Below are 57,671 nucleotides of genomic sequence, written 5' to 3'. Positions count from 1 at the left end.
TGCCAATGATAACCCGATTGAGAAGGTTGAAATAACTGACAAAAAGAAAAAATAGACATTCAATTAGCTAAATTATATTTTATCAAATGAACCCAAATGTTTTTACAGCATTTGGGTTTATTTTTTTTAAGACTAAGGTTATTTAGATTAAATTTAAATAGCGTACATTTGCATGTACAAAAAGCAGGCTTTGAAAGAGAAGGATTTACATAAATTAAGCGGATTCCCTAAGAACAAAATGGGGAAGATATTGGGTTATGATAATGATCATCTAAAGATGCCAAACAAAATTATAGAAATGGGTCTTTTACCGGAAACCGTTTTCAGGATTTTGTATCAGGCTCCATTTAGTGGTCCCATGTATGTGGAATTTGGAGATGAAAAAAGCCGTATAGCTCTCAGAGAAGAAGAAGGGGATTATATAATTGTACAAGAATGGGATTAATGCAGGAAAATAAGAAAAAAAAGGTACTTTTAGTTGGAAATCCGAATGTAGGAAAATCCACAGTTTTCAATACACTTTGTAATAAAAAACAGAAGACCGGGAATTATGCCGGTGTTACCGTAGCAAGCTATTCCGGACATTACAGCTACAAGGATGAGGAAGTGGAAGTGGTGGATTTACCTGGTTCTTACAGTATATATCCGAGCTCTGAAGATGAAGCTATTTTTTCAAAATTTCTGATCGATGAGCAGCAAAACTATGCCGGAGTTGTTTATATCCTTGAGGCCTTAAGTTTAAAAAGGGGGCTTCTTTTGTTTCAACAGATCCAGGATCTGGGTATTCCTCTTATTTTGGTAGTTAACCAGATCGACCAGGCTCAAAGACGCGGGATTGATATCGATATCCAGCAGTTCTCAAATGCTTTAAATATTAAAATTATCCAAACCAATGCTAAAGAGCAAATTGGAATAGATCAGATAAGGGAAGCTGTTTTTAATAATGATTTTAAAAAAACGGAAAAAACTTCTTTTGAAATTCCGAATGAACATAAAGATTTTATAGCAAAAATTGTGGCTCATAAGGGCTTGGATAGTGATTATGAAGCCTGGATGAGTATATCATCGGGAGTAGAACTCAGCAAAATAGAATCTGTTCATGATATTCTCAATAGTCCGGATGCGAAAAGTCTGGTTCCGAAGAGACTACAGGTTCAGGAGACAGTAAGAAGATACCAGAATGTTGATAAGATATTAGCGAATGTAATCACTAAAAAGCCACAGTTCAAAGAACTGCTTACCGAAAAGCTGGATAAAGTTTTGGTGCATAAGTTCTGGGGATATGTGATTTTCATGCTGATCTTACTTATTATATTCCAAAGCGTGTTCTTCCTTGCGGAGTATCCGATGAACTGGATCGAAAGTTTCTTCTCATGGCTGTCCGCATTCACTGGCGAGCATCTTCCTGAAGGACCGGTAAATTCACTTGTTTCTAATGGAATTATCCCGGGATTAGGAGGGATTATGGTATTTGCTCCTCAAATCGGAATTTTGTTATACTTCTTATATCTGTTAGAAGATTCAGGATATATGGCAAGGGTAATCTTCCTGATGGATAGGTTTTTAAGGCCATTTGGACTCAACGGGAAAAGTATTGTCCCATTGGTTTCCGGAACAGCTTGTGCGATCCCTGCAGTGATTTCCACACGTAATATCGAAAACGTTAAGGAAAGACTACTGACCATTTTAGTAACTCCTTTTATGACCTGTTCTGCAAGGCTTCCTGTATACAGCATCATTATCGGCTTGGTTATTTCAGACAAAAGCTTTTTAGGAATAAAGTATAAAGCTCTGGTATTAATGGGGATGTATCTGTTAGGATTTCTTGTCGCTTTATTTTCAGCAGCCATCTTAAAAAGGTTTATTAAAGATAAAGGTAAAACATACCTTGTAATGGATTTGCCTACTTATAAAAAACCATTGTTCGGATATGATTTCAAAATGGTTTTAGGAAAGGTTTGGGACTTTATAACGGGAGCAGGAAAGATAATCTTTATTGTAAGTATTATTATCTGGTTCTTAAGTTATTTCGGACCGGCACAGAAGACCAATCAAATGGTTGCGACAGATGTTAAGCTGGATCACTCCTACCTTGCAAAAATGGGTAAGGCTATAGAGCCGGCCATTGCTCCTTTGGGTTATGATTGGAAAATGGGAGTAGGAATCATTACCAGTTTTGTAGCTAGAGAAGTTTTTGTAGGTACAATGTCTACCTTATACAGCCTGAGTGATGATGCTCCTGAAGTAAAAGTAATTGACAAAATGAGACACGATGTGAAACCAAACGGTGAAAAAGTGTTTAATTTTGCAACAGGAATATCTATCCTTTTATTTTATGCATTTGCAATGCAGTGTGTTTCCACACTTGCAGTAGTCTACAGAGAAACGAAAAGCCTTAAATGGACAGGCTTTCAGGTTGTTATGATGACTGGTTTGGCATATTTTGTGTCTATGTTTATTTATCAAATTCTAAAATAATGAACTCTTCATTAATTTTTCAATACATTATCGTACTACTCATTGTAGGATTCGCCTGTTACTCTCTTTTAAGAGTGATCAGAAAGAATTTTGCACCTAAAAAATTCAGCTCTAAAGGAGGAGGTTGTGATAAAGATTGCGGTTGTTCATAAATTTGTCACACAAATAATGTAAATAATTTCTAATTTTGCTCAGCCTTACGCAGAATATAAATAGAATTTAAACTTACAAAAGACCTACAATGTCATTAATTAAAAGTATTTCAGGAATCCGGGGAACGATCGGAGGAAAAGTAAATGATAACTTAACACCACTTGATGTGGTAAAGTTTGCTTCCGCTTTCGGAACCTGGCTTCAGAACAATAAAAACAAAAAAAACTTAACGCTTGTTATAGGAAGGGATGCAAGGATTTCCGGTGGAATGGTTTCCTCTCTGGTAACAGCTACATTACAGGGACTGGGGATCAATGTTATTGATCTCGGACTTTCCACAACACCTACCGTGGAAATTATGGTTCCGGAACTGAAAGCGGACGGAGGAATTATCCTTACCGCTTCCCATAATCCAAAACAATGGAACGCCCTTAAATTGTTGAATGAAAAAGGAGAATTCATCAGTGGTGAGAACGGAGCAGAGATGCTGGCAATCGCTGAAAGTGAAGATTTCAACTTTGCGGAAGTAGACGATTTAGGGAAATATGAAACAAGGGACGATGCCTTTGATATTCATATCCAGCAGATCCTTGATCTTCCCATGGTAGATGTTGAAGCCATTAAAGCCAAAAAATTCAAAGTTGTTTTAGACGCTGTGAATTCTACAGGTGGAATAGCGATTCCGATGTTGCTGGATAAACTTGGATGTGAAACCATAAAACTGTATTGTGAGCCTAACGGACATTTTCCGCACAACCCGGAGCCTCTGAAAGAACATTTGGGAGACATCTGCGAACTGGTAAAAAAAGAAAAAGCAGATTTCGGAGTGGTAGTGGATCCTGATGTTGACAGGCTGGCTCTGATCGATGAAAAGGGAGAGATGTTTGGAGAAGAGTATACATTGGTTGCAGTGGCGGATTATTTATTAAAACATAAAAACGGAGTTGCCATATCCAATCTTTCTTCGAGCCGTGCATTGAGGGATATCGCCCGGAATCATAATTCTGAATATTTCGCAAGTGCGGTAGGAGAGGTAAATGTTGTTACCCTGATGAAAGAGAAAAATGCGGTTATCGGAGGAGAAGGAAACGGAGGAATTATTTATCCTGATCTTCACTACGGAAGAGACTCTTTGGTAGGCGTTGCCCTTTTCCTTACTTATCTGGCAAAAGAAAACAAAACCGTTTCAGAGCTGAGAGCAGGATATCCAAGCTATTTTATGGGGAAAAAGAAAATTGAACTTACCCCTGAAATCAACGTAGATGATATTTTAGCCAAAATGGAAAAAGAATATCAGAACGAAGAAGTTTCTACCATAGATGGAGTGAAAATAGATTTTGAAAACAACTGGGTTCACCTTCGTAAATCGAATACGGAACCTATTATCAGAGTCTATACTGAGGCCAAATCCCAGGAAGAGGCAGATCAGCTGGCAGACCAGATTATAGCGAAAATAAATAGCCTGATTTAAAAAGATGAAAGAACGGAACATAAAGTTCCGTTCTTTTTTTATATTTAAATATGTTTGAGCATCTAAAAGCAAAGTTTCCGTTTCCGAAAACAAAATGTGTCCGATTTATCAGGGAATTCAAACGCATTGAAGTACCGGCAAAGACCATTCTTTTAAAAGAGAATGAGGTGTCCTTGCATGCCTATTATATTGAAAAGGGATTGGCAAGAGCCTGGTATAACAATGACGGAAAGGATGTTACTTTTCAGTTTTTTACGGAGAATACCATGTTTTCTTCTTTGGAAAGCTTCAGAAAAGGTGTGCCGAGCATGGTTTCCTTTGAGACCATAGAACCTTGCATTTTATGGAAAATTGATAAGCCGACCGTTGACCGGATTTTAGCAGAAATATATAATGATCCTGAGCTGAGGGATCGCTTTATGGATTCAGTCTTTGAGAGAACATTTGATTATATGAAGCATTTCTTTTCATTTATAAAAGACAGTCCTCAGCAACGTTACCTTGATCTTGCAAAGGAGAAACCTGAAATCATTAAAAGAGTTCCCCAGCATTATATCGCTTCTTACCTCGGAATTACGACCGTCCACCTGAGCAGAATAAAGGCCAAAATCCTCAAAGGAGGCTAGCGAAGTAAACTGATAACAAATGTTATTGCAGCAGGGGTTTCCTTCATCATAATTTTGTATAAAAATTAAAAAGAATGAAAGCAGCAGTAGTATTTGAAAAAGGAGCAACTCCTCAATATGCAGATTTTCAGGATCCTCAAGTTACGAAGGACAATGAGCAACTCGTCTATGTAAAAGCAGCATCCATCAAACATTTGGATAGGGCCAGAGCAAGCGGAAAACACTATTCTACGGAAAATGAGGAACATCATCCTAAAATTATAGGAAGTGACGGAGCCGGAATATTGGAAAACGGAGAAAGAGTATATTTTTTCAGTAAAAGAGGAACGGTTGCAGAAAAAGCAATAGCTGATAAACATATGACTGTTCCCATTCCTGATGGATTGGATTTCGCTACAGCATCAGCATTACCTAATGCGATTATGGGCTCAGCAATGGGATTAAGGTTTAAAACACAATTAAAAACAGGAGAAACGGTCCTGATCAATGGAGCAACAGGGGTAACCGGAATGATTGCTGTACAGATCGCAAAATTATACGGAGCTAAAAAAGTAATTGCCACGGGTAGAAATGAAGAAGCATTGCAGGCGCTTCGGGAGTTGGGTGCCGATGAGGTTATTTCCTTGAAAATGAATGATGGGGAGCTTACGCAGAAAATAAAGGAAATTCATAGCCAGACTCCTATTGATGTAGTACTGGATTACATCTGGGGTCATTCTATTGAGCTTCTTCTGTCCTCCATAAAAGGAGATGGAAATTTTTCCCACAAAACAAGATTGGTGTCCGTTGGAGGAATGAGCGGAGACACTATTCAGCTGTCGTCACAGATACTCAGAGGAACTGATCTTCAGATTTCCGGTTCCGGATTGGGAAGTTGGACTCCTGAAGAGTTTAAGTTGTTGCTTACGGAAATTATCCCTCAAATGTTCCAGGCTGCAGCAGAAGGAAAAATAAAAATGGAAACTGAAGTTATTGATTTAGAAGATATTGAATCGGTATGGCAAAATGAAATTCCTAACAGAAAAAGGTTAGTCGTGTTAATTTAATGTGAATCCCTCTTTTTATCCACATTTCTTTCATTATATTCTTCTTTTTACTATCTTTAGGATAGAAAATTACGAAAACATAATTCAAAAAAAAGTCGCAAATTTGCAGTAATTTTGAATTAACAATCTCAGAAGTAGTATATTAATTAAATAAGTTTGCCGAGGTTCGCAAGTAAATTCGGGCGTTGGCTGACGGAGGAAACAGTATATTGGAAGAATATTTTGGAAATGAACTGGTAAAAAAGTTCGAAGAAATGATTGAAAATAATGATGAATTCTACTTCGATACAGAAGAACTGGAAGACATTATTGTTTATTATCTGGAGCTGGGCGATTTTAACTATGCGGATAATGCTGTTAACTATGGCCTAAAGCTTCATCCTAATTCATTGGACATCAAGATCAAAAAGCTTGAAGTTCTTTTGGAGTGGGAAGATTATAATACGGCAAAAGAGCTAATAGACGAGTTAAAGGCTTCATCTATGGAGCACACGGACTTTTTAGTTTGCTACGCCAAGTATTATTCGAATTTGGGAAATCCTAGAAAATCCATTGAAATTTGTAAAAAAGCATTAGAACTGAAGGAAGAAGAAAACTTTCTTCACAACTTTATTGCGGATGAATATGTGAACTTAGGAGATCCTTTCAACGCTCTTAAACATTACAGAAAAGCATTGAAAGAAGACCCAACGGATGAATATGCGTTGGAAAACTGTATGATCTGCTTTAATGATTTAAAAAAGAGCGAGGAGGCTATTGCCTTTTTGAATGAATATTTAGATGAATTTTCTTATTCTGAAACCGCATGGTATGAATACGGACAGTTCTATTTCAACAGAAAGAATTATGAAGAAGCGATTAAAGGGTTTGATTATCTTTTAGCGATCAATTCATCTTCTGTAGGAGTATATGCGAATAAAGCAGCTTGTTACGAAGCATTAGGGCAATATAAAAAAGCCATTGAAGTATATGAGGAAATGCTGGAGTTGGAATATACCAAAGCGTTTACTTACTATAAAATCGGATTATGCTATAAAGCAATGAAGCAGCCGATCATCGCATTGAACTCTTTTCAGAAATCATTGAGGGAAGATCCTCAGTTCTATCTGTCTATGATGGAGCAGTCTTATTTGTATGAGGAAATGGGGGGAATGGCTGAAGCGCTTCATTTTGCAAAAGAGGCAACTCATCTGAATGACAGCAACCTTGATTATCAAAAAAGGCTTGCATTTTTATTTATTGATGCTGGAAAATTTGAAGAAAGCCTTTCCTGTTTGAAAAAGCTTGTAGCTTCAGAACCGTCAAGGTTTTACAACTGGTATGCCTACTCAGAAGTATTAATGCTTTTGGGTGAATACGAAGAAGCCGTTACGATTTTATACAAAGCTATAGAAAATCATAACAGGGCAGAATTGTATTATCAGCTAAGCAACTGCTATTTCAACCTTAGAGATCAGGAAAAAGGAATTGAAACCCTTCAGAAGGCATTAGATCTGGACCCGACTCTTGTTCAGGATATGCAGAAGAAATATCCTTTCATTAAAGATGGGGTAAAAAAGGCTAAAGCCAAAGTGAAGAAAAAGAATTAACGAATCAATAATGGTTCTTAAATAAAAAATCCTGCAGTAATGCAGGATTTATTTTTTTACGGCAGGTTTTGTCCTTAAAAAGATCAAACCTCCTATAATGATCGCTGCGCCTACAAACTGGAGGAAAGTTAATTTTTCGCCATCCAGAATGCCCCAGATAATGGCAACAATAGGCATCAGTAAAGTAACGGTTGATGCAAAGAGCGGAGACGATACTTTCAGGAGCCTGTAATTCATGGTCATGGCCAGTCCTGTTCCAAAAATCGACAATAAGCTTACAAAAAGCAATCCCGTCATATTGTCTTTTGAAAAACTAAACTCCGAGAAAAATCCTGTTAATGCTAAAGCAATGATCGAAGGAAAAAAGAGTATAAAAGAGAATATAAATGAGGATAAAATAACAGAAGACAATTCCATAAGCTTCGATTTTACAGTGGTCGTACTTATCGCATAGCATAATGTAGCCAGCAATAACAAAGCAATCGGAATCATTTTAAATTTCGCTCCGTCTCCTCCTCCGAAAGCGAGGATGCATACTCCCGCAAAACTAATACAAACTCCTATAATCTGATGTTTTGTGGTTTCAAATTTCCATACCAGTGCGCCTACGATAATCACGCAAATGGGCATCATAGAATTGATAATCCCTGCAATACTGCTGCTTACTTCTGTTTCTGCAATAGGAAAGAGGAACATCGGGATAAAATTCCCCGTGATCGCTGCCAAAATAAGCCACTTGATGTGTTTTTTAGGAAATAGTTTATACTTCGAAATTGCGATAGGTAATAATATGATCCCTGCTATAAGGACCCTTAATGCACCTACCTGAAAAGGATTAAAATGTTCTAAAGATTTTTTAATTAAGATAAAAGAAGATCCCCAAATGAGACTGAGCAGCAGTAAGAGAATCCATTTTTCATTGTGTGCTTTCATTATTTTTGTGTAAGTAGTGTAAGAATTGTTTTTTGGGGATCATCCTTGCGCCGAGGCTTTCCAGATGTTCTGTATAGGACTGACAGTCAATAAGATCAAGCTGGTCTTTATAAGTTTCCACAAAATGGATAAAACCTGCTTTGGAAGCATTGCTTACTTTGGCAAACATACTTTCACCACAAAAGACGTTACCGATCTGGAGGCCGTAAAAGCCACCTACCAGTTCACCCTCTTTCCAAACTTCTATGCTTCTTGCCAACCCATAGTCATGAAGTGTGATAAATGATTCCATAAGTTCATCGGAAAGCCAGGTTCCGGCCTGGTCGACTCGGTTTATCTGCTGGCAGTTTCTGATGACTCCCCGGAAGTCTTTATTCTCAGTAAAGGTGAAAACTTCGCGATTGAGTATCTTACGCATCGATTTCGAAACCTTTAGTTCATCAGGGAACAAAACAAAACGGGGATCAGGACTCCACCAAAGAATTTCCTCCCCCGGATTGAACCAGGGAAAAATGCCCAGCTGATAGGCAAACCAAATTCTTTCTACCGATAAATCCCCTCCGAAAGCTATAACCCCTTCGTGCCCGTCATAAAGTTCCGGATCAGGAAATGAAATCTCGTTTTCGTCTAATCGAACCATGTTGAGGAAAAAAAATCCCACTTAAAAAGCAGGATCTATATTTTTAATCGTTGTATCTAATTAAAAAGGTAAATCATCATCTTCGTCTCCCGCAAATGGATTTTCATTTGAAACCGGAGATCCGGATTGTGAAGGAGCTGCCTGAGTAGGTTCTGATCCGTTATCAAAAACTTTTTCTACTCTCCATCCTGTGATAGAGTTGAAGTATTTGGTTTCACCCTGAGGAGATGTCCATTCTCTTCCTCTGATGTTGATTCCTACCTTTACATTTTCTCCTTCTTTAAGGTTGTCTAATAAACTGATCTTGTCAGACAAAAATTCTATGTTTATCGGCTGTGGATACTGCTCCTGAGTTAAAATAACCATTTCTCTCTTTTGAAATCCGCTTGCAAATGTCTGAGCATCAAAAAGTTTCTTTACCGTTCCTTGTAATTCCATATCGTATATATTAACGATGTAAAAGTAAGAAAATGAAATGTAATAAAAGGGGTCAGGAAAAAAAAATGCAGAAATTTTAATTTTTTTTGAAAAAAGCCTTGTGATTGTAGAAAATTGCCCTATATTTGCACTCACAAAAACGAAAGAAGTTCTTTTAAAATACAACTTAACCAAACAATGCGGATGTGGTGTAATTGGTAGCCACGCCAGACTTAGGATCTGGTGCCGTGAGGCGTGGGGGTTCGAGTCCCTTCATCCGCACAACGTTTGCGAAAATAGCTCAGCTGGTAGAGCACAACCTTGCCAAGGTTGGGGTCGCGGGTTCGAATCCCGTTTTTCGCTCCACTCCATGCCCTGGTGGTGGAACTGGTAGACACGCAGGACTTAAAATCCTGTGCCTCTTTTGGCGTGCGGGTTCAAGTCCCGCCTGGGGTACTAATCCTCTGTAACTTTGTTGCGGAGGATTTTTTTTGTTTTTTTTAAGTTGTATTTATTATATTTGTAAGAATAATGCTGAGGATATCTGTAGTTACAGATCAGCAGAACCAGCGGATGTGGTGTAATTGGTAGCCACGCCAGACTTAGGATCTGGTGCCGTGAGGCGTGGGGGTTCGAGTCCCTTCATCCGCACAACGTTTGCGAAAATAGCTCAGCTGGTAGAGCACAACCTTGCCAAGGTTGGGGTCGCGGGTTCGAATCCCGTTTTTCGCTCCATTCCACGCCCTGGTGGTGGAACTGGTAGACACGCAGGACTTAAAATCCTGTGTCCGCAAGGACGTACGGGTTCAAGTCCCGTCTGGGGTACAACCCTCCGTAACTTTGTTGCGGAGGGGTTTTTATTTTTAGAACATACCTCATTGCTACTTCTTATTTATTATACCTGAGGTTATACATATTTTATAATTAAAATTTAGAAAGAGAAAAGAAATAAGTAATTTCATATCTCAGTGTGAAGCTTAAATTGGATCACTCCAAACAAGAGTGAATCTATTATGGGAGTATAGTTTTTTTGATAGACAAATACATAAAAAATTGTGGGGAAAGACAATAATCTGAAAGAAGTTGCCGGTGTTTTCCTGAAACTGGGAGTTACAGCATTTGGAGGTCCTGCCGCTCATATTGCCATGATGCAGCAGGAAGTAGTAACAAAACGGAAATGGATGTCTGAGGAGCATTTTCTTGATCTGATCGGAGCAACTAACCTTATCCCAGGTCCCAATAGTACAGAAATGGCAATTCATATCGGGCAGGAAAGGGCCGGTTGGAAAGGACTGATTGTAGCTGGATTATGTTTTATATGTCCTGCTGTTATCATTACTTTATGTTTTGCATGGTTATATAAAGAATATGGGCAGCTTCCACAAGTTCAGCCCTTTATATATGGAATAAAACCTGCTATCATATCTGTAATATTATCGGCTGTTTTTCCCCTCGCAAAAAAATCTTTAAAAACCATCCCACTATGGATTATTGGTATTAGCGTGCTGATGCTTTCTTTCTTAGGAATCAATGAACTCTTTCTATTATTCGGAGCAGGTATAATCGCAATGCTATTTGCAATCATAAGACAGAAAAATACGGCCAACTCACTTATTCCAATAACTTTACTGCAGATTCCAGATTTTAGCTCTCTGTCACAAAGTAATATTAAATTATTTCTAATTTTCCTTAAAGTAGGAGCTATTCTTTACGGAAGCGGATATGTCCTGTTTGCTTTTCTTGATACAGAATTGGTGGGAAGAGGTTTATTAACAAGACAAGAACTATTAGATGCTATAGCTGTTGGACAATTTACACCAGGACCCGTCTTTTCATCGGTTACTTTTATTGGTTATCAAATAAATAACTGGTCAGGAGCTTTGGTTGCTACGTTGGGTATCTTTTTTCCTTCATTTATTTTTGTAGCATTACTTAATCCAATCGTAAGGATGATGAGGGGATCAAAAATATTCTCATCTTTCTTAGATGCAGTCAATATTGCGTCAATAGCTATTATTATAAATATATGTTATGAAATGGCAAAAGATAGTATTGCAGATTGGAAAACAATAATTATTGCTGTATTATGCATTATTTTGATGTTTACTTTCAAAAAAATAAACAGTGCATGGATTGTTATGCTGGGAGCTTTTTTAGGATATATTTTACAAAAGATGTAAGATATTCCCCAATTTTAGTAAAAATAATTTAGTAAATATAAGGCTGAAAATTACGAGCAAAACTGCATACACATTATAACTCAACTACGAACGAAAAACTAATGACAGAGAAATTTCCTACCATAAATAGCACGCTTTCACCAAATGAACTTGGTAAGTTTATTCAAAGAAATTATAAATTAACCGATAAAACTGAATGCAAAGTATTTCGGCTTGCCATGAATCATTTATACATTGTTCATGATGACGAAAATAAATATGTTTTTAGAGTTTATACACATAACTGGCGATCTCAATTAGAAATTGAAGAAGAGCTAAAACTTTTAATTCATCTAAAAGAAGCAGGCCGACAAGTTGCTTTTCCCATAGCTGATCAATCGAACAATTTCATTCAGGAAATTGAAGCATCAGAAGGAACACGATTTGGTGTTTTATTTTCATATGCTAAAGGCATAAAAACAGCAAAATTCTCCCACCAAACAAGTTTTCTGATTGGACAGGCATTAGCAAAAGTTCACCAATCCACAGAAAATATTGAACTGAAGCGAATAACCTACAATGCTCAAAATTTGCTTAAGAATCCTATTATAAGAACTAAAGAATTTTATAGTAAAAATGTTAACGAAAATGAATTTTTAGAAACACTTTCTGCTTTTTTAACGCAAAAAATGAATAGTACGGACAAACGTAAAATGAGATATGGAGCTGTTCATCTCGACGTTTGGTTTGATAATTTACATATTGATAATGAAAAAGAAATAACATTTTTTGACTTTGATTTTTGTGGCAACGGTTATTTATGCTTTGATATTTCCTATTTTCTATTTCAGTTATTTACAACTCATTTGAACGAAGAAGAATATCAGGTAAAAGCCGATAGTTTCATTAAAGGGTATGAAACTGTAACTAAAATTAGTAACGAAGAAAAAAAGTTTTTGCCCTACGCATGTTTAGCAATTATGACCTACTACATAAGTGTTCAGTGCGATAGATTTGAATATTGGACAAATATTTTCTTGAATGAAGATCATTTAAAAAGGATGGTTGGGAATTTAAAACGATGGATCGCTTATCAAAAAATTGATATTAATAATTAAAAAAGGATCAATAATAACAGAGCTCAAAGATTAAAACCAGTATTAATGCATGTGCCCACAAAAAATCCCACTTAAAGAAGCAGGACTTTATATTTCAATTATTCTTAGATAATTACTCGGGGGCTGATAATTTCTTCCGACTATAAATCAACACCTTCCTTCTACTGTAATTTTTGACCTTCAGGCAAAAACAAGAAAAGGTAAATCAGATTCTAAAAAACTGATTAATGAGATAAGAATTAAGTTTTTAGGAACGGGAAGTACTTTAAGGAAATATTTATAAAACTTCAGAACCTTTTTTATTCTTCGCTTGGTTTGTAAAGTATTGGCGGCTTTAACAATCTGTGTAAGGAAGTATTCCGAAGAAATTCCTGCCAGCCTAGAATATTCTGAACTGATCAGTTTAAGAATCTTCGGATCATTGGTTATCCGTGAGAAGTTTTTGATCCTTTTGGGCATTTCAAATTCAGTGTGGAAATTCATTCTGTTAAGGTCCACCATAAAAAAACGATAAGCGCCGTTGATTTTTTTTATAAGAAAATTCCCCGGAGAATTATCGATAAACTCAATTCCCTGTTCGTGTAAATAATAGATGAGCTGAGTGTACTCTTTAATGACTTCTTTCAGGTTTTCAAAGGGGCTTCGTGCGTACATCACATCTTCCAGAGTATATATGTTTTCCAGTTGTTCACTGATATAATAACTGTTGGTAAGACCCAGCCAGTCGTGAAACTCTACATAAGCAATCGGCTGTGGGGTGTGAAGGTTTTTATCGATCAGCATATGGGCATATTCGAAAGACCGCCGTGCCTTGGATTTCCGGTAGTATTTGTAGACATGCCGGTTGATAAAATTATGCTGCTTAAATGATTTAAAATTGAATTTTTTTCCATTGATGGAAAATGACTTTACAATATTTCTGCTTCCGGGACCGATTAAAGTCCCCTCACTATGGAAATTTTTGATAATACGGATTATTTCATCTTGGTAATGAGCATAATCTGGTGCAAGAACAAGATTCATATGAGTGGTATAATTGTGGTGTGTGTTTGTGTGTTTTCAATATTAGTCAACGGTTATTGAAGGACCGTTTTTATTAAATCCGGTATTTCGGATTCCTTAACATTATTTGTATTAATGGAGAAGCTCTTATCGTTATAGGGTTTATATGCATTTTCATCCGTTACCATAAACAATCCTATTGTGGGTGTTCCTACGGCACTGGCTAAGTGCATTACACCGTTATCTGCGGCAATAAAAACACTGGTATTGGCTATAAAGGCACCCATTTCCCGGATGTCGGTACTGTAAAAACTGGGAATTTTGAAATCTAATCTGGAAATATTTTCTACCGGTAGAAGTTCAACAATATTATAATCTGGAAATGTCATTTTCAGGCTTTCATAGAATGATGCCCACCAGGTATTGGAATAGCATTTATCGCCTGTGGCATTGGTAAAGAGACAAATGGTTTTTTTATCGTTTTTAGTAATTCCTTCTAATTTCCTTTTACCCGTTTCTATTTCTTCCGGGCTCAGCTTTATATTTAAAAAAGGAACCTTTCCTGTATTTCTTTCAAATCCCAGGTGGGTAAGAAATTTTCGCAAATTATAAATAGGATTTTTTGCCGCATGCGGATAATCCGGATATTCTGAATGAAGTTCATCACTCCATTCATTAAAGAACTTATAATCGCCATTGGCCAGTTGTGTGGATATTTTTCCCGATGACGAGCTATGGCTGGTATTGATCACTAAATCATACTTTTTCCAGCGAAGCAAACTCCAGCTCCGGATGTATTTCAGAAGATTGCTGAAAGGTTTCTTCGGAAGCTGAATGATCTGGTCAATATTTTTATAATTTTTAAAAATAATAGGTGATATGCTTCCCTTTACAAATAAATCAATCCTGGCATCCGGAAAAGTATCGTTAACCTCCTGAACGATAGGGGACAGCAATAATAAATTCCCTAATCTATGGTTGGGGCGTGAAATCAATATTTTTTTTATGATGACTTCTTTGCCGGGTTTAACGGTAGAATTCGACTGGCCCATATTTTTGGTAAGACCACGCATTACCTTCCTCCTGATCACATTGAGTTGTTTGGGTATTTTCATAGCTCAGCTGGGATCATGATAATCCCGATTTCGTATTAAACATTCCTTAAAAAAAACGTATGTATAAAATTAGCACAAAACAATCATTTGATTGATTATTTACTGAAAAGTTAATTGTGTTTATAAAATTTAATATGTATACAATTGAAAATTTCTTTGTAATGTTTGTAAAGTCCTTTATTCATAAGGATTTCAGGTTATGGACAATTGATGTTTTTTTAGATAAAAAATTAATAAAAGGATAAAAAGTCTTTAAAATAAAGAAAGCATAGAATCAACCTGTTCGATTTGAAAATTTATTTGAACCTTTCAAATCTCTGCAAAACTATTTTCCGGATTTTAGCTGAAGGGTTTTCGATACCATACCGGTAGAATAACGCTCCGATAATACAAACCAATTCTTTTTAATAAATTTGCTGTACCCACAATAATAGTAAGTTCTGTATCTGTGTCCTTTTAGCATTGTGTTTTAACTTTACATATCTAATGTAAACACTATGGAAACATGCTTTCTGCCTACAGGCAAACTTCAGTTTGATGAGGTTTATATTTCTGATCTGGTGCACCTGAAACAGATTTTTGTAAAAGAGAGAAATCTGAAGCAAGTGAATGAAGACTTTGGACTTCCTTTTGTAATGGCCAAAAAAACAAATGAAATTATAGCTTTTGCAAGTCTTATCATCAATGATCAGGATACAATAGATTTTGTGATTTTTGAAGCCGGGAATATGGATGCAAAAGAAAAGGAGGCTTTCAAAAAGTATGCTGAAGATTGTTTTAAAAAAGCTCCTTCAGATAATTATAATGACCCCGGGCAATTGAAAAGCACCATCAGCAGGATCATAAACTGGATCAATATTTAAGGATGAATAGCTTTTTGCTTGCTTTATGTAAAACAATGATATTATGGGCAAAGAAGTCTTATATCTCAAAATAGCAAAAATAATGATGGAGCAGATCCAGACTGAAACCTTACAGTTTGGAGATAAACTGCCTTCCCTAAGAAGTGCCCAGAAGTTATACAATGTAAGCCTGAATACGATCAAACTGGCTTATATGGAATTGGAAAGCCGGTCTTTGATTGAGTCCCGACCCAAGTTTGGATATTATGTAAGCCACACTTCCCAGCGGAAACTGGATCTTCCATCTGTAACCAAAATGAAGGATTCCAAAATAGAGGGAACCAAAGAAGATCTTATAGATAAAGTATTCGGAACGATTTCAGATTCAGGAATCACCCAATTTGCTTTAGCTATACCCGGCAAGAATTTTCTGCCTTTGGCTAAGATGAAGAAATCCATCATTAATGTAATCAAAAGTAAAAATGATTTTGGAACGAATTATGAGCCGGTACAAGGGAATCATAATCTTCGCCGGGAGATTGCCAAATGGTCTTTAGTGATGGAAGGAAAAATTACAGAAGACGACCTGGTTATTACGTCCGGAGCAATGAATGCCATCTATAACAGTTTAATGGCAGTTACACAGCCCGGTGATTCTGTCGCGATTGAAAGTCCGGCCTATTTTGGGATCTTACAGGCTATTCAGCTATTAGGGTTGAAAGCCGTAGAAATTCCTACCCATCCGGTATATGGAGTAGATCTTGATGCCCTGAAAAAGGTATTGCCGAAATTATCGGCATGTTGTTTTGTGACTAATTTTAATAATCCGATGGGCTTTCAGATGCCCGATGAGCATAAAAAGGAATTGGTAAGATTAATTACTCATTACAATGTCCCGCTGATTGAAGATGACATTTATGGGAATTTATACTTTGGAGCAGAACGCCCCAAGCCCTGTAAATTTTATGATGAAGCAGGGCTGGTGATGTGGGTAGGCTCTGTATCCAAGACTATGGCTCCCGGATACCGGGTAGGTTGGGTCGCCCCGGGACAGTTTAAAGACAGGATCATCCGCCAGAAGCTGGTTCAGACGGTATGCAGTCCGTCATTATACTCTGATGTGATTGCTGATTTTCTTGAATATGGAAGGTATGATCATCATTTAAGAATGTTCAGAAATAAAGTCTATTCCAATTATTTGCAGATTCAGAGAGCGGTTACCTCCTATTTTCCGGATAATACCAAAATCTCGGAACCTAAAGGCGGGTTTATGCTTTGGCTGGAGCTCGATAAAAGGATATGTACCGAGGATCTTTTTGACGAAGCTTTTAGTCATAAAATCAATTTTGCTCCGGGAAGGATGTTTTCACAATATGATCAGTACCGGAACTGTATGCGACTGAATTATGCCCTCGAATGGACCGATAGGGTGGAAAGTGATATTGAAAAACTCGGAAATATGATAAAGAATAATATTTAATACTATAAAGAATATGAATGACCAGAATAATGAAGTAAAGATTGAGGCGTATCACCCTCAATACAAAGAAGCTTTTAAAGCATTGAATGAAGAGTGGATCAAAACATTCTTCGTGATGGAAAGCGGGGATTACAAATTGCTTGATAATCCTGAGGAATATATTATCAGTAAAGGAGGTCACATTGTATTTGCCCTATTGGATAATGAAGTGGTAGGAACCTGTGCTTTAGTGAAGGCAGGACCTGAAACCTATGAACTTTCGAAAATGGCAGTAAGCCCCAAGGCCCAGGGTAAAAAGATCGGATATCTTTTAGGAAAGGCTTTGGTGGAGAAAGCAAAATCATTACACGCGGAGAAAATATTTCTGGAGACCAATTCTATTTTGGTGCCAGCGATTAAATTATATGAAAAGCTTGGATTTGAGCATATTCCGGTTACTCATTCGGCGTATAACCGTTGCGATACACAGATGGAGCTAAAGCTTAAGGATTAAATAAAAAAAAGATATTAGAACCTGGAGTAATCCTCGTTCTAATATCCAATTTAAATCTACTAATGATATTGAAATTCTTTCTTATTTCTTAATAAAGCTTTTCGTCAGGGATTTCTGGACTCCTGTAACTTTTATAAAATAAACACCTGTTGGAGCCTTATAAATATCAAATGTCTCGTCATATTGTCCATCTGATGATTTCGATGTTTTGGACAAAACCACGGACCCTCGGGTATCGATGATTGTAAATGTCATTTCTTTCTCATCAGATTTGAATTTTATATTGATATTCTGATTTGCCGGGTTGGGATATATCTTAAAATCTTCTGCTGGTCTTTCCCTGTTTTTTGCGGATAAAGTATTGCTCTGGCAGCTGGATAATCTGTTAGTACCATCAATTCCCCAGGAGCTTTCTACAGGAACACATAGCCAGTTCAGTACAGTTGGAAGATGATCTGTTTCTCTTGTGGTAGATAAATAATTGTAGATTTTAAAGTTAGTTGTTGTATTGAGGCTACGGGTAGGACTTCCTGTAATCGTACTGTTATTACTGTTTGAACTTGAATCTGTCAGTGTATTGCCGGAAGTTTCATTACATTTCCAATTAGCCAGTAATTGAGCATAATAAGGATGGGCAGAAGTAATATTTTGGGTAGCCCAATTAACTAAAACATCATTCGGAAGGGCTGATTTCCAGATCCTGATGTCTTTATACGAAGCGGCCAGGTTCTGTCCATAAGTATTGGTTCCGTCCTGATTGATCGTTAACGGAAGCCCTGAATCAATATTTCCGATTGTATTCATTTTGGCAAAAGTAACAGGCACACCGTCCTCATAGAGAGTTACAAGGCCATCCCTATCAAAACTTACTGCAATATGTTTCCACTTATTGGTTTCCATTTTTCCTCCTACCAGGTCAATTCTGTTCGTACCATCACCAATATTTACTTTATAGGTTTGTCCCGAATATCCTGAGATAACAAATCCCTTGTTTTTTCCGCTGTTCCAGTTTTTATTACTGATCATTACAGGATCACTCGAGAAGCTGGCATTAGGCTTTACCCAAAATTCAATCGTAAAGTCCTGATTAGCCCCAAAGTTAAAAGGAACCTGGTTGGTAGGCTTGGCATAAGTACCGGCAGGGAAGTTAAGTTGGTTGAAAGTGATATTCGAATCGATGTCCGTTTTACTGATCTGTTGTGGAGTAAGATTCGGATTAGAGTAGATCGTAAAGATATTCCTTTCAGAGAGATTTCCTCCTCCATGACCATTATTTACTGCTCCGTGATCTGTTGTCAGGACTACCAGCCAATCTTCATTGTTGTAAGTCGACCTGTTTTTCATCGCATTTACAATTTCTCCGATATAAGTGTCTGTTGTTTGCATTGAGGAAACATATTGTGGTACGGACGAAGAAAAACCATAAGAGTGGCCTGCGTGATCCACGTCATCAAAATCCACAAACAGAATATCTGGGTTATCATTCTGCAATGCATCTACGGCAGCATTTTTTACCGCCAGATCTGTGCTGAAATTGGTCTTTACATCTGCATTTTTAATAATAATATCGTTAATTGGCGACCAATGTACGAGGGAGATTGTTCTTAAATTTGAATTATAGGCCTCTGCACGGGTAAGGAAATCGCGATAATTTACATAATTAGGGTTTGTGAAATTATTATCCTGAACATTGTGTTTTGTATGCCATACCCCAGTTAGCATGGTGCTCCATCCATTTCCACTCCAGGTGGTCGCAGCACAAAGGCCGTCAAGGGAATACACCGATTTTGTAATTAACGACTTAATATTAGGTGTATCGGAAGACATCATAACATCTGCCCGGCAACCATCGATTCCGATAAAAAGAACCTTTTTTGTCTGAGCACTTAAAAAGCAGCTCACTATAACTGCCATTGAAAATAGTTTTGTTTTCATAGAAATTTCTGTTTTTTGAAATGAAAATGTTTACAAATAGTAATTAATATTTTATTATTTGTAAAATTAATTTACTATTTGTAAACATGTGTGAACTTAAAGTTAATTAAAGGATAAAAAAACGATAAGAAACTGAGGCTGGATGATCAGTAGTAAGATGAAAGAATATGCTAGATAACTTCTTCAGCCTCAGATAGGGTATTGAATATATAATCAGGATTGGATTTTTCAAGTTCGGATCTTTTTTGAGCCCCAGAAAGAACGGCAATCGTTAATCCACACCCTGCATTTTTTCCTTCTTCAATATCAACTACCGAATCTCCTGCTTTCAACACTTTTTGAGGATCAAGGATGTTGAATTTTTGCATGGCCAGATGAATCATTTCAGGACTTGGGCGGCTTTCGGATACATCATTAGCCGTAATAAGCGCATCATAATATACATTCTCTTTCCATCCCAGCTTATCCAGAAGCTGCTGCGCAATTTCATAGGTATATCCCGTATTAAGAATAATTTTTTTGTCCTTGGACCTCATTTTTAGCAGAAAATTTTCAATACCCTCGATCGGTTTTACATCAAGGTTCTGATACGCTACTTTTAGCTGGTCAGAGAAATTTTCAAAAATGGGAAGGGAATCATTTGTGTCGCCTCCTATTTCATTAAGCAAACCACTGATGGCTTCTAATTTTTCCTTTCCTGCGCAGCTCGATAATACCTTTTCCAGAGTAACATTATAACCGTAATCATTTACTGCATGCATTAAAGTTTTATAAACTACATTGTCTTCATTAATTGTTGTTCCGGCCATATCCAGAACCAATAATTCTATGTTCTTCATTATTTTATGCGTATATTTTATCTATGTTAAATTTTGAGAATCCACCGCTTGCGGTCATACCCTTGCCACCGATACCTGTAATGATATGAATGTTGGGAGAAGGATTATGTTCGAAAATATCTTTTGTTTTACATTGAGAATAGATCCCAAACCATCTTCTCTGAATTTCATAGGTTGGAAGATCAATGATCTTTTTGGCCTCGCTGATCATAAACTCATCGATTTCCATATTCAGGTCATATCCCAGGGCATCCGAATCCTTTGCGCTTGCATATTCATGAGAATCGCCTAAAATGATAGATCCATCAAGAGCCTGCTTAAATAGAATATGGACCCCATATCTCTTTTCGAAAGAATCAGGGGCTTCTAACGCCTTGATTTCCTGAAAGGAAGGACATTCCTGGAATGACTCGTATCTTCTGATGGATAACCCGGTAAGGATATTTCCCTGTAAGGAATAAATACCCTGAGCTTTGGTTTGTAGCATCTGTAGTTTTGTGACCACTAAATCGCTTTCATTGAATACGTTAGGATATAAGGTTTTAAACTCATGACCTCCGCAGATGATTATTTTTGCAGCCTGTAACTGCTGTCCGTCTGATGTCTGGGCAACACATTGATTATTATCTTCATACGTTTCAATTACGGTCGTATTATTATAGATCTTTAAATCCAGTTTTTCCTGTAAAAGTTTATGAAGTTTGACGATCATTTCCCCCGAATCTATAGAAAGTTCCTCCGGAAAGAATAATCCGCCTTTACAATAATCTGAACGAAGTCCATCAAATTTCTTCATACAATCGTTTTTTGAGAGAAGAACAGACTCGTAACCATTTTTCCGGTTGATGTCATAAAGTTCATTGATAAGCTTAAGTTCTTCTTCATTGGAAGCAAGGTAAACAGAACCGTTTTTTCGTATTGTTAGATCTGTTTGGGATTGCAGCTCATTATATATGGCCAGACTCTCTCTTCCGAAATTTTGCCATTTAAGATCCATTCCCGATGGAACCACCTGCCCAAAATTTCTTACCGTAGCTCCCTGAGGCTGTGCATTTTTCTCTACCAAAGCTACTTTAAGGTTTCTTTTTAGTGCATGATAAGCGTGAAATGTTCCCAGAATTCCGCCACCCACAACAATAAGATCAAATTTTGTTGTCATTTTACTTTTGTTTTAAACCATTTTCGAAGCATCGAAATGGATGTATTGATTTTTATTTAGTTTAGGTTTGGATTTTTTTTTGAAAGCTAGGAAAGCAATCACTGAAGAAATCAAAACCGTAATTACGATGAAATAGTTGAGGTGAATATAAAAATTCAGCCATGTTGTTTTGGAAGATCCGAAATTCTTATAAAGTAAGATCAGAACGCTGCCCAGATAACCAAATGAATCTACAAAATAAATCAGAAACCCTACATTTCCTTTGATTTCAAAGGCCGCAATCATCCTGTCAAAATAAATTCCGTTGAATGGAATATAGCAAAGATACATTCCCATTCCGGAGACCATCATCCATAGAAACGGAGACATCATATGATGCTGAAAGAAATACGTTGAAAATCCTACCGTTAGTATTCCCGCAAAAAGAATGTAATGATAATATGCAAAAGCTTTTTTATTGTTTTTTACCCTTACCATAAGGCTTAAAATTAAAAGCACTACAATGGCGATCGGAATTTCCGTCAGGGTAAAAACAGAGCTGTCTGTTGTAAAGCTAAGGGCATCCCATATCTCACGGTTGAAATTGTCTCTGAAATCCCGGAGAATGGTTAAACTGATATACACAATAGTAATGCACATCATAGGAATGAAGAAACGGCGGATTAATGCCCTTCTTGCAGGCTTGTCTAATGGTTGTCTTTTATTCTTTAATAAAATGTCCTCTGCTGATGGCTTGGGAATTTTATTTAACATGATGCCGAAAATGACCAAAGGAATAATAAAAACCAATCCTGCTGTAAAAGGCATCCAGAATTCTGAAACAGCAAACGTATCCATTATAAATTTTCCGACAGATTTGGTAAACCCGGACGAAACGACAAAGCTTGAGCATAAAAACAAGCCTATGATCTCCGTCGTTTTTCTTCCTTCAATATAGGAGAAAACAATTCCCCAGATCAATCCTAACGGAAAACCGTTAATGAACATAAAAATAATGTTGTAAGGTGCCGGGCAGATTGCAAAAGCCAGTAATGCAAGCTCTGCAATAGCAATAAAGCTTAACAGGTAGAAGATTCTTTTCGCGGGTTTTAGTTCAGAAATAAATCGGATTCCAACGAATTTTGAAATAAAATATCCCATAACCTGGGCAATGATTATCAGGACCTTATAATCCACCCCGAAGTATGCAAGGCCTTCGAAGGAAGCTACCGTAAAAGGCTTTCGGAATCCGTACATGCAGAAGTAAACACCGAAAGCAGAAAATGCTGCCTTCAGTGTTACCATTCTATTTTTATTGGTGTTGCCTTCCATTTTGACCCTGCTAGAAGTTAAGTTTAATTCCCATATTGAACCTTACACCATAATATTCCACCTGTTCAGGGCGATTTTCATTCTTTCCGAAATGATAGATCAAAGGCTTATTCAGGATGTTATTTACATCCGCATACAGCGTCAGAAATTTTGTAAACTGATAAGATCCTCCAAAATCTAAGCTGCTGTACTTTCCATAGTACGTGTCATTGATATCATCTTCAGCGTATTCCACGGCATATTTTCCTTTATAGTTATAAGCCAGTCTTGCATTGAATCCCTTTTTTTCGAAGAATAACTGTATGTTGTATAGTTCTTTTGCCTGATAAGGAAGGGCTACCTTTCTACCACTGGGTTTCTCCATTTTTGAAGTCATGAAAGTAGCGTTTAGCTGTGTTCCGAAATATTGCAGGAATCCCGGAAGGAAGTCGAATCTTCTGTTCAGGCCAAGCTCAAGACCTCCCAATGACGCTGTTTTTCCATTATTGGGTGCTGTAAACTGAACTCCCGGATTTCCATTATAAGAATCTACAAAAGAATCCTGGAAAATGGGGTCTGTGATGGATTTGTAAAAGATCCCTCCGCTTAAAATACCTACATTGGAGAAATAGTATTCTCCCATCAGATCAATGTTTAACGAATACGTCGGATTAAGATTAGGATTTCCTCCTTTAAACTCATTGTCGGCCTCAATATAAGTTCCTCCAGGTGTCAGGTCCCCGAAATTGGGTCTTGAAAAAGTTCTTGTTGCTGCAAAACGAAAATTTGTTTTGTCGTTTAATGCATACTTGATGTGTAGCATGGGTAAAACGGCCAGGTATTTTTTAGTATTTTCTACCGGAACCAGTTTATCATCAATTACGTTATAACCTTTTACCTTCGTATTGGTATTAGACAACCTGATTCCTCCCAATATTGTAATTTTATCATTCAGTTTATATGTTCCCATTCCATATGCGTCGGCATGTTTTTCAAATACATCGAAGTTTCTACCCAATGCTTTATTGTATTCCAAAGATTCGGAATCTGCGGGATTTATTTTTAAATTTCCCTGATTCTGGAACCAGAACTGGTCCATTCCGGTAGTCGATAAAACAGGACCGAAACTGTTGCCAATATGGGCATTCATTTCACTTAAATATTTTGGACCGTTAGGCTGCGTAGTAATGTACTGCCCGTAATCAGAAAGGAGGGGAGCGGTTCCGTTGTTCCAGCTATAGAAAATATCTGAAAATTTTGCATTACGCTCTTTATCCCTGTATTTAAAACCATACTTGAAGGTCAGTTTATCCGAGGCGTAAATCTCATGGTTGAAGGCCGCTACAATTTTGTCTTTTTCTTCAACAAAGACTTTGTAGAATTCAAGATCCGTAAATCTCATTTGAGAAGCGTCCATTTTGAAATTAGGGTCACTGTAGAACCCAAATAATGCATCAGGATCTTTATAATCCAATTTTCCACCATCGGCTTTCCAATACGCTCTAGGCCCATTTCCGCGATCTGCAATATAATTAGGATCAATGCCAACTCCGGACTGAGTGTATTTGATCACATAATAAGAATTGTTTTGTTTGTCCGGAATGTTTCCATATTTGAACCGGTTATCATAGTAGGACAAGTCCCAATCTATTTTTCCTTTATTCATTTGATGGATCCCTCCCAGAGACACAGAGGTTAGCTGCGTAATCAGAAGATTATGGATATTCTGTAATTCCACCCTTGCCGTATTATTGGCGGAACTGAATTTATCGAATCTTATTCTGTGCTTGTAATGGGTTTCATCATCTGCTAACGTTCCGTACATTCCTTTTAAATAAAGAGTACTCTTTGGAGACAACACGTATTCGAAAGCTGTATTGATCCCCGTGGTCTTTCTTACCCCATTGTAATCCCGCAACTCCAATCTAAAGACTCCCTGATCACCACTTCTTCTCGCCTCAAAATTATCTGTAGACCAGTTTCTCGTAAAGTGGGCAATATTGAAAAGGTATCCCAGCTTTTTATCCTTTGTTCTTCCTCCGTACAATAAGCCCAGATTATAAACTCCCTTGTCCGATTTTGCATTGTAACCGCTTCCAACCGTGATCTTTAGCTCTTGTTTCATAGGAGGGGTTTTGGTAATGAAATTCACACCGCCTCCAATTCCATCAGCTTCCATATCCGGAGTAAAAGATTTATTGACATGCACGTAAGAAATGAGTTCTGTTGGGAAGAAGTCAAAAGCCGTTGCTCTTGAAGTGGTTTCTTCCTCTGCCGTTGGAAGCCTGTTTCCATTAATCGTTGTTGAAGCCCAGAACGGAGGAAGTCCACGTATAGACACAAATCGTCCTTCTCCCTGGTCTCTTTCAATAGAAACACCTTGGACCCGTTGAACGGTTTCTGCGGCATTTCTGTCCGGAAGTTTTCCGATACCATCCGAAGCAATTACATTGGTCATGTTGATTGCATTCTTTTGAAGATTTAAAGCTCTTGCTTCGCTGTTTTTTAATGTGGCGGTAACAATTACTTCGTCAATATTTTTATGTTTTTGTTGTAATCGGATCACGCCCAGATCAGTATTTTCTTCGGATTGAATGCTTACAGGAAGAGTAGTACTTTCATATCCTATATAGCTTATCTGCAAATTATATTCACCTGCCTTAAGATCATTAATGGTGAATTTACCATCAATATCGGTAACCATATTTTTCGATAATCCTTTTATTTTGATCGTGGCTCCGGGAAGAGGTTGATTCTCGTCAGATACAACTCCCGTAATCGTTTGTTTTTGGGCGGATGCCCATCCAATGAAACAAAGAAACATAAGGGGGAGTAATTTCTTCAATCTTGTTTTCATTTTTACAAATATTAAATTTTTATGCAAAACAAGCTAATAATTTTAATATATGTAAATATTCGGTATTAAGTAATGATTAACAAATAACACCATATTGTTAATGGTGTATTACGTAAAATTGTCGTTAAAAAATAAGATTAATTGATAATTAGTGCTGTAAAACAGAAGGTTTGGTTGTTTTTTTTAAAGAGAGTATCTCAAAATGTGAATACACATGAAAGGAAAATAAGTTCTTTTGTATTCATTTTATTGGAGCCGTAAAAAGTAAAAGTTGAATATTTGTAAACTTTTTAATAAAAAAACAGATTATAATTAACTCCGGATATGGGCCGGAAAAATAAGTGGATTACTTATCTGAGTAAAAATAAAGGACCAGCATAATACAGCTTTCATTGCTGATACTTACAGGAACGTGAGGTAACTTCCCGTTAAAATATAGAGAATCACCTTCATGTAGAATCACTTCTTCATTATCGATGAGGTATTTTACTTCCCCTTTCAGGATATACTTGAATTCCCAGGCATCCGTAATTACTTTTTCTCTTTTGGAATTAGGTTCAAGGGTTAATAAAACCGCTTCAAAGCCCAGAGAATGAAGACTTTTACTGAAAATATGCACATATTTAAAGCCTTCCGCTTCTACTTCTTTTTCTATAAGTTGCTGACTGTCTTTAGGAAGATAGATGAATTTGGCATTTGATTTTTTTTCAACGCCTTCGAAGAAAAAACTGGCATCGATTTCCAAAGACTGGATGAGGTCCAACAAAACCGGAAGAGAAGGAATTGTTCTCCCATTTTCAATCCTGGACACAAGTCCATTGCTTACATTGGCTTTAAAGGCCAGCTCGTTGATGGTTAAATTATTTTTCTTTCTAATATCTTTTAATCTTTTGCCTATTCCTATTAAAAAATCATTCATACTTTAAAATTTAACCTAAACTTTTTTCATTAGTTGCTTATCACAGCAAATGTAATATTATTCTCTATAGTTTTCACCAACTTTACCATCATTTCATTGAAAAACTCATGATTCATGCATTCCTTCCGTTTCCTATCTTTTTGCTATTTTTGTGAAATTCGTTACTTATGAAAAAAATTATTCTGATCGAAGACGAAACCAGTGTAGTATCTTTTATAAAAAAGGGACTTCAGGAAAAAGGCTATGAGATTTCTGTAGCTTTTGACGGACGTACAGGAGTACAGCTGGTAGAAGCCAATGATTTTGATCTAGTAATTTTGGATATTATGCTGCCCGAAATGAATGGGCTTGATGTCTGTAAGGAAATAAGAAAGACCAATCAGCATGTTCCTATTCTTTTTCTGACTGCATTGGGAACCTCCGAGAATATTGTCCTTGGCCTGGAGAGTGGCGGAGATGATTATCTGGTAAAACCTTTTAAATTTATAGAACTCGTTGCCCGTGTAAAATCCCTGCTGAGAAGAAGCGTTAATAATACCGCGACCCAAGAAGCGGTAGAACCGGATGCGGATAGTGAATATATTTATCAGGTTTCCGATCTGATCGTGAATGATTATACTAAAAAGGTAACCCGTGCAGGAGAAGAAGTTTCCCTTACTTCCACAGAATATAAGCTGTTAATGTATTTTCTGAATAATACGGAAAAAGTAATTTCCCGGGCAGAAATTCTGGACGCCGTGTGGGGCGTGAACTATGAGCTGGGGACCAATGTGGTAGATGTTTACGTTAATTATCTTAGGAAAAAGCTCGACAACCAGGATGATCAAAAGCTGATTCACACGGTAATCGGGATGGGATATGTTTTAAAAAAACCTTAGGATGTTTAATAAAGTTGTTACTACCCAAACCAAAACAATGATACTTTTAATGGTGGTTTTTACTACCATTATATTACTGTTTGGAGGGCTGGTGTACTTCTCTATTGTCAATTTTTCACATCAAAGGTTTTATGAATTGCTTAAAATCCGGACAACAACGATAGTACAAATCGAAAAAGGAAAAGAACATCTGGACCTTCCGGAAAACTACATCCTGAACAGCCTGAATGACGAAGAGCTTCCCATGGAAAAGGACTATGTATTTATGGTTCCTGCAGATTCCAATTTCAGGAAGATATCCCAGGAAGTTCATATTCCGGATACCTTTTTCAAGAACATCATGAAAAAAGGGGAGGATAATTATAATGATAAAGAGTTTTATTATATAGGACAGTCATTCAGGTTTCATGATAAAGATTATATAGCAATAGCTTCTGCGAAAAACCATTACCTGATTTATTATCTGGGATTCCTTAAGAGGACATTGGTTACCTGTATTATCCTTTCTTTGTTCTTCAGCATGATCTTTTCTTTTTATTTATCCAAAAATTTATTCAAACCTATTTTAAAAATTACGGGGAAAGTAAAAGAGATCAGTTCGGAGAATCTTCACTTAAGATTGGAGTCCCATCCCGATAATAAAGAATTGAATGAACTGGCAGATACTTTCAATGATATGCTCAACCGGATTGAAACTTCATTTGAAACCCAGAATCATCTGATCGGAAATGTTTCACATGAATTGAGAACTCCGCTTACTTCTATTATGGGAGAAGCAGATGTTGCTCTCTCAATCAACAGAACCGCCGAAGAATATAAAGAAACACTGGAGATCATTCTCGATGAAGCCGAAAAACTGGATAAGAAAATCAAAGCCTTGCTTATGATTGCTCAAACCGGATTTGATGGTAAGATCCAAAAGATAGATAAAGTAAGGATCGATCAGCTCCTTTGGGATGTTATTGAAACCCTTAGAAGGATTGATACGAGGAATAATATTTATTTGGATATCAGCATGTTGCCGGAAAATCCAAAGAAGCTGAAAGTTCAGGGTAATGAGCAATTGTTGCATCTTGCTGTAGCCAATATCATCAATAACGGGTGTAAATATTCCAATTTCCAGCAGGTAAAGGTTTCTTTAGGCGCCACGGATACCGATGTTTATATTATTATAAAGGATAATGGTATCGGAATTCCTCAGGAAGAAATGAATAAAATCTACGACCCGTTCTTCAGAGCCTCTAACACGAAAAACTATGAGGGCTATGGAATCGGCTTACCACTGGCAAGAAATATTGTAAGAATGCATCACGGAGAACTGATTGTAAGCTCCCATGAAAATCAGGGGACTACCGTCCAGCTTCGTTTTCCTAATTTCTATGTGATGCAGGCAGAAAACCAGGGATTGGGGGCGAAATCTTAAACTTGAAAGATCGTAAGATTCTTTTGGAGTCGAGGGGGATGGCTTAATATATTTTGTTCTGTAAATGAATAGGTTGAAATTCTATTATTCAATCTTTTTTACCCATTCACCTCTCCATATTAAATTCTCTTAACAATTTTCTAATCTCATTTTAATCTCTTTAATGACATTTTAATTCCATTCTAAAGATCCTCTAATTTGGTCACTATAGTTTTGTATTATCAAAATCAGATAACACTAAAATCGAAGATATGACCAAAACAATTTTAATTGCCACCGATTACTCCCTTGAGTCATTAAATATATTAAAAAAAGTACTGAAGGAAAAAGACGGGAAACATGACGAAACAAAATATAACATCATATTCGTGTCGGGATATGACATGGGAGATTCTATCAGAGATCTTTTATTCACGACGAAGAGTACCATATTCGGTAAAATAAGATCCCATGAATTTTGTGACGCATTCAGCATCATAAAAAACAAATATCCTCACCTGATTAATAAAATGAACTGCGATATTTTCACAGGAAGTTTTCAAAGAACATTTAATAATTATATAATAACAGAAAAAATTGACGAGGCTTATTATTCGCCATCGATTAAAAGTAGAGGGAAGGGGAAGTTCGACATCATTCCGTACATCAAAAAATGCAAAGATCTTGAATCACATGAGATTACTCTTGAGATTTCTGAGAGCCTTCCGGAAAGAGGAAGACTTGCTGAGATTTTTGTCGAGGTCTAAAAAAAACACACAATTCAATTATTTAAATTAATAAAAATGTTAAGAAATTATAGTAACAGCAGGACATTGGGAGACAACATCAGGTTGGGGACGCTGACGGCCTTTACGGCGGGAACTATAAATATAGCATCTCTCTTAATTTTTCTCTCTTTTACCTCAAACGTAACAGGACACTATGCCATTTTTGCTGCAGAGATCAGTAAAGGAAACTGGACTCAGGTGGCAGTGGTTGGTGCATGGATATTCCTTTTCTTTTTCGGAAGTTTTGTAGCGAACTTCTTCGTTATTAATTTTAATAAAAAAAGTAAATACTTTGCCCATGCGATGCCTATTGTGCTGGAAATTATGTGTTTGCTTTTTGTAGGGATCTACGGACAGGTTTTCTACAGGAAAACAGTAGAAGAAACAGAGTATCTGGTTGCCCTTATGCTTTTTGCAACCGGTTTACAGAATGGGTTAACGGCAAGTATTTCCAATTTCTCGGTAAAGACAACACACCTTACCGGTACCACTACCGACCTTGGAATCCTGGCATCTATGTTTACCCAAAAAAAGTACAGGAGAAATCCGGAACTGATTGCAAGGGCAAAACTGCTTTCGAGTATCATGCTGGCTTATGTCTTAGGAGCTGTGTTCTCCGGATTAACCTATTATTATCTGGAATTCAGAGTGTTTTATGTAATCAGTATATGTTTATTAGTAGTTATTGGGTATGATTTCTATACGATCCATGTCCGCCACTTTAACACGCGGTATAGATATAGTAAGATTTATAAAAAGCCCAGCCTTCTGGCCAACCTGTATGATAAGATCCATGGAAAATCTAAAACAAAAGAAAAAAGAAGACTTGTATTTGATGATTAAAATACAAGAATAAATAAAGAAACTATCAGTATTAATTTTGTGTAAACAAGCTGTGAATCAATCCTCTATTTGTGTCGTACATTTAGGGGATTGTATTTTTTAGAAGGATGAAAAATAAAGGGATTATTATATAAATCATAAAAGGCAGAATTTTTGCATATTGATAATAAAATTTTAATTCGCGTTTTTATTGTTTTTATTCCCATTTTCATTGACTATTTTTGTAAGTTGATTTAACGTTTTTTATGTCAGATATTATTCAGCTTTTACCGGATCATGTAGCCAACCAAATTGCGGCGGGAGAAGTGGTGCAGAGACCTGCGTCCATTGTGAAAGAATTATTGGAGAATGCTATCGATGCAGAGGCTTCCAAAATTGAACTGATCGTAAGGGACGCCGGAAAAAATCTGATACAGGTTGTTGATGATGGAAAAGGAATGTCCGAAACGGATGCCAGAATGGCGTTTGAAAGACATGCTACTTCAAAAATCAGAGGGACAGAAGATATTTTCAGAATTGCTACAAAGGGATTTCGTGGAGAAGCATTAGCTTCTATTGCGGCTGTCTCCCAGGTAGAACTCAGAACCAAACAAAAAGATGCCAAAATAGGAACCAATATTTACATTGAAGGGGGAGTTTTCCAGTTTCAGGATCCTGTGCAAACTTCAGAAGGCTCCAACTTTTTGGTGAAAAATCTTTTCTTTAATGTTCCTGCAAGAAGAAAATTCCTTAAAAATAATAATATTGAATTCAGACATGTTATTGATGAATTCCAAAGGGTTGCTTTGGCCCATGAAAATTTGGAATTTTCATTATTCCACGATGATGAACCGGTTTTCCGCTTAAGAAAAGGAAGCCAGATGCAGAGGATCGTAGATATCTTCGGACGAAAGTTGCAACCACAGCTTATTCCGATCAAGGAAGATATTATATGGTGTAAACTGCACGGTTTTGTTGCCAAGCCTGAAGGGGCAAAAAAGACAAGAGGAGAACAATTTATTTTTGTCAACGGAAGATTCTTTAAGAGTCCTTATTTTAATAAAGCGGTTCAGGAAGCATTCGAAGGACTGCTTTTGCCGGGCTATATTCCTACCTTCTTTCTCTTTTTAGAGCTGGATCCCGAAAAAATAGACGTTAATATTCATCCGCAAAAGACAGAAGTGAAATTTGAGGATGAGCATCTTATTTTTGCACTGATCCGCTCTACAATAAAAAGATCTCTCGGAATTTACAATGTGGCTCCAAGTCTTGATTTTGAGAAAGACCCACAGCTGGATGAGCTGATGCAAAAAACTTTTCCTGGAAAGACGAATAGCGGAGGGGTTATAAAGATGCCGGAAATTGTGGTCGATAAGGATTATAATCCGTTTTTGGAAGAAAGAGGTGTAAGGCAGGCTGAAATTCAGAATCTTGCAGAAATGTACCATCAGAATATATCTGCGGAACCTTCCAAAATAAACCTTTTTGAGGATGAAGATTTTGATGAAGATCTGATGAGGCTTCCCAACGGGTATTGGCTGTTCAATAAAGGGGACAGAACCCTGATGCTTGATCTGGGAAGAATGCACAGGCTTTTTGTTTCAGAAAATAATAAGCCGACAAAAAAAGGAACCATAAACAGTCATGCACTTCTTTTCTCTTTGGAGTATCATATGAACGAGATTGAGAAAACAAAATATAAATCAATCAAAAAATATCTTCCTGAGCTGGGATTCGACATGAAAGTGGCCCACGAAAGTGTATTGAGGATAGATGCGGTGCCTGAGGGATTAAAAGAGACCCAGGTTATGAAGTTTCTTGAAGACCTATTTGAGATCCTGGATTATAAAACAGATGAGGAATTCAACCAGTATTATCAGAATCAATGGACGAAGATGCAGTCTAAATCCAGATTTGACTTTATTTATAAAAAGGATGCTGAACAATTGATCAAGGACTTTACGGCATTAGGTTTTCCTGAGTTTTTACCTAATGGGAAACGATGCTTTTATGAAGTTCCTTTCAATGATTTTAAAAACAAATTTTAAAAATGTTTAACAATATACCACCGATTACAAGAAATATAATTATAATAAATATTGTTGTATTTATTATATCCTATATTTTTCCACAACTGTATAATACACTTTCTGCGTATTATCCTTTTTCTCCCAACTTTAGGTCCTGGCAGATCATAACCCATATGTTTATGCACGGAGGATTGATGCATATTTTATTTAATATGCTGACTTTGTGGAGTTTTGGGCCTATATTGGAACAGTCTTTAGGTGAAAGAAAGTATCTGATCCTCTATTTTGTAAGTGGTTTGGGTGCATTTTTCTTATTCAATCTTTGGAATTTTATAGAAATTCAGCAGATTACCTCCAGCCTGGAAAGCTTAGGCTTAAATGCGGCTGAAATTTATAAGAAAGCGGCAATAGGATATACAGGAGACATGAATATAAGTGCTACGACAGAAGAAGGAAAGGAGCTTTCCCAAAGTCTCTATAATGCATTAAGAACTCCTATGGTCGGTGCTTCGGGAGCCATATTTGGAGTTATTGCTGCTTTTGCTACTCTTTATCCGGATTCAAAGATCGGGATTATGTTTATTCCGGTTCCTGTTAAAGTTAAATATCTTTTACCCATACTACTTGTTATTTCAATTTACTTAGGGGTTTCAGGAAATGTAGGAGGTATTGCCCATTTTGCGCACGTGGGAGGGGCTATTGTAGGCTTTCTCCTGGCTTTAATATGGAAAAAGCATTTGTATAGATTCCGTTAATACTATCCTGTGAAAGTTGTTCGCCTAATATTTTTAATTGTACATCTGGGAATCTTGTTTCTTTTGTTGGGAACATTAATGAATGCTTATGTACCTCCTAGAATATATCCATGGTTTAATCTTTTATCATTAGGCTTTCCTGTTTTAATCACTGCTTATGTATTGCTAACTGTTTTCTGGGTTTTCGCCTGGAAAAAAAGGGCTATAGTATTTGCTGCATTCGGACTGCTTTTTTTGAACCCTGTTAAGAGATGGGTCAACTATTCTGCTGAAAAAAAGGAGACATCCGATCTGAAAATCATCTCATTAAATGCAAAAGGAGGAACGATGGGGATTAAAAATATTGAAGATTATGTGGATTCTCAAAATGCGGATGTGGTTCTGTTACAAGAACATGTTCGGGATTACAATTTTAAAGGAATGGGAAAAGGAAGAGGAGATGTTATTGTCTCAATCTCTTCAAAATATAAGATCATTGATCAGAAAGAACTTATTGAGAGTAATTCAGAGACCAATAATGCCTACGCCAATCAGACGGATATTGAGATCAAAGGAAATACGTATCGTTTTATCAATGTCTACCTTCAGCCTTTTAAATTTGAAAAAAGCATGGTAAAGCTTAAGGGAAATAGTGATGAAGATGAACAAAAGCTGAAAGATATCGTTAAAAGGCTGATCCCGACTTTCAAAATGCACCAGGATCAGGTTGCTGCGGTAAGAAAAGGGATTGACGAGTCTCCTTATCCGGTAATATTAGTAGGTGACTTCAATTCTGTGCCTAACTCTTACGAGTATTACCATCTTGGAAAAGGGTTAAAAGATGCCTTTGTAGAAGCAGGTAGAGGAAGTGCTACCAGCTTTCATGACTACAAATTCCCGATACGAATCGACTACGTTTTTACATCGGAATCCATACAGCCTCTAAGTTATAAAGTTGACCGTTCTGTCAGAATTTCAGATCATTATCCGGTGGTTGCAACTTTCAAATTAAAAAAATAATATTCATAAAATACGTTAAAGCTTTTCATATTGGTAGGATTTTTGATTAAAAAAAGACTAGACCGTTTTTTTCATGAAGCCGAACCAGATATTGTTGTTTTTGCATATTGCAATTATCGTATTATTACTGTGCACCTTAGGGAATGCATGGATACCGCCTAACATTATTGGGGGCTTGAATCTTCTTTCATTAGGGTTTCCCTATTTAATTTTATTACATATTTTATTAACGCTGGTCTGGATCGTTAAAAGAAATAAAATCGCCATTGTTTTTCTGTTAAGCACTTTTGTTTTTTATAATCCCATAAGACGATGGGTGAACTTTTCTCCTAAAACTGAAAACTATAAATCAATACGGGATGTTAAAATATTGACATTCAATGTGAAATATGGTGAGTTTGGCTGGGATAAAGTATCAAAATATATCAAGGATCAGAATGCTGATATTATTCTTGTTCAGGAAAAAGATACAAACCGGGCAATACGAAAAGATATGATTAAGTATCCGGTAGTGAGCCTGAAGACAAAACATAAAATTGTAAGACAGGAAGAGTTAATTGAAGATAAATCAAGAGGAAATTCTTTTTATGCGGATATTGATATTAATGGAAAAATCATACGAATAGTAAATGTATATCTTGAACCATTCCGTCTGAACAAATCGATGTTTGATTTTAATAGTCTTGGAAAAGGATCTAATAAACTCCATCTTCTTCTTTCTCACATGACACCCACATTCAGGGCTCATGAAGATCAGATAAAAAAGATCAGAAAAGCAATCGACTTTTCTCCTTATCCGGTTATACTGGCGGGTGACTTTAATTCCGTGCCTAATTCTTATGAATATTATAATCTTGGGAAAAATCTGGATGATGCTTTTTTAACAGTCGGAAATGGTATTTCTACCAGTTTTCATGATTATAAAGTTCCTTTGAGAATCGATTATATTTTCACCTCTAAAGACATAAGACCCATAAGCTATAAAATAGATCAGTCCGTAAAATTATCAGATCACTATCCTGTAATTGCGGAATTTCTGTTAAATTAGTTCCATGAAAAATGTATTTTTTTTAGCCGCGGTTTTTTCTATTCTGATTACTTCCTGTTCTAAAAGAGAACCTGTTCGTGTAGAGACGGATCAGGTGACGAAAGTGGATTATGATACAACTGCCATAGATTCCTTTTCTAATGGTGCCATATCCGTAGATATTGCAAGAAAGATCAGAATGTCTTCCCAGAAGTATCAGGATTCTTTAAAAGAGGCTCTGAGAATCCAAAAGGAAGAGCAACGTATTAAACAGGAGCTGGAAAAAGAAAATAAAAAGAAACAGGAAGAGGAGAAAAAGAATAAGGAAAAAGAAGGAAAGGCGAAAGAGGAAGCAGGAAAAACTTCTCCCTGAACAATGAAAACTATACGGAAGTTTTCATAAATTTGAATACATTCTTAAAAAATATCAATATGAAAAAACAAATTGTAACAGCACTTATGGTAGCCGGATTGGTAGTTTCCTGCACCAAATCGACAACAAAAACTGAGCAGGTTGAAAATCCGGATGGATCTATTACAACAACCAGCACTACAGTGACGCAAAGCCCGGCAGATATCGTAGATACTACTAAAATTAATAAGGCAAAAGAAGACGTTAAAGCTAAAGTGGATGCTACCGGAGATAAAATAGATAATGCAGCGCATAAGGCAAAAGCAGACCTTAATGAAGCTGGAAAAGATATTAAGGCAGGGGCGAAGGAGCTTGGACAGGATGTAAAGGATGCTGCAGCTAAAGGCGCCGGAAAAGTAGAAGAGGGAGCTAAAAAATTAAAAGAAGATCTGAAAAGTAAATAAAAAAGAACCGCAGTTTTTACTGCGGTTTTTTTATTAATTCTTATTGAGTTCTAATAAAGGGTCTATATATTCCCGGTCATTGCTGAGTCTTGGTACCTTGTTTTGTCCCCCGAGCTTTCCTTTGGACTCCAGCCATGAATAGAACAAATTGGGTTTGGCTATATGAACAATGGGTTTTTTTAATGTAATATTATTGTACCTCTTCGCTTCATAATCCGAATTAATTGCCTTCAGGCACTCATCGAAAGCATTGATAAAACAGTCGAGATCGTCCGGCTTTTTACTGAATTCAAAAATCCATTCATGAGCACCGCTTTCATTTTCTTTCATGAAAACAGGAGCTCCTGTAAAATCTGTAATGGCTGCATTTGTCTGTTCACAGGCTTTTGTAAGTGCAAGCTCCACATTGGTGATCATTAATTCTTCTCCAAAAGCATTTATATAATGTTTGGTTCTTCCTGAAATTTTTACCCTGAACGGATTAACGGATGTAAAGACAACCGTATCACCGATGAGATACCTCCATAATCCTCCATTGGTGGTAATGACCATGGCGTAATTTTTTCCGACTTCAACATCTTCAAGACTTACAACCGGTGGATTCGAGAAATGGAATTTATCCATAGGAATGAACTCATAGAAAATACCATAATCCAGCATCAAAAGCATTTCGTCACTATTTGATCTGTCCTGAATACCAAAGAAGCCTTCTGAGGCATTGTAAATTTCGTAGTAATTGATGTTTTTTCCGATGATCTGGCTGTATTGCTCCCTGTAGGGCTTAAAACTTATTCCGCCGTGAAAAAAGACTTCCAGATTAGGCCAGAGCTCAGAGATATTCTGAACATCCGTTTCTTTCAGAACCCTCTGGAGTAAAACAAGCATCCAGCTTGGAACCCCCAGTAAACTTCCGACATCTTCATTTTTAACCTCAGATATAATGGCTCTCAGTTTACTCTCCCACTCGGACATGAGTGATACCTTTTTGCTGGGGGTTGTTGTAATCTCCACCCAAAAAGGAAGATTGTCAATAAGGATAGCAGAAAGGTCCCCGAATTTTGTGTTAAAATCGGCATAGAGTTCGGAGCTGCCTCCCAGACGTAAATTTTTATTCGTAAAAAGCTGATTTTCCGGATGGTTATTGGCATAAATTGATACCATGTCTTTTCCGGCTTTCATATGGCAATATTCCAGGCTCTCGGCAGAGATGGGAATGAATTTGCTTTTAGCGTTCGTGGTTCCTGAAGACTTTGCAAAATGTTTGATATAGCCAGGCCAGCTTACATCTTTATAACCTTGTCGTGCTCTCTCGATATAAGGTTCGAAATCTTCATAGGTAACAATAGGAACTTTATTTTTAAAATCCTGGTAACTCGAAATAGAATTAAAACCATACTTCTTCCCATATTCTGTATCCTCGGCATGAAACAACTGGGAAAATAGTATCCCTTTCTGTGTTTCAATCGGATGATTCATGAAATTCTGGATCTGGTCTATCCTTTGACGGATAAACCAATTCACCACAGTATTGAAAAGTGCTTTCGTTGCCATTTCAACAAATATAATGATATTTGATTTTTCAGAGAATTTTTTATGGCTTAAAATAAAAAACCGTTACAAATATTGTAACGGTTGATTATCTGGATATATTGTTTTTAGCAATATTCGTCGTAAGCTGCCTGAAGGTTTGCAGCAATTGCTCCTGCAGGATTTCCTTCAATGTGGTGTCTTTCCAGCATGTGAACCAATTCTCCATCTTTGAAAAGAGCTACGCAAGGTGAGCTTGGAGGAAACGGAGCTAAATGCTTTCTCGCTTCTGAAACAGCTTCAGTATCATATCCTGCAAATACGGTTGTCAAGTGATCGGGTTTTTTATCTCCGGTCAAAGAGTAAACAACTCCCGGTCTTGCAGCTCCTGCAGCACACCCACATACTGAATTGATCACTAATAGGGTAGTTCCTGATTGCTTTAATGCTTCTTGTACCTGAGAAGTTGTTGTCAAGTCTTCAAAGCCTTTATCTGTAAGTTCAGCCTTCATAGGCATTACTAAATCTGTTGGATACATTTTTTGTTTTTTTAAATCTGTACAAAGGTAAAAAATTATTTATGTTTCATCAACTTATAAAAACTATTGACGCATTAGGAAAAGTGCATGATATGTAACATGGTGATATGTAAATATTTCAACAATATTTGAAGAAATGTAAATAAAAGCAATGAATAATGAAAAATAATTATTAAATTTGAAATGATTCTAAAAACAACCAACCATGAAAAGGCATTTTTTACGTCATTCCCTCGACTTAAAAGATGCAATTAGTTAAGTCTGTAATTCACAGACACCTCAAGCATCTTAATGCATAAAATGAAGCCCGAAATTAATTTCGGGCTTCATTAATCAAATCGATATGCAAAGGTTGAATATCCTTAGTAAACGGGTTCAATGATCTTACCTGGACCTGCGTCCGGATTGAAGACCAAATACCCTTTAAGAAAGCAGCTTTTTAGCCATCTCGGAAATGCTTTTTCCATCAGATTTACCGGCTAACGCTTTTGATGCCATTCCCATTACCTTTCCTAAATCCTTTATAGATTCAGCGCCGGTCTGTGAAATGATATTTTTAATTTCTGTTTCCAGCTCCTCAGCAGTAAGCTGTTGAGGTAAGAATTTTTCGATGACCTTCATCTGGGCTTCTTCGACGTCTGCGAGATCCGTTCTTCCCTGAGCAGCAAACTGGTCGTAAGAATCCTTACGTTGTTTAATCATTCTTTGTAAAATAGCGATCTCCTGTTCTGCTGAAACTTCTGCTCCTCTGGCTTCTGTTTTCAAAAGCAGGATCTGGGACTTTACTGCACGGAGAGAGTCTAGAGCCACTTTGTCTTTCTCCCTCATAGCGGTTTTTATCGCTTCGCTGATTGTATTTTCTAAACTCATATATTATGATTTGAAAATTTGAGAATGAAACAATTTGAAAATAGTAAAAGGCAATGGATGTATAATTTCCAGTGGATCAATTTTCAAATTCACAAATTATTTCATTTTCAAATTAAATTTAGTCTACGTCTTTATTTAAAAATCTGTTTTCTCTGATTTGCATAGAACCATTATTATCAGATAAATATGTATTTATATTCTGATCTGATGCGTTGGTCCCGTCAATAGAAATATTCTTTCTTTTGAATGCAGGCACAGATTCGAACTCATTGACATTATCAAAACTCTGATAACGTGAATTGAATTCTTTTAATTTATTTCTTCTTTCAACCACTCTCTCCTGGTCAATAGTTTTGTTCACAAAAGTGAACTCACTGTCTGATGGCTTTGGAGCTTCGGTTTCCGTTTTATTTTCAACAACCGGTTTGCTTTCATTGGCCGGAACTTCTTTCACCGGCTGGAAGAAACTTTCCATTTTCTGAAGAGGTTCTTCTGTAATCTGGCTTACCGTATTGGCTGAAGTGGTAAACTCTGCTTTTGGCTGTCCATAATCCGTTTTTGGCTCATTAACAGGCTCATTGACAAAGAAGCTGAATTCAATCGGTTTTTCTTCGGAAAAAGAAGGAACAGAAGAGTTTTTAGCCGGTTCTTCTTTCCTGTCTTCTGTTTCAAAAGAAAAAGACTGTATTTCCAGGTCATTCGGGTCGTTATCTTCATCGAAAGAAAATAAGTTATAAGCATCCTGATCCTCTTCTTCGTTTCTCCAGTCCTGAATTGGGCTGTCTACCGTATCTTGCTCTCTATCAGAGAACTTTATTTCTGTTTTTACCTCTTCATCCTCAATAATCATTTTTTTTTCAGTAGATGTCTTAAACTGAGGATTATCCTGGTCTTCATCATCAAGTCTGAAAAGGTTCTTTCCTCCGAAAGTATAGCCTTCTTCAGGGCTCATTTCTCTTTCTTCTCTCGTTTTAAAAGGGGAAGTTTTGTGAGAATCCAGTTTGTCATTTAAACCGATTCTTATTTTTTCAGTTGGCCCTGCAAATTTTTTGTCCTCATTGGAGAAACCTGTAGCAATTACAAGAACGCTTACTGCATCTCCCAGCTCTTCATCCGCTCCAACCCCGAAAATAATATCCGCGGTGTTTCCTGCTTCTTTCTGAATGTGGTCCATGATGATACCTATTTCATCCATAGTAACTTCTTCTACACCACTTCTGATCAATAGTAATACATTTTTAGCACCTGTAATCTTATTGTCATTCAATAATGGGGAATCCAGAGCCTTTCTTACGGCCTCTTCTGCTTTATTTTCTCCGGAAGCAGTACCTGTAGACATCAATGCAGTACCGGAGTTCTGAAGCACAGATTTAGCATCTCTAAAGTCAATGTTTACATCGAAGTAACCGGTAATAACCTCTGCCATACCTTTTGCTGCATTGGTTAACACTTCATCGGCCTTTGAGAAGCCTTGCTTGAATCCAAGGTTACCAAATTGCTGTCTTAATTTATCGTTGTTGATGACAATCAGTGAGTCAACATTATTTCTCAATTTATCAAGTCCGTTTTCTGCCTGCTCAAGCCTTCTCTTCCCCTCGAAGCTGAATGGAACAGTAACGATACCTACCGTTAAAATTCCCATATCTTTAGCTACTTTGGCAATAACAGGAGCGGCACCCGTTCCGGTTCCACCTCCCATCCCGGCAGTAATGAATACCATCTTGGTATTTTGTCCCATTGCAGCCTTGATCTCTTCAATACTTTCAATAGCTGATTTTTCTCCAACCTCAGGATCAGCACCTGCTCCAAGTCCTTCGGTGATGGAAGTACCCAACTGAACTTTATTGGAGACGGGGTTATTATCTAAAGTCTGAGCATCCGTATTACAGATCACGAAATCAACACCGTGAATCCCTTTCTCGTACATGTGTTTAAGGGCGTTGTTTCCACCGCCACCAACACCAATTACTTTGATGATTGATGAATTTCCTTTTGGTAAATCAAATGAAAACCCTTGTGTACCTATATTTTCCATAACTTATATTTTTTAAAATTGACTCATGATAAGTGATAAGGAATAGCCGTGTATCGCTTATCATTCATCATTTTATAATTATTCTACTTCTTCAAAGAATTTTTTTACTTTTTCCATTAGCGACTGTCCGAATGTGAGCCTTGCCGCTTTTTTATTTTCCTGTTGCTCTCTTACCACTTCCTGCTCCTGAACAGGAGTCGCCTGCTGTGTGGCAGTTGGGGTTTCAGCTGTATTGGATACTACTTCCGGTTGTTGCTTCTCCTGAACGGTTTCTTCTTCTACGATCGTCTGCTTTTTGTCACGGATTTTCAAACTTTCCATCAGTAACCCGATAGATGTTGCAAATTCAGGACCTTTCAGGTATTGGTTTTTGTCATTGGCGATATATTCGTTAGCAAAACCAATTCTGCTGTCGAAACCTGTAGTATAATTAGCAAGCTGGCGTAAGTGCTTCAAATTGGAACCACCTCCTGTAAGAACGATTCCCGCAATCAACTTTTTCTTCTGTTCGAATGCTCCATAGGCTTTAAGCTCTGTGTTCACCATTTCAAGGATTTCTTCAACTCTCGCGTTGATGATCTGTGCCAGAGTTTTAAGAGAAATTTCTTTGTCCGGTCTTCCATGTAAGCCAGGAATGGTTACAAAAGTGCTGTCTTTTTCAAGCTCAGGAACTGCAGATCCGAATTTTACCTTCAGTTGTTCTGCATGTTTTTCTATAATCGAGCAGCCTTCTTTAATATCTTCTGTAATGATTCCGCCACCGTAAGGAATTACACAGGTATGGCGAATGATATTGTCTTTGAAAATAGCAATATCCGTAGTACCACCACCTATATCTACGATTGCGACTCCTGCTTCTTTTTCTTCTTTTGTAAGAACAGCTTCTGAAGATGCCAGTGGTTCTAAAGTAAGGGCTTCCATTTCCAGTCCGGCTTCTCTTACACATCTTGCAATGTTTCTGATACTGCCCATTTGTCCTACGACAACATGGAAATTAGCCTCTAAACGTTTTCCGTGCATACCTACAGGTTCCTGTATCTCACCTTCAGAATCCACTTTATATTCTTGAGGAAGTACATGAATAATTTCTTCACCGGGTAGCATGACCAATTTTTTTACCTGATCTTTCAATGCTTCGATGTCGTCGTCTGTAATAAACTTGTCTGGATGCTCTCGCATAATATAATCGGAATGTTGCAGAGAACGGATATGTTTTCCTGCAATACCAACCGTGACTTTGCGGATAGGAACTCCTGCACTGGATTGTGCTTCAGACACAGCCGCCTTGATTGAATTAATGGTTTGTGAGATGTTATTCACAATACCTTTATGAACCCCAAGACTTTTGGCCTTTCCTACACCGAGAACTTCTATTTTCCCGTGTGCATTCCTCCTTCCGACAATCGCGACTATCTTTGTTGTCCCGATGTCCAGACCTACTGAATACTCTTGATTTTCCATTTGTTTATATCGATTTGATTTTTTATTCTATTTTAACTTTTGCTTTTGGCTTTGTAGCCTTTTTCTCAGTTGTTTTCTTTGTCTCCTTTGGTTTGGTTGTCGTTTTTGGCTTTTTATTTTCCTTTGGCTGAGATACAGAATTTTGCTTTTTTATCTCTGCTGGTTTTTTAGTTTCCGGTTTCTTTATCGTTGCCGGAGCAGGAGCTTTTGCCAATTCTTTACGTCCTGCAGTTAAAATACTGTCATTTTCTTTAAAAGCAGGATTTAAAGTAGTTACAATCTGGTTCTGATATTTTACAGAGATCATATTGTACTTCTGAGGATCCTGATACACAAGATATTTCTCAACAAACGCTTTAAAACCTTTTACTTTGAATTCAATATTATCCAGGTCTCCGATTTCTACTTTATAGTTTCCTTCACTTGTCAAAAGATTATAATCATCCTTTACTTTTGAGATTCCTATAAAGTATCTTTTGCTGAAGTCATCCTTATCAATCTTTTCAACCAGTTCAGCAAGCTTTTCATATTCGTCAGGTTTTACATTTCCTGTTACCAGCATACAAGGATGCGAATAGGTTTTTGAGATGGGAAATTCAACTCCTTTTTCGTCTACATAAAAATCCCTGCCGTCTTTATTCAGCCTGAATACCGGAACCCTTTGTTTAATATCCAGATTGAGCTTTCCGTTTAGATTTAAATAAACATTGGCACTATCCACAGCCGGAAGGGCATTGATCTTTTTTTCGAGGGATGGAATATTCAGATTACCTACTATTCCTGAAGGGTTTTCTTTTTTTACAATATCCCTGATGTCTTTTTCATCAACGAAATATACCGGAGTCTTTTCGCTTAATTTTACAGAAATCTTATTATCGGTAATCTTCTGGCCACTGAATTTCTTCAAAGAGAAACTCAGCAGGAAACCAAGCAGGATTACTGTGATAGCAATTTTTAATATTCTGTATTTATTTTTCATATTCTATTGTATTCATGTATTAAAGTAAAATGTATTCATGATTATCGTGGATTACATTACTTACATACACTACTACTATTTATCTTTTAAACTTAACCATTCACAAATCGGGTCATATAGGGTGTCTATATTTCCTGCACCTACGGTGAGCAGAATGTCAAAATCTTTTTCTTTTATCTTTTCAAAGGCTTCCGTTAAAGTGGAGCCTTCTTTTTTATCCAGGGTTACTTTTTCCAGTAACCATGTTGAGGTAATCCCTTCAAAGTTTTCCTGAAGCTCTCTTGCCGGATAAATATCCAGTAAAATGAGTTCATCAGCATTGCTTAAACTTTCTGCAAAGCCATCAGCAAAATCTCTTGTTCTGCTGAATAAATGCGGCTGAAATGCAACCAGTAATTTTTTATCAGGGTAAAAGGTCTTGATGGAACCTACAACAGCATTGATCTCAGTCGGGTGGTGGGCATAATCATCAATATATATTTTACCGTTCTTATAAATATGTTTTGTATATCTTCTTTTAATTCCTTTGAAGCTGGCAATAGCCTTTTTCAGGGTGTCAAAATCCACTCCTAAATTATGCAGGATGGCTAATGCAACGGTTGCGTTTTCCACATTATGGATCCCCGGAATTTCCCAGACAAAATCTTTTACAGACTCACCGGGAGTATGAAAATCAAAATAGATCTTATCGTGATCCATACGCAGATTATCGGAGTAATAATCCGCTTTTTCGTTTACAGCATAAGTCTGATGGTCTCTTCCTATCTCAATACCTTTTCTTACAAAAAGTTTTTTATCTTCCGGAACCAGAGCGGCAAATTGACGGAACCCTTCTTCAATATGACTTTTGTCTCCGTAAATGTCCAGGTGATCTGCGTCGGTAGAGGTAATCACTGCCCAGTCCGGAGAAAGATTGAGAAAGCTTCTGTCGTATTCATCAGCTTCTACCACTGAGTATTCTGAACCGTTATATAAAAAATTGGATTTGAAATTTTCCGAAATACCTCCTAAAAAGCATGAAAATGGCAGGTCCGCTTCTTTACATAAATGGGAAACCAAGGTAGACGTTGTTGTTTTACCATGTGTTCCGGCTACGGCAATACAATCTGTATTTTCCGTAATTAATCCTAACACTTTTGCACGCTTTAAAATCTCAAAACCATGTTCATTGAAGTAATCAAGAATTCCAAGCTTCTTAATAGCCGGAGTATAAATTACTAAGGTGTTATCCTTTTGAAGCGTGGTTATTTGTTCATCGATGAGATCTTCAAAAACAATATCAATTCCTTCACTCATCAATTGTTGAGTAAGTTTGGTGTTGGTTTTATCATAACCTGAAACTTTTTTACCTGAAGCTTTAAAATAACGGGCAAGGGCACTCATGCCAATCCCGCCGATCCCCACAAAGTAAAAAGTATGATATGTTTCTAATAATTTCATCTTCTATTTTAGTTATTGATAATTGAATATCTTTTCTTTATCCAGTCCATACGAATCTCCCTGATACAAAAAGAATTCCATTACTGCATCTTCAAGGGTCTCATATGTAAATCCGTTGGTAATCCAGAAATAATATTTAAAACCGATTGAATTCTGACTTGGCAGATATTCTGCTTTTATCATTGCAAGCTTATTGATCTCGTTCAGCAGGGTATCAATTTTGTCTTTGCTTACCCCTTTATTCAGTAGGATATTTACATTAAGGTTAATGTATTTTTTCCCTGCATCCACATCCATAAAGAGTGTGGCTTTGTCTTTATTTCCTATTTTAATAAAAGTTTCCTCCTGCTCCAGGATATCATATCCTTTTCCTTTCAAATAGTTGCCCACTGCTGCAATTTTAAAGTCAGCGGGTTTTATCAGGGTTTGTGCCGTTACCCAGTGGGTAAAGAAGCAAATGAGCAATACTGTTAGTAATTTAGTTTTCATACTTTATAGTGTTGGTTATTGTAGCTTTATAAAAATTTCATCAACAATTTCCTTTGCAGCATTGGGTTTGGCAAAATATTCCAGGTTTTCAGACATCTCTTTTCTCATCGCTGCGCTGTCGCAAACCTCCATAAGCGTGTTCCAGAATTTTTCTTCCATTTCGGAATCTTTGACCATTTTTGCCGCATTCTTTTCAACCAGATTCAGTGCATTTTTGGTCTGATGATCCTCTGCCGCAAACGGGAAAGGAATCAATAAAACCGGTTTTTGTGCAACAGCCAGTTCTGAAATGGCAATAGCTCCTGCTCTTGAAACAATGATATCTGCTGCCGAGTATGCTTTCTCCATATCTTTTATAAACTCAAGAATCTGAATATTCTGGCTTTTCTTATCTTTTGTTTCTTCTATAATATCTTTATAATCGAGCTTTCCTGTCTGCCAGATCAGCTGATAATCTTTGTTGATGAGTTCATCAAAATGTGATCTCCATGCATTATTTAAAGTTCTGGAACCCAGTGATCCACCAACAGAAAGGATTGTCAGCTTTTCCTTATTTAATCCCATTTTTTCTTTTGCCTGAGAAGATTCTTCCATTCCCAGAATGATATTCTCGCGAATAGGATTACCTAAAAATTTGATCTTATCATCCGGAAACCCTTCTACTTTGGGGTAAGCAGTAAAAACAGCTTTTGCTTTCTTACTTAAAATTTTATTGGTTACCCCTGCATGTGCATTTTGTTCCTGAATAAAAATAGGGATTCCCAGCTTGCTTGCTTCATACAGAGCCGGTCCGCTGGCAAAGCCTCCTGTACCGATCGCAAAATCAGGAGCAAAACGCTTAATGATCTTTTTTGATCTGGATAAGCTTTTCAAGATCTTGAATGGTAATCCCAGATTAGATAACATGTTACCACGGTCAATTCCGGCAATGTCGATTCCTTCAATAGGGTAACCTGCCTGAGGAACTTTTTCCATTTCCATTTTTCCGTTGGCTCCGATAAACAAGAATTCTGTATCCGGAAATCTTTTCCTGATCTCGTCTGCAATAGCGATTGCAGGGAAGATATGTCCTCCTGTTCCACCACCGGATAATAATACTTTTAGTTTCTTGTTCATTTTTTCAATTTTGAAATAGCCTGACCATTAATATGATTTTAAGCAATATCATTTATTTCCGCAATACTCTGTTTTTTACCCATTCCTTCCTCATCATAAATCTGTATCCTTGAGCTTATATTTAAAATAATTCCCAACTGTAAATAGGTCACCAACATGGATGTTCCCCCATAACTTATTAAGGGCAGGGGTTGTCCGGTCACCGGAATCAGATTGATGGCTACGGCTATATTTACCGATAGCTGTATAAAGATCATGACACCGAGGCTGAGAACGAGCAAAGACCCGAAAAACGCAGGCATTTTACTGGCTATCATTACGATCCGTATCACCATGATCAGATACATACAGATAAGGAAAGCTGCTCCTATCAGTCCGTATTCCTCTACAATTACTGCAAATATAAAGTCGGAAGCAGATTGCGGAAGCATTTGCTTTAATGCACTTTTTCCAGGTCCCATTCCTGTAATTCCTCCATGTACTATTGCTGCTTTAGCCTGCATTACCTGGTAATTCTTGGCTTTTACGCTTTCATCATCCACATCGGCTGATTTTGCTTTACTGGAAGTGAAGGTTTCTACACGGCTCATCCATGTATGAACACGGTTTCCACCAATCAGATTGGTATTTAAAGCAATCAGTAAGAACAATACGATCGCAATAAATGAAGCCGAAATAAAACCTGCAATATATTTCCAGTGAAGCTGCCCGATAACTAATACAATAACAGATACCATCAGGATCATCAGAGCCGTAGATCCGTTATCTTTTGCTACTAAAACAAAAACAAGGAGAATAGGACCGAAGATGTACATAATGTTTTCTATCGGAAGTCTTTCCCGGGTTATCTTCTTGGTTAAATACCTGCACAAGTAAATAACTAACATAAGAAAAGCAAATGATGAAGGCTGAAAAGAAATCGGTGTTCCCGGAATCTTTAGCCATCTGGAGGCACTTGCTCCATCGATCGTTTGGCCGGTAAACATGGTGACAACCAGTAATATAATCATTAACCCCAGAAGTATACTGCTGAGTTTTCCAATGTATTCATATTTTACGGTTCCTACCAGTCTCATGATTCCCAAACCAAGGACTACAAAGAACATATGCTTGATAACGTGGCCTGTTGTGGTCCCGTTATTTACAATATATTCCAGATTCGAACTTGCAGAATATACAGGGAAAATAGAGAAAATGGAGATCACGAGAATGACCATCCAAAGTACTTTATCTCCCTTTAGAAATTCAAATCTGCTTTCTGTGTCCTGTTCGTTCATACTCTATTGTATCTTTAACTGTATTATGTAAAGTATTAACGATTCTTAGTTGTCAAATACATGAATACTTTACATCAATACATCAGTACATTTATTTTAATACTTGTTCTTTAAACTGTTTTCCTCTGTCTTCATAGCTTTTGAAAAGGTCAAAACTTGCACAGCAAGGAGAAAGTAAAACCGTTTCTCCGCTTTTAGCAATTGATTTTGATATTTTTACGGCCTCTTCCATGCTTGAAGTATCGTATATAAACTCCTTTTTGTCTTTAAAAAAATTAATAATTTTCTGATTATCAATTCCCAAGCAGACAATTGCTTTTACTTTTCTTTTGACAAGGTCCTCAATCTCCGTGTAATCATTTCCTTTATCCTGACCTCCCACAATCCAAATCGTAGGTGTTTTCATGCTTTCCAAAGCATAATAGGTCGCATTTACATTCGTTGCTTTACTGTCGTTGATGTATTTTACGCCATCAATTTCAGAAACAAACTCCAGCCTGTGTTCCACTGCCTGAAAAGTCATTAATGAATTTCTGATGCTTTCATTGTTGACATTCAGTATTTTACTTGCTATAGATGCTGCCAGACTGTTCGCTACATTATGATTTCCCAATAAAGAAAGCTCGTCAATTTTCATTGAAAATGTATCTTTTAGTTTTACCACAATACTGTCGTTATCTATAAAACCTCCCTCGGTCAATTTTTCTTTTGTTGAAAAAGGGATCATTTTTGCCTTTATTTCCAGCTTTTCAAGAATGGTTTTGCTCATTTCATCATCTTTGTTATAGATAAAGAAATTATCGTTTTCCTGATTTTCAGCTATTCTGAATTTTGCCATCGCATATTCTTCATAGTTGTAATTATACTGGTCCAGATGATCCTGTGATAAATTAAGCAATAATGAAATATATGGCCTGAAGTTCTGAATGTCATCCAGCTGGAATGAACTTACCTCCAGTACATAATATTCATGGTTTTCATCTGCTACCTGCTTTGCAAAACTGTAGCCGATGTTTCCTCCTAGACCTACTTTCAGTCCGTCATTTTTCAGGATATAATAGATCAATGAAGTGGTGGTGGTTTTTCCGTTGCTTCCTGTGATCGCAATGATTTTAGCATTGGTGAATTCTGAAGCGAATTCTATCTCGGAAGAAAGGCGGATTCCTTTCAGATGGATTTTATAAATGATATCCGCTTTTTTAGGAATTCCTGGGCTTTTTACAATCCAGTCTGCATTTAAAATCCTTTCCTCGTCATGATTTCCTTCTTCAAACTCAATATTGTTTTCAGTAAGAAACGCTTTATAGTTATCTTTAATAGTTCCTTTGTCTGAAAGAAATACCTCCAGACCCTTCTTTTTAGCTAAATAAGCAGCACCACAGCCACTCTCTCCACCTCCTAAAACAACTATTTTCATATTACCTTTTTTGTATTTATGTATTGGTGTACTTTATTTATGTGTTTAAAATCATGAATACGTTAATACATTTACTTTTATAGAGTTTTATCTCATTTTTAATGTAATCAGACATACTATAGCCAACATTACTCCTATGATAATCATCCTGTTAACGATTTTACTTTCATGGAAACCGTCTTTCTGATAATGATGGTGTAATGGAGACATTTTAAATAATCTGTTATTCTGGGCGTATTCCAGCCCGTATTTTTTCTTTCTGTATTTAAAAACAACCACCTGCAGCATTACAGATATGTTTTCTACCAGGAATATTCCGCATAAAACAGGAATCATTAATTCCTTTCTTAAAATAATAGCCAATACAGCAATTACTCCTCCCAGCATCAAACTCCCGGTATCTCCCATAAAAACCTGTGCCGGATAGGTATTATACCAGAAGAATCCGATCACAGCACCTACCATGGCAACTACAAAAATGGTGGTTTCACCCATATTGGGCAGGAACATAATATTGAGGTAATCCGCAAAAATGATGTTCCCTGAAATGTAGGCAAAGAATGCAAGGGTAAGGAGTATTACCGTACTCGTCCCTGCAGCCAGGCCGTCTATTCCATCCGTGATATTGGCTCCGTTGGAAACCGCTGTTACAATAAAGATGACAATCGGAATGAAAACAATCCACGCCCACTCATGAGCATCTTTATCACTCATCCAGAATAATATTCCACTGTAGTCAAATTCATTATTTTTCGCAAAGGGCACGGTAGAAACCGTAATTTTTTCTGTAGGCATAAAATTCTGCTCCACATTATTTCTGTTAACTACTTTTGCATCTGCATATTTTCTCTTTACCGTAATATCAGGATGGAAATACATTGTTACTCCGACAATTAACCCTAATCCCACCTGACCTACGATCTTGAATTTACCGCTAAGCCCGTCTTTATTTTTCTTTACTTTCTTTAAATAGTCATCTACAAATCCGATAGCACCCATCCATAAAACTGAAATTATCAGAAGGACGATGTATACATTGGTAATTCTTGTCAGGAGAAGAACCGGAATCATGGTGGCAAGGATAATAATGAGCCCTCCCATTGTCGGAGTTCCTTCTTTCTGCTTTTGCCCGTCAAGGCCAAGGTCGCGGACCAATTCGCCCATTTGCTTTGCTCTCAGGTAATTGATGATTCTTTTACCATACACAAGAGCAATAATCAGGGATAATAAGACCGCCATCCCTGCACGGAATGAGATGTACTTTAACATTCCAAGTCCGGGGATATGGATTCCATGATGGGTTAGATATTCGTATAAGTAGTATAACATGTTTTCCTATTGTTAATAAATGATAAGTGATGTTTGATGAATGATAAGATCAATAATAATTGATCATTTATCGATTATAAATTACTTGCTCATTAACTTCCACAGTTCTGTAATTACTTCTTTGTCATCAAAATGGTGTTTTACGCCATTAATCTCCTGATAGTTTTCGTGACCTTTTCCGGCTACTAAAACAATATCTTTGGGCTCTGCAAATTTAATCGCCATTTTTATGGCTTCTTTTCTATCGGGTATTGAAGTGTATTTGCTGAAGTTCTGAGGTTCAACACCTGCTTCAATTTCTTTTATAATTGCTGCCGGATCTTCTGTTCTCGGGTTATCTGAAGTGATAATTGCCAACGTGGATTTTTTCGTTGCAATGTTTCCCATTTCAGGTCTTTTGGAGTGGTCTCTGTCTCCCCCGCAACCGAAGACGGTAATCAGTCTTTCATTTTTTGTTCTGATATCATTAATACTGTCCAGAATATTTTCCAATGCATCCGGAGTGTGGGCATAATCGACGATGAAAAAAATGCCACCATCGGATTTGAAGGTTTCAAATCTTCCTGAGACTCTTTTCAGGGCGCTGATGGCCTGAAGGATTTCATTGGATTCAAAGCCGAGTTCAGATGCAATTCCAAATACCAATAGAAGATTATAGACATTGAATCTTCCCGTTAAGGTAGTCCAGAATTCCTTCCCGTTGAAGTTCAGGAGCATTCCGTTAAAATCAATTTCCAAAGCTTTTCCATGGTAATCTGCCATTGTTTTCAATGCATATGATCTTTTGGCAGCTTTGGTGTTCTGGAGCATTACATTCCCGTTTTTGTCATCAATATTGGTAATGGCAATAGCGGTATCAGGAAGCTCATCAAAGAACCTTTTTTTCGTTTTCAGATATTCCTCAAATGTTTTGTGATAATCCAGATGATCATGAGTAAGGTTTGTAAATCCTGCAACTTTGAAATGGAGTCCTTCAATTCTGTTTTGAGAAATTCCATGAGAACTTACTTCCATGAAAGCAAATTCGCAACCTGCTTCTACGGCCCTAGCTAAAACCTGATTGATCGTAATAATATCCGGGGTAGTATGTGTGGCCGGAATTATTTCGCTGCCTATTCTGATTTCAACAGTTGAAAGCAATGCAGATTCATAGCCCAGATTTTTGAAAACGTCAAAAAGCAATGTGGAAACAGATGTTTTTCCGTTGGTTCCGGTAACGCCGATGAGTTTCAGGTTTTGAGAAGGATTTCCATAAAAGTTTGAGGCCAGATGTCCCAGGGTTTTCGAAGAATCTTTTACTTTTACATAGGTAACATCCTTATTCAGCTGATCGGGCAATACTTCACAAACGATCGTTTTTGCTCCTTTTTCAATAGAAGATGCAATATATGAATGCCCATCTGCAACCGTTCCCTTTACTGCGATGTAAAGAGAATTTTCTGTAACCTTTCTGCTGTCGAATACCAGCTCCGAAACTTCACGGGTATTGTCGCCGTGAATTTCTAAGGTTGGGATTCTGTTTAATAATTCAATTAATTGCATTTCTCTGATGCTTATTTTTAATTCTGAAGAGATAAATAAATTCTCTGGTTCTTACTGATCGTAGTTCCCTCCAAAGGAAACTGTTCTTTTATTCTTCCTACTCCTTTGTAGTCTACACGGTATCCAAGGTTTTCCAGTTGTGGAATCACATTCTTACCGATTAATCCTACCACGTTAGGCATTTGTTTATCATTTACTGCTACTTTCACATTAGGCTCCACCATTTTATTAAGGTTTACCTTTTTGTCAACAAGCATTTCTTTTTCAATATTCTGAGGCGTCTTCAGGAATGTTTTTCCTGCAATTTCTTTAAAAACCGGGGCTGAAACAGTCGCTCCGTAAAATCCTTTTGCCGTATTCGGCTCACTGATCATTACATAACAGGTATACTTCGGATTATCAGCTGGATAGAATCCTGCAAAAGAGGCACGGTATTTCATCGGGCCCGGAAGCCAGTACTCAAATCTGGCGGTCCCTGTTTTTCCTGCCATTTTCAGATTCGGAGTGAAAATACTTCGTCCGGTTCCTTTTTCCACGGCTTTTGTCAAAGCATTGGTCATCATTTTAATTGCTTTCTCAGAAGCCATTTTGCTGACCATTACCTCCGGCTTGGCCTGATACATTATTTTACCATCCTTCATAATCTTATCGATGAATAAAGGCTTAAGCATTTTACCATTATTAGCAACCCCGTTGTAGAAAGTTGCTAATTGTAATAAGTTAATGTTCGAAGAATATCCAAAAGATATCGAAGCAAGTGTTGCTGCGTTCCATCTTTTATTTTGTGGAGTTACGATCTTAGGTTTTGTAATTCCCGGAAGTTCGATATCCATTTTATCAAATAATTTCCAGCGCTTAAGGTGATCAAGGAATATCTGTGGCTTATCGGCATAGTATTTCGTAATCAGTTTGGCGGTTCCTACGTTGCTGGATTTCGCAAGAACGTCACTGATGTCGTATGTCCCTCCTCCGTGGCCATCTGAAATTCTTTGCTTCGCATAGGTCCATACTCCGTTTCCTACATTTACCGTTGTGTTATCATCGATGAATCCGTCATCCATTGCTGCCAAAAGTGAAATGGTTTTGAAAGTTGAGCCGGGTTCGATATTATCTTTTAAAGCATAATTATAAGCATCTTCGTACTCTCCTGAATCTGTTCTTCGAAGGTTTACCATGGCACGAACCTTTCCGGTTCCTACTTCCATGACAATTACAGTACCGTGTTTTGCTTCAAAATTTACGAGCTGCTTCTCAAGAGCTGAGTGTGCAATGTCTTGAATTCTAAGGTCTAAGGTCGTATATACATCTTCTCCATCTACGGGTTCCTGAACCTTCCAGAAATCAATAGGCTTCCACTGCGAAGAATTGATTCTTTGTTCCAATCTTTTCCCGTCGGTGCCTGTCAGGTATTTTGAAAAAGCTCCTTCCAGACCGGATTTGTACTCACTGTTATCCATTCCGATGGTACCTGCACCAATTTCAGAAGTTGCGAGTTCTCTTTTATAATTTCTGTCTACGATAAACCCACCTTTATTCTTTCCTTTCTTAAAGATCGGGAAGTTTCTGATCCTGTCGTATTCATCAAAATCCAAGCCTCTGGCAAGTGTATAGTATTGATTTTTCTTTCTTTTCTGTTCGTCAAATTTCTGTCTGAATTCACTTCTTGGTTTTCCAAACATCTTGCTTAGTGAATCCGTTAATGCACCGATATTGTTACTGTAAACCGTATCCTTTATTGTTTTAAAATCAAGATAGATATCATAACGCATAACGGTAGTTGCGAGAATAGAGCCATCTGATGCAAATAAATTCCCTCTGGCAGCCTTTAAAGTGGCTTCACGATAGTTTTTATTGATGTAGTCGTCTTTAATTTCCTGAACATTAGTGTTTTGAAGGATAACGATTCTTGTTAAAAAAAGTACAAACACGCACAAAGCTACCACTGCGAAGAGGTAGCCCCACCTTAACGTTTTTTTACGTTTGTTATCGTATTCATTTTGCTTTTGCATCTGTACTATCCAATTTTATTAGCAGTTTATGAGGATGGTTTTCCAGTGTCATTAAAGAATCCCGTGCTACTTCTTTTCCGAGCTCTGATTCCATTTTTACCTTAATCAGCTTACTTTGGGCATAAGCGTTTCGGGATTTATATTCTTCTGTTTCTTCTTTTAAAGCATTTACAATTTTGATCTTTTTGTTCACCAGGTGATTGGTATAGATCATGGCCATCATCAGTACAAAAAGCAATAAGAAATACTTGTAATGTATTTTTATCTCATCACGATTGAGAAAATTCCCTTTTATAATGTCTATAAAAGTTAATCTCTTTTGTGGGCGATTTGTTGTTCTTTTAGCCAATTTATTATTGATAAATGATGGTTAATAATTGATAATAAGGGTGTTACTCCTTATTTCTAACCATTTATACTTTTATTCCTGTTCTCATTTTTGCACTTCTTGCTCTTGAATTTTCCTCAATCTCCTTATCATCAGGAATGATTGCCTTACTCTTCAGCAGTTCGAATGCCTTTTTATAATTTCCATAAATATCCCTCGTCGGTTCCCCCTCAAACATTCCGTTTTTAAGGAATCTTTTTACAAGACGGTCTTCCAGGGAGTGGTATGAAATAACCACCAGTCTTCCTTCCGTTTTTAAGATCTGATAAGCCTGAACGAGCATTTCTTTTAAAACCTCAAGCTCCTGGTTTACTTCGATTCTTATTGCCTGGAAAAGCTGTGCATAAAATTTATTAACCTTATGCGGGGGAAGATAGCTGAATAGTTTTTTCAGGTCTTCCGTTGTATTGATGATTTTACTTTTTCTGTGATGAACGATATCCCTCGCCAGTTTACGTGCTTCTCTCAATTCACCGTAGTAGTAAAATATGTCTGCCAGCTGCTCTTCTTCATATTCATTGATCACCCTTTTGGCATCCAGGCTCTGCATTACATTCATCCTCATATCCAGTGGGGCATCACTTCTGGTAGAAAACCCTCTTTCCGCTTCATCAAACTGATGCGATGATACTCCCAGATCCGCCAATATTCCATCTACCTGAGAAACTCCGTACATCAGTAAGGAATTTTCCAGGAACCTGAAATTCTGATTAATCAAGGTAAACCTCGGATCATCAATATTATTTTTAAGAGCGTCTAAGTCCTGATCAAAACTGAATAGCCTTCCTTTTTCCGAGAGCCTGCTCAGTATTTCTCTTGAATGACCTCCGCCACCAAAAGTACAGTCCACGTATGTTCCGTGTGGATTCGTAACCAAATCATCAACACTTTGCTTCAACAAAACGGGATTATGATACATGTTTTAATTTGTGTTTTGCGCCTTTTTAGCAGCGTAGTTATTCTTCATCGAAAGAGCCCATCACATCTTCAGCAAGGCTTGCAAAATCGGTTTCGTTGGTAGAGATCACTTTCTCGTAAGCTTCTTTATCCCAGATTTCAAATAATTCCCCGGCACTTGTGATCACAATATCTTTATGAAGATTTGCGAAGTGGGTAAGGTCTTTGGAAATCTGTAATCTTCCGGCGTTATCCAACTCTACAGTTTTTACTCCTGCTGTAAACATTCTTATGAAATCAGCATTCTTTTTAATGAATCTGTTTAGTTTATTAATTTTGCCCATCAGCTGATCCCATGCATTCATAGGATAAACTTCCAGGCAGGGTTGAAACACGGAGCGTTTGACTACAAAGGCTTTATCGTCAAAGTTCTCCATCTGCTTGATCAGCGATGCAGGAACTTTTAAGCGACCTTTGTCGTCTATTTTACACTCATATGTTCCAATGAAATTCTTCATTTGGGACAAATTTATATAATTATTTCCAAAACTTCCCACTTTTTCCCACTTTTTGACTCAATGTTAATAAGTTTTATCAAAGATTGAAGACCGCAGGGGTAAGTGGTTGATATTTTGGATATTGTAATTGGTGTTATTTTGCCCATAACAAAAAGGATGTTAAAAAAGATCGGCAAAAAGCCTTTATTATATTATTTTTATCTTAAATTAGGAATATCAAAATATTTTTGAGGTTTAATTTGTATTTTTGCAGGGCTTTATTAAGGCGTTTTATGATATTTAGTACAAAAAAAGAAAAGAAATATACTTTTGTAGAAGCGGGAGAAGGACATCCATTGGTGCTGTTGCACGGGTTAATGGGTGGTTTGAGTAATTTCGATAAGATGGTGAATTTTTTTTCGGAGAAAGGATTTAAGGTATATGTGCCTCAATTGCCAATCTATGATTTGCCGGTACTCAATACCAATCTTACTACTATCGCAAAATATATTATCAAGTTTATAGAGAGCCATATTTCGGAACCGGTAACTATTGTCGGGAATTCGATGGGCGGTCATGTCGGGCTTATCTTAGCTTTGGCAAGGCCTGATCTTGTAAAAAATCTTGTTTTAACGGGAAGTTCCGGATTATACGAAAGAACATTCGGGGACAGCTTTCCGAGAAAAAGTGACAGACAATATATAAGGAAGAAAACGGAGGAAGTTTTCTATGACCCTGCAGTCGCTACAGAGGATCTCGTGGACGAGGTTTTCGGTGTTGTTAATGACAGAATGAAAGGAATAAAAACCGTAATGCTTGCCAGAAGTGCTATCAAACACAACATGCTGAATGATCTCCCTAAAATTCTGACACCTACGTGTCTGATCTGGGGAAAGCAGGATAATGTAACACCTCCTGAGGTGGCAGAAGATATGCATAAGTTTATTCCTAATTCCGATCTGTACTGGATAGATAAATGCGGCCACGCAGCAATGATGGAAAAACCAGATGAATTCAATGAAATTCTTTACAGCTGGTTAAAAGATAAAGTATAAATAACTTAAACCATTAAGATAGCTCTTAATGGTTTGTTTTTCTTAAAATAATTCAAAAATGGTAATTAAAACAGCAGAATTTGTCAAAAGTAGCGGGAAATGGCAGGAATGCCCGGAGCCCAATATTCCCGAATATGCTTTTATAGGAAGATCAAATGTGGGTAAATCATCATTGATCAATGCGATGATGAATCATAAAGATCTGGCAAAAACTTCACAAACTCCGGGAAAAACACAGCTGATCAACCATTTTTTAGTCAATGAAAGCTGGTATCTTACCGATTTGCCGGGATACGGATATGCTAAAGTTTCAAAGGTCCAGAGAAAAGATTTTGAAAAACTGATCACCAATTATATCCTGAACAGAAGGAATCTGGTTAACCTTTTTGTTTTGGTGGATTCAAGACACACTCCTCAGAAAATCGATTTAGAGTTTATCCAATGGTGTGGAGAGAGCGGAGTTCCTTTTTCAATTGTTTTTACCAAAGCAGATAAACTGAAGCCTAATGTTGTTATAAAAAATGTGGAGGATTATAAAGCTGAACTTCACAAAACCTGGGAAGACCTGCCGGAACTGTATATTACTTCAGCAGAAAAGAAGGAAGGAGGCGACAAAATTCTGGATTTCATCCAGACCACCAATGAATTTTTAAAAAATAATAGCGTAAACTTTGATGAGTAATATAATCTGGAAAATAAAAACTTTTGATGAGTTCACCGTTCCTG

The 57,671-nt window shown here is 37.1% G+C and carries 54 protein-coding genes and 6 tRNA genes (2 of these 60 only partly in view); 32 read left to right on the top strand and 28 right to left on the bottom strand.

Annotation, left to right across the window (positions count from 1 at the left end):
• The 8 genes from G9C87_RS12605 to G9C87_RS12570 form a co-directional block, all read left to right on the top strand.
• Positions 1-55: the 3' end of a GLPGLI family protein gene (locus G9C87_RS12605; RefSeq protein ID WP_172281624.1), read on the top strand. 851 nt of this gene lie to the left of the window's left edge; the window shows 55 of its 906 coding nt (coding positions 852-906); its start codon lies beyond the left edge, outside the window; the stop codon is at positions 53-55.
• 135 nt (positions 56-190) lie between these two features.
• Positions 191-445: a ferrous iron transport protein A gene (locus G9C87_RS12600; RefSeq protein ID WP_262888831.1), complete on the top strand. Its 255-nt coding sequence runs from the start codon at positions 191-193 to the stop codon at positions 443-445.
• Positions 445-2,478, top strand: coding sequence for a ferrous iron transport protein B (gene feoB / locus G9C87_RS12595; protein WP_172281621.1), 2,034 nt, complete (start codon positions 445-447; stop codon positions 2,476-2,478). The genes G9C87_RS12600 and feoB overlap by 1 nt, the downstream gene beginning before the upstream one ends.
• Positions 2,478-2,630 carry a hypothetical protein gene (locus tag G9C87_RS12590; RefSeq protein ID WP_172281619.1) on the top strand — a complete coding sequence of 51 codons (153 nt, stop codon included), beginning with the start codon at positions 2,478-2,480 and terminating at the stop codon, positions 2,628-2,630. Before feoB ends, G9C87_RS12590 begins: the two co-directional genes overlap by 1 nt.
• Positions 2,631-2,719: 89 nt before the next feature.
• The gene (gene glmM / locus G9C87_RS12585) at positions 2,720-4,102 is read left to right on the top strand and encodes a phosphoglucosamine mutase (protein ID WP_172281617.1); all 1,383 of its coding nucleotides are present in this window, start codon (positions 2,720-2,722) and stop codon (positions 4,100-4,102) included.
• A 50-nt stretch (positions 4,103-4,152) separates the two neighbouring features.
• Entirely contained in the window at positions 4,153-4,728 is a 576-nt protein-coding gene (locus G9C87_RS12580) for a Crp/Fnr family transcriptional regulator (protein ID WP_172281615.1), read from the top strand.
• A 74-nt stretch (positions 4,729-4,802) separates the two neighbouring features.
• Positions 4,803-5,774 carry a zinc-binding alcohol dehydrogenase family protein gene (locus tag G9C87_RS12575; RefSeq protein ID WP_172281613.1) on the top strand — a complete coding sequence of 324 codons (972 nt, stop codon included), beginning with the start codon at positions 4,803-4,805 and terminating at the stop codon, positions 5,772-5,774.
• Positions 5,775-5,983: 209 nt separating this feature from the next.
• Positions 5,984-7,363 (top strand): tetratricopeptide repeat protein, encoded by a 1,380-nt coding sequence (locus tag G9C87_RS12570; RefSeq protein ID WP_172282417.1) that lies wholly within the window; start codon positions 5,984-5,986, stop codon positions 7,361-7,363.
• 48 nt (positions 7,364-7,411) lie between these two features.
• On the opposite strand, the gene G9C87_RS12565 is transcribed toward G9C87_RS12570, so the two are convergent.
• From G9C87_RS12565 to G9C87_RS12555, 3 genes are read right to left on the bottom strand one after another with little or no spacing between them, the layout of a single operon-like run.
• Positions 7,412-8,296, bottom strand: coding sequence for a DMT family transporter (locus tag G9C87_RS12565; protein WP_172281611.1), 885 nt, complete (start codon positions 8,294-8,296; stop codon positions 7,412-7,414).
• Complete coding sequence (gene aat, locus G9C87_RS12560; RefSeq protein WP_172281609.1) at positions 8,280-8,936, bottom strand: leucyl/phenylalanyl-tRNA--protein transferase; 657 nt, start codon at positions 8,934-8,936, stop codon at positions 8,280-8,282. The genes G9C87_RS12565 and aat overlap by 17 nt, the downstream gene beginning before the upstream one ends.
• A 60-nt stretch (positions 8,937-8,996) precedes the next feature.
• Positions 8,997-9,374 carry a DUF3127 domain-containing protein gene (locus G9C87_RS12555; RefSeq protein WP_172281607.1) on the bottom strand — a complete coding sequence of 126 codons (378 nt, stop codon included), beginning with the start codon at positions 9,372-9,374 and terminating at the stop codon, positions 8,997-8,999.
• 179 nt (positions 9,375-9,553) lie between these two features.
• Here G9C87_RS12555 and G9C87_RS12550 point away from each other — a divergent pair.
• From G9C87_RS12550 to G9C87_RS12515, 8 genes are all read left to right on the top strand, one after another.
• Positions 9,554-9,635 (top strand) — tRNA-Leu (locus G9C87_RS12550).
• An 8-nt stretch (positions 9,636-9,643) separates the two neighbouring features.
• Positions 9,644-9,719 (top strand) — tRNA-Gly (locus G9C87_RS12545).
• A 6-nt stretch (positions 9,720-9,725) separates the two neighbouring features.
• A tRNA-Leu gene (locus G9C87_RS12540) sits at positions 9,726-9,809 on the top strand.
• 113 nt (positions 9,810-9,922) lie between these two features.
• A tRNA-Leu gene (locus tag G9C87_RS12535) sits at positions 9,923-10,004 on the top strand.
• A gap of 8 nt (positions 10,005-10,012) precedes the next feature.
• Positions 10,013-10,088: transfer RNA gene (locus G9C87_RS12530), tRNA-Gly, on the top strand.
• Positions 10,089-10,094: 6 nt separating this feature from the next.
• Positions 10,095-10,178, top strand: a tRNA-Leu gene (locus G9C87_RS12525).
• Between the two features lie 230 nt (positions 10,179-10,408).
• Positions 10,409-11,533 (top strand): chromate efflux transporter, encoded by a 1,125-nt coding sequence (gene chrA, locus G9C87_RS12520; protein ID WP_172281605.1) that lies wholly within the window; start codon positions 10,409-10,411, stop codon positions 11,531-11,533.
• A 101-nt stretch (positions 11,534-11,634) separates the two neighbouring features.
• Positions 11,635-12,630 (top strand): phosphotransferase, encoded by a 996-nt coding sequence (locus G9C87_RS12515; protein ID WP_172281603.1) that lies wholly within the window; start codon positions 11,635-11,637, stop codon positions 12,628-12,630.
• Positions 12,631-12,810: 180 nt separating this feature from the next.
• Here G9C87_RS12515 and G9C87_RS12510 read toward each other — a convergent pair whose 3' ends face one another.
• Both G9C87_RS12510 and G9C87_RS12505 read right to left on the bottom strand, forming a co-directional pair.
• A complete protein-coding gene (locus G9C87_RS12510) occupies positions 12,811-13,653 on the bottom strand; it encodes a lipopolysaccharide kinase InaA family protein (protein WP_172281602.1) in 843 nt (280 codons plus the stop codon).
• A gap of 53 nt (positions 13,654-13,706) precedes the next feature.
• Positions 13,707-14,747: a glycosyltransferase family 9 protein gene (locus tag G9C87_RS12505; protein WP_172281600.1), complete on the bottom strand. Its 1,041-nt coding sequence runs from the start codon at positions 14,745-14,747 to the stop codon at positions 13,707-13,709.
• 497 nt (positions 14,748-15,244) lie between these two features.
• Between G9C87_RS12505 and G9C87_RS12500 the strand changes: the two genes are divergently transcribed.
• The 3 genes from G9C87_RS12500 to G9C87_RS12490 are packed head-to-tail and all read left to right on the top strand — an operon-like array spanning position 15,245 to position 17,562.
• Positions 15,245-15,610: a hypothetical protein gene (locus G9C87_RS12500; RefSeq protein ID WP_172281598.1), complete on the top strand. Its 366-nt coding sequence runs from the start codon at positions 15,245-15,247 to the stop codon at positions 15,608-15,610.
• 43 nt (positions 15,611-15,653) lie between these two features.
• Positions 15,654-17,069: a PLP-dependent aminotransferase family protein gene (locus tag G9C87_RS12495; protein WP_172281596.1), complete on the top strand. Its 1,416-nt coding sequence runs from the start codon at positions 15,654-15,656 to the stop codon at positions 17,067-17,069.
• A gap of 13 nt (positions 17,070-17,082) precedes the next feature.
• Positions 17,083-17,562 (top strand): GNAT family N-acetyltransferase, encoded by a 480-nt coding sequence (locus tag G9C87_RS12490; RefSeq protein WP_172281594.1) that lies wholly within the window; start codon positions 17,083-17,085, stop codon positions 17,560-17,562.
• Positions 17,563-17,643: 81 nt separating this feature from the next.
• Here G9C87_RS12490 and G9C87_RS12485 read toward each other — a convergent pair whose 3' ends face one another.
• The 6 genes from G9C87_RS12485 to G9C87_RS12460 all read right to left on the bottom strand — a co-directional run bounded on the left by G9C87_RS12485 (position 17,644) and on the right by G9C87_RS12460 (position 26,561).
• Positions 17,644-19,497 carry an alkaline phosphatase family protein gene (locus tag G9C87_RS12485; protein ID WP_172281592.1) on the bottom strand — a complete coding sequence of 618 codons (1,854 nt, stop codon included), beginning with the start codon at positions 19,495-19,497 and terminating at the stop codon, positions 17,644-17,646.
• Between the two features lie 170 nt (positions 19,498-19,667).
• Positions 19,668-20,336: an HAD hydrolase-like protein gene (locus G9C87_RS12480; RefSeq protein ID WP_172281583.1), complete on the bottom strand. Its 669-nt coding sequence runs from the start codon at positions 20,334-20,336 to the stop codon at positions 19,668-19,670.
• 4 nt (positions 20,337-20,340) lie between these two features.
• A complete protein-coding gene (locus tag G9C87_RS12475; protein ID WP_172281581.1) occupies positions 20,341-21,495 on the bottom strand; it encodes a TIGR03364 family FAD-dependent oxidoreductase in 1,155 nt (384 codons plus the stop codon).
• A 12-nt stretch (positions 21,496-21,507) separates the two neighbouring features.
• Positions 21,508-22,779 carry a DUF5690 family protein gene (locus G9C87_RS12470; protein WP_228457008.1) on the bottom strand — a complete coding sequence of 424 codons (1,272 nt, stop codon included), beginning with the start codon at positions 22,777-22,779 and terminating at the stop codon, positions 21,508-21,510.
• Between the two features lie 37 nt (positions 22,780-22,816).
• Positions 22,817-25,642, bottom strand: a complete 2,826-nt coding sequence (locus G9C87_RS12465; RefSeq protein WP_172281578.1) for a TonB-dependent receptor — start codon at positions 25,640-25,642, stop codon at positions 22,817-22,819.
• A gap of 346 nt (positions 25,643-25,988) precedes the next feature.
• Positions 25,989-26,561 (bottom strand): helix-turn-helix domain-containing protein, encoded by a 573-nt coding sequence (locus G9C87_RS12460; protein ID WP_172281576.1) that lies wholly within the window; start codon positions 26,559-26,561, stop codon positions 25,989-25,991.
• A 167-nt stretch (positions 26,562-26,728) separates the two neighbouring features.
• On the opposite strand from G9C87_RS12460, the gene G9C87_RS12455 reads away from it, so the two are divergent.
• From G9C87_RS12455 to G9C87_RS12410, 10 genes are all read left to right on the top strand, one after another.
• Positions 26,729-27,439 (top strand): response regulator transcription factor, encoded by a 711-nt coding sequence (locus tag G9C87_RS12455; RefSeq protein ID WP_172281575.1) that lies wholly within the window; start codon positions 26,729-26,731, stop codon positions 27,437-27,439.
• Between the two features lies 1 nt (position 27,440).
• Positions 27,441-28,862 carry a sensor histidine kinase gene (locus G9C87_RS12450; RefSeq protein WP_172281573.1) on the top strand — a complete coding sequence of 474 codons (1,422 nt, stop codon included), beginning with the start codon at positions 27,441-27,443 and terminating at the stop codon, positions 28,860-28,862.
• Positions 28,863-29,113: 251 nt separating this feature from the next.
• Positions 29,114-29,608, top strand: coding sequence for a hypothetical protein (locus G9C87_RS12445; protein WP_172281571.1), 495 nt, complete (start codon positions 29,114-29,116; stop codon positions 29,606-29,608).
• 36 nt (positions 29,609-29,644) lie between these two features.
• Entirely contained in the window at positions 29,645-30,472 is an 828-nt protein-coding gene (locus G9C87_RS12440) for a YoaK family protein (protein WP_172281570.1), read from the top strand.
• A gap of 245 nt (positions 30,473-30,717) precedes the next feature.
• Positions 30,718-32,499, top strand: coding sequence for a DNA mismatch repair endonuclease MutL (gene mutL / locus G9C87_RS12435; protein WP_172281568.1), 1,782 nt, complete (start codon positions 30,718-30,720; stop codon positions 32,497-32,499).
• A 2-nt stretch (positions 32,500-32,501) separates the two neighbouring features.
• Positions 32,502-33,236: a rhomboid family intramembrane serine protease gene (locus G9C87_RS12430; protein WP_172281566.1), complete on the top strand. Its 735-nt coding sequence runs from the start codon at positions 32,502-32,504 to the stop codon at positions 33,234-33,236.
• A gap of 9 nt (positions 33,237-33,245) precedes the next feature.
• Positions 33,246-34,235 (top strand): endonuclease/exonuclease/phosphatase family protein, encoded by a 990-nt coding sequence (locus G9C87_RS12425; protein ID WP_172281564.1) that lies wholly within the window; start codon positions 33,246-33,248, stop codon positions 34,233-34,235.
• A gap of 73 nt (positions 34,236-34,308) precedes the next feature.
• Positions 34,309-35,283 (top strand): endonuclease/exonuclease/phosphatase family protein, encoded by a 975-nt coding sequence (locus G9C87_RS12420; RefSeq protein WP_172281562.1) that lies wholly within the window; start codon positions 34,309-34,311, stop codon positions 35,281-35,283.
• Between the two features lie 4 nt (positions 35,284-35,287).
• Positions 35,288-35,635, top strand: a complete 348-nt coding sequence (locus G9C87_RS12415; RefSeq protein WP_172281561.1) for a hypothetical protein — start codon at positions 35,288-35,290, stop codon at positions 35,633-35,635.
• 59 nt (positions 35,636-35,694) lie between these two features.
• On the top strand, positions 35,695-36,078 hold the full coding sequence (locus G9C87_RS12410; protein ID WP_172281559.1) for a hypothetical protein: 384 nt from the start codon (positions 35,695-35,697) through the stop codon (positions 36,076-36,078).
• Positions 36,079-36,111: 33 nt separating this feature from the next.
• Here G9C87_RS12410 and G9C87_RS12405 read toward each other — a convergent pair whose 3' ends face one another.
• From G9C87_RS12405 to mraZ, 17 genes are all read right to left on the bottom strand, one after another.
• Positions 36,112-37,629, bottom strand: a complete 1,518-nt coding sequence (locus G9C87_RS12405; protein WP_172281558.1) for a GH3 auxin-responsive promoter family protein — start codon at positions 37,627-37,629, stop codon at positions 36,112-36,114.
• 104 nt (positions 37,630-37,733) lie between these two features.
• Positions 37,734-38,144 carry a BrxA/BrxB family bacilliredoxin gene (locus G9C87_RS12400; protein ID WP_172281556.1) on the bottom strand — a complete coding sequence of 137 codons (411 nt, stop codon included), beginning with the start codon at positions 38,142-38,144 and terminating at the stop codon, positions 37,734-37,736.
• Positions 38,145-38,567: 423 nt separating this feature from the next.
• Positions 38,568-39,014, bottom strand: a complete 447-nt coding sequence (locus G9C87_RS12395) for a GatB/YqeY domain-containing protein (RefSeq protein WP_172281554.1) — start codon at positions 39,012-39,014, stop codon at positions 38,568-38,570.
• Between the two features lie 118 nt (positions 39,015-39,132).
• Entirely contained in the window at positions 39,133-41,049 is a 1,917-nt protein-coding gene (ftsZ, locus tag G9C87_RS12390) for a cell division protein FtsZ (protein ID WP_172281552.1), read from the bottom strand.
• A 78-nt stretch (positions 41,050-41,127) separates the two neighbouring features.
• Complete coding sequence (gene ftsA, locus G9C87_RS12385; RefSeq protein ID WP_172281551.1) at positions 41,128-42,510, bottom strand: cell division protein FtsA; 1,383 nt, start codon at positions 42,508-42,510, stop codon at positions 41,128-41,130.
• A 22-nt stretch (positions 42,511-42,532) separates the two neighbouring features.
• Positions 42,533-43,489 (bottom strand): cell division protein FtsQ/DivIB, encoded by a 957-nt coding sequence (locus G9C87_RS12380; protein WP_172281549.1) that lies wholly within the window; start codon positions 43,487-43,489, stop codon positions 42,533-42,535.
• A gap of 75 nt (positions 43,490-43,564) precedes the next feature.
• Positions 43,565-44,929 carry a UDP-N-acetylmuramate--L-alanine ligase gene (gene murC / locus G9C87_RS12375; protein ID WP_172281547.1) on the bottom strand — a complete coding sequence of 455 codons (1,365 nt, stop codon included), beginning with the start codon at positions 44,927-44,929 and terminating at the stop codon, positions 43,565-43,567.
• A gap of 12 nt (positions 44,930-44,941) precedes the next feature.
• Complete coding sequence (locus G9C87_RS12370; protein WP_172281545.1) at positions 44,942-45,418, bottom strand: hypothetical protein; 477 nt, start codon at positions 45,416-45,418, stop codon at positions 44,942-44,944.
• Between the two features lie 15 nt (positions 45,419-45,433).
• Positions 45,434-46,534 carry an undecaprenyldiphospho-muramoylpentapeptide beta-N-acetylglucosaminyltransferase gene (gene murG, locus G9C87_RS12365; RefSeq protein WP_172281543.1) on the bottom strand — a complete coding sequence of 367 codons (1,101 nt, stop codon included), beginning with the start codon at positions 46,532-46,534 and terminating at the stop codon, positions 45,434-45,436.
• A 38-nt stretch (positions 46,535-46,572) separates the two neighbouring features.
• Entirely contained in the window at positions 46,573-47,811 is a 1,239-nt protein-coding gene (locus G9C87_RS12360; protein WP_172281542.1) for an FtsW/RodA/SpoVE family cell cycle protein, read from the bottom strand.
• A gap of 91 nt (positions 47,812-47,902) precedes the next feature.
• Positions 47,903-49,228 (bottom strand): UDP-N-acetylmuramoyl-L-alanine--D-glutamate ligase, encoded by a 1,326-nt coding sequence (murD, locus tag G9C87_RS12355; RefSeq protein ID WP_172281540.1) that lies wholly within the window; start codon positions 49,226-49,228, stop codon positions 47,903-47,905.
• An 87-nt stretch (positions 49,229-49,315) separates the two neighbouring features.
• Positions 49,316-50,557, bottom strand: a complete 1,242-nt coding sequence (gene mraY, locus G9C87_RS12350) for a phospho-N-acetylmuramoyl-pentapeptide-transferase (RefSeq protein WP_172281538.1) — start codon at positions 50,555-50,557, stop codon at positions 49,316-49,318.
• An 81-nt stretch (positions 50,558-50,638) separates the two neighbouring features.
• A complete protein-coding gene (locus G9C87_RS12345) occupies positions 50,639-52,099 on the bottom strand; it encodes a UDP-N-acetylmuramoyl-L-alanyl-D-glutamate--2,6-diaminopimelate ligase (protein WP_172281536.1) in 1,461 nt (486 codons plus the stop codon).
• Between the two features lie 17 nt (positions 52,100-52,116).
• On the bottom strand, positions 52,117-54,108 hold the full coding sequence (locus tag G9C87_RS12340; protein WP_172281535.1) for a penicillin-binding transpeptidase domain-containing protein: 1,992 nt from the start codon (positions 54,106-54,108) through the stop codon (positions 52,117-52,119).
• Positions 54,092-54,457 carry an FtsL-like putative cell division protein gene (locus G9C87_RS12335; RefSeq protein ID WP_002981890.1) on the bottom strand — a complete coding sequence of 122 codons (366 nt, stop codon included), beginning with the start codon at positions 54,455-54,457 and terminating at the stop codon, positions 54,092-54,094. The genes G9C87_RS12340 and G9C87_RS12335 overlap by 17 nt, the downstream gene beginning before the upstream one ends.
• Positions 54,458-54,521: 64 nt before the next feature.
• Positions 54,522-55,415: a 16S rRNA (cytosine(1402)-N(4))-methyltransferase RsmH gene (gene rsmH, locus G9C87_RS12330; protein WP_172281533.1), complete on the bottom strand. Its 894-nt coding sequence runs from the start codon at positions 55,413-55,415 to the stop codon at positions 54,522-54,524.
• A gap of 37 nt (positions 55,416-55,452) precedes the next feature.
• Positions 55,453-55,911: a division/cell wall cluster transcriptional repressor MraZ gene (gene mraZ / locus G9C87_RS12325; RefSeq protein ID WP_172281531.1), complete on the bottom strand. Its 459-nt coding sequence runs from the start codon at positions 55,909-55,911 to the stop codon at positions 55,453-55,455.
• Between the two features lie 272 nt (positions 55,912-56,183).
• Between mraZ and G9C87_RS12320 the strand changes: the two genes are divergently transcribed.
• The 3 genes in view from G9C87_RS12320 to G9C87_RS12310 are tightly spaced (at most 58 nt apart) and all read left to right on the top strand, a layout consistent with a single transcriptional unit that may run on beyond the window.
• A complete protein-coding gene (locus tag G9C87_RS12320; RefSeq protein ID WP_172281529.1) occupies positions 56,184-56,945 on the top strand; it encodes an alpha/beta fold hydrolase in 762 nt (253 codons plus the stop codon).
• A 58-nt stretch (positions 56,946-57,003) separates the two neighbouring features.
• Positions 57,004-57,627 (top strand): ribosome biogenesis GTP-binding protein YihA/YsxC, encoded by a 624-nt coding sequence (gene yihA, locus G9C87_RS12315; RefSeq protein WP_172281527.1) that lies wholly within the window; start codon positions 57,004-57,006, stop codon positions 57,625-57,627.
• On the top strand, positions 57,620-57,671 hold the 5' portion of the coding sequence (locus tag G9C87_RS12310) for a GNAT family N-acetyltransferase (RefSeq protein ID WP_172281525.1). 398 nt of this gene lie beyond the right edge of the window; only the first 52 of its 450 coding nucleotides appear in the window; its start codon is at positions 57,620-57,622; its stop codon lies off the right edge, out of view. Before yihA ends, G9C87_RS12310 begins: the two co-directional genes overlap by 8 nt.

The sequence above is a fragment of the Chryseobacterium sp. LAM-KRS1 genome (assembly GCF_013184525.1).
Classification (GTDB): Bacteria; Bacteroidota; Bacteroidia; order Flavobacteriales; family Weeksellaceae; genus Chryseobacterium; species Chryseobacterium proteolyticum.
This window is presented reverse-complemented; position numbering and strand designations above follow the sequence as displayed.

Bases quoted from the DNA above. Each gene is read 5' to 3' on its own strand.
- G9C87_RS12410 (WP_172281559.1), top strand. From the start codon at position 35,695: ATGAAAAAACAAATTGTAACAGCACTTATGGTAGCCGGATTGGTAGTT.
- G9C87_RS12320 (WP_172281529.1), top strand. From the start codon at position 56,184: ATGATATTTAGTACAAAAAAAGAAAAGAAATATACTTTTGTAGAAGCG.
- mutL (WP_172281568.1), top strand. From the start codon at position 30,718: ATGTCAGATATTATTCAGCTTTTACCGGATCATGTAGCCAACCAAATT.
- feoB (WP_172281621.1), top strand. From the start codon at position 445: ATGCAGGAAAATAAGAAAAAAAAGGTACTTTTAGTTGGAAATCCGAAT.
- G9C87_RS12380 (WP_172281549.1), bottom strand. From the start codon at position 43,489: ATGAAAAATAAATACAGAATATTAAAAATTGCTATCACAGTAATCCTG.
- G9C87_RS12420 (WP_172281562.1), top strand. From the start codon at position 34,309: ATGAAGCCGAACCAGATATTGTTGTTTTTGCATATTGCAATTATCGTA.
- G9C87_RS12450 (WP_172281573.1), top strand. From the start codon at position 27,441: ATGTTTAATAAAGTTGTTACTACCCAAACCAAAACAATGATACTTTTA.
- yihA (WP_172281527.1), top strand. From the start codon at position 57,004: ATGGTAATTAAAACAGCAGAATTTGTCAAAAGTAGCGGGAAATGGCAG.
- murG (WP_172281543.1), bottom strand. From the start codon at position 46,534: ATGAACAAGAAACTAAAAGTATTATTATCCGGTGGTGGAACAGGAGGA.
- G9C87_RS12515 (WP_172281603.1), top strand. From the start codon at position 11,635: ATGACAGAGAAATTTCCTACCATAAATAGCACGCTTTCACCAAATGAA.
- G9C87_RS12460 (WP_172281576.1), bottom strand. From the start codon at position 26,561: ATGAATGATTTTTTAATAGGAATAGGCAAAAGATTAAAAGATATTAGA.
- G9C87_RS12340 (WP_172281535.1), bottom strand. From the start codon at position 54,108: ATGCAAAAGCAAAATGAATACGATAACAAACGTAAAAAAACGTTAAGG.
- G9C87_RS12565 (WP_172281611.1), bottom strand. From the start codon at position 8,296: ATGAAAGCACACAATGAAAAATGGATTCTCTTACTGCTGCTCAGTCTC.
- G9C87_RS12430 (WP_172281566.1), top strand. From the start codon at position 32,502: ATGTTTAACAATATACCACCGATTACAAGAAATATAATTATAATAAAT.
- murD (WP_172281540.1), bottom strand. From the start codon at position 49,228: ATGAAAATAGTTGTTTTAGGAGGTGGAGAGAGTGGCTGTGGTGCTGCT.
- G9C87_RS12470 (WP_228457008.1), bottom strand. From the start codon at position 22,779: ATGGTAACACTGAAGGCAGCATTTTCTGCTTTCGGTGTTTACTTCTGC.
- G9C87_RS12480 (WP_172281583.1), bottom strand. From the start codon at position 20,336: ATGAAGAACATAGAATTATTGGTTCTGGATATGGCCGGAACAACAATT.
- G9C87_RS12405 (WP_172281558.1), bottom strand. From the start codon at position 37,629: ATGGCAACGAAAGCACTTTTCAATACTGTGGTGAATTGGTTTATCCGT.
- rsmH (WP_172281533.1), bottom strand. From the start codon at position 55,415: ATGTATCATAATCCCGTTTTGTTGAAGCAAAGTGTTGATGATTTGGTT.
- G9C87_RS12555 (WP_172281607.1), bottom strand. From the start codon at position 9,374: ATGGAATTACAAGGAACGGTAAAGAAACTTTTTGATGCTCAGACATTT.
- G9C87_RS12465 (WP_172281578.1), bottom strand. From the start codon at position 25,642: ATGAAAACAAGATTGAAGAAATTACTCCCCCTTATGTTTCTTTGTTTC.
- G9C87_RS12440 (WP_172281570.1), top strand. From the start codon at position 29,645: ATGTTAAGAAATTATAGTAACAGCAGGACATTGGGAGACAACATCAGG.
- G9C87_RS12400 (WP_172281556.1), bottom strand. From the start codon at position 38,144: ATGTATCCAACAGATTTAGTAATGCCTATGAAGGCTGAACTTACAGAT.
- mraZ (WP_172281531.1), bottom strand. From the start codon at position 55,911: ATGAAGAATTTCATTGGAACATATGAGTGTAAAATAGACGACAAAGGT.
- G9C87_RS12395 (WP_172281554.1), bottom strand. From the start codon at position 39,014: ATGAGTTTAGAAAATACAATCAGCGAAGCGATAAAAACCGCTATGAGG.
- G9C87_RS12505 (WP_172281600.1), bottom strand. From the start codon at position 14,747: ATGAAAATACCCAAACAACTCAATGTGATCAGGAGGAAGGTAATGCGT.
- G9C87_RS12370 (WP_172281545.1), bottom strand. From the start codon at position 45,418: ATGAAAACTAAATTACTAACAGTATTGCTCATTTGCTTCTTTACCCAC.
- G9C87_RS12455 (WP_172281575.1), top strand. From the start codon at position 26,729: ATGAAAAAAATTATTCTGATCGAAGACGAAACCAGTGTAGTATCTTTT.
- G9C87_RS12475 (WP_172281581.1), bottom strand. From the start codon at position 21,495: ATGACAACAAAATTTGATCTTATTGTTGTGGGTGGCGGAATTCTGGGA.
- G9C87_RS12510 (WP_172281602.1), bottom strand. From the start codon at position 13,653: ATGAATCTTGTTCTTGCACCAGATTATGCTCATTACCAAGATGAAATA.
- G9C87_RS12575 (WP_172281613.1), top strand. From the start codon at position 4,803: ATGAAAGCAGCAGTAGTATTTGAAAAAGGAGCAACTCCTCAATATGCA.
- G9C87_RS12415 (WP_172281561.1), top strand. From the start codon at position 35,288: ATGAAAAATGTATTTTTTTTAGCCGCGGTTTTTTCTATTCTGATTACT.
- ftsZ (WP_172281552.1), bottom strand. From the start codon at position 41,049: ATGGAAAATATAGGTACACAAGGGTTTTCATTTGATTTACCAAAAGGA.
- ftsA (WP_172281551.1), bottom strand. From the start codon at position 42,510: ATGGAAAATCAAGAGTATTCAGTAGGTCTGGACATCGGGACAACAAAG.
- G9C87_RS12500 (WP_172281598.1), top strand. From the start codon at position 15,245: ATGGAAACATGCTTTCTGCCTACAGGCAAACTTCAGTTTGATGAGGTT.
- G9C87_RS12445 (WP_172281571.1), top strand. From the start codon at position 29,114: ATGACCAAAACAATTTTAATTGCCACCGATTACTCCCTTGAGTCATTA.
- G9C87_RS12590 (WP_172281619.1), top strand. From the start codon at position 2,478: ATGAACTCTTCATTAATTTTTCAATACATTATCGTACTACTCATTGTA.
- G9C87_RS12490 (WP_172281594.1), top strand. From the start codon at position 17,083: ATGAATGACCAGAATAATGAAGTAAAGATTGAGGCGTATCACCCTCAA.
- G9C87_RS12345 (WP_172281536.1), bottom strand. From the start codon at position 52,099: ATGCAATTAATTGAATTATTAAACAGAATCCCAACCTTAGAAATTCAC.
- mraY (WP_172281538.1), bottom strand. From the start codon at position 50,557: ATGTTATACTACTTATACGAATATCTAACCCATCATGGAATCCATATC.
- G9C87_RS12580 (WP_172281615.1), top strand. From the start codon at position 4,153: ATGTTTGAGCATCTAAAAGCAAAGTTTCCGTTTCCGAAAACAAAATGT.
- murC (WP_172281547.1), bottom strand. From the start codon at position 44,929: ATGAAATTATTAGAAACATATCATACTTTTTACTTTGTGGGGATCGGC.
- G9C87_RS12360 (WP_172281542.1), bottom strand. From the start codon at position 47,811: ATGAACGAACAGGACACAGAAAGCAGATTTGAATTTCTAAAGGGAGAT.
- G9C87_RS12495 (WP_172281596.1), top strand. From the start codon at position 15,654: ATGGGCAAAGAAGTCTTATATCTCAAAATAGCAAAAATAATGATGGAG.
- G9C87_RS12485 (WP_172281592.1), bottom strand. From the start codon at position 19,497: ATGAAAACAAAACTATTTTCAATGGCAGTTATAGTGAGCTGCTTTTTA.
- glmM (WP_172281617.1), top strand. From the start codon at position 2,720: ATGTCATTAATTAAAAGTATTTCAGGAATCCGGGGAACGATCGGAGGA.
- aat (WP_172281609.1), bottom strand. From the start codon at position 8,936: ATGGTTCGATTAGACGAAAACGAGATTTCATTTCCTGATCCGGAACTT.